A 57,671-nucleotide genomic window follows, 5' to 3' on the forward strand; every position below is an offset into this window, starting at 1 on the left:
TTAACAAGCACTTAGAACAACTGTTTAAAAAACTACAAGTCGACAATCGAACCTCGGCGGCGATGGCGATTCAGTGCCTGCAAAAGCGTCTAGGGAATTCCGCTTAATATCGACAGCGAAAAGCCGGATGCCGTTCAGGATTCCACCAACAAAAAAGGCGCCAGTTAAGGCGCCTTAGCTATATCGATTACTATTATTAGCTGGCTGTATTTAATTCGCTTTCGATACATCCCGGTCATAACTCAGACGCTTGGCCGCATCTAAGGTTAACAGCTGCATAAACGCACGAACTTCTGAATCACTACCTACAGGAGCTCCACCACCAGCACCGCCACCAAATACCGTGCTAGGCACTTGCCGTTTAGCAAAAGCGCTCGCCCAGAGTTTCTGAATTTCTATCTCTGCATCCAATTTTTGCGCTAGGGCGTTATCCGCCTGCATAACAACTTTCTTCTGATAGGCTTCGGCCTCTGCAAGCGTACGACGAGTTTCCGCTTCGAATTTCGCTTTGCCCAAATTAATTTCTGCAGTTTCGCGAGCGATACTCGCCTGAGCCTTTAATTTTTCTGCACCGGTAATCGCTAGCTGCTTGTCGGTTTCCGCTTCGGTGGTTTTTTGAATTTGCTCGACCTTAGCCTTAGCTTGGCGCTCGGCAACTTCACGCTCGCCTCGAGCTATTGCCAACAAACGCTGCTCTTCTTCTTGCACACGCTGTTCACGTGCAATGGCGCGATCTGCAGAGGCCTTTTGCTTTAACTGCATGCGCTCAATAAATTTTTGGTTCGGGCGCATATCGGTAACCAGGGCAGACACCACGGTGATTCCAAAATCTAAAAAGCGCTGCGATTTTCGCTTTGGTTGACCCGTATCGTCTAATACTTTTTGGACAATAAAAACGGTTTTCGAATCCTCGCCATACTCTTCCTGCTCCGTTCCCAAGGACGCATTGGCAGACGACGTTGCTGCGCGTCCGCTCCTCACCGTTACCTCATTGCGTTTTACCAAATAAATACCACGGCCCATTTGATTTTCGAATTCCGAGTTAAACTCGGTACGGCCACCGGCATAGTATTCTTCTGCGGCCATAAGCGAAGCATTTGCTTGAAGTGTTTCTTTAAAGGCTGGCATCAAAGCTGTACGCAGTAGATTCTCTGGGGTGCGATATTCATGTGCTAAGCGTAAAAATGATTCGGTATCCGAAGGTATCGAAAACCGAACCGTAGCCTCGGCATGAGCGTCTACTTGATCTAAAAACATAATACTCATAGGCGGTAAGCTTGCCGACGTATTTTCGGAATCGGCCTCAGCGCGAATTCCACTGACGTTACCGTCGCCCAAGGCTTGCACTGTCATTGCGCGTTTCCACGCGTTGTAGCGGCCCATAGGGTAGAACTTATAACCCACTTCGGTTACCACCTCTTCGCTGCCAAACACGGTACGCACATGGTAAATATACCCAGGCTCCGCGTAGAAAAACGCTTTAGAAAACAAAAACACGAGCGCTGCACCAACAGCAATGGAAAGAACCGCTAACAATACCGCTCGAGGCGGCAACTTATTTATACCTGTATCCGACATAAAAAATCCTTATTTAGTATTGGTTATTCGTAGCTTTTAATATTGTTTTTTTGTCCCGCAAGGGTCCGACCTAATTAACTCGTTTACTTGGTAACGCGCAGGCGATTATTAATGTCTCGGCTTTTACAGATGAGATCATCGCCAATCGAATGCTCGGCAATACCCGCCTCAGCAGTGTCTTGCTTTGCCAGACGATCGTAAAGTACAACATTTACGGTAGCCGCCAGATTTAAACAGTTGACCGTAGGTATATACACAACATCATCGGCCGCATCGACAAGTTGCTGAGAAATACTGCCATCTTCTGGACCAAAGATATAAATGGCCCTATCTGGATGCTGATACTCGGTTAGAGACGTTGCACCCTCGACTAATTCTACACACACAATCTTTACATTCTCGGGGAGATCGGCCAAAAGGTTATCCCGAGGTTCAAGTGGAATTGATAAACTTTGCTGATGCGTATCGGTATGGAAACGTGCTGCGCGACCATAGCGACTACCGGTATAGAACACCGCATCAGCCTGAAAGCAACCGGCCGCACGCATTACCGAGCCGACATTGCTTGGGCTTTTTGGATTACATAAACCGATATAGGTACAAGAGTTAATCATAATATCGCGCCGGATATTTACACGTTTTTTCGGAGGTTAAAGGTCTATCTGAACGTTATAGCCCTTTAGTTGTTCGATAACTTCTGGTACATCTACGCAGGTAATTTCGGCGTACGCATTACGCTCTTTCTTGTGTTTGATGCGACTGATACTTTTAACAAAACGATGCAGGTCTAGGGAGCTTTTCAAGGTTAGCCCTGGCACTCGTACCGACTTTCCGGCTTCGCTTTTCGCGACCATTGTGAAATAAGACGAATTGCAGTGTTTTGTCGTACCGTTTTGAATATTTTCAGCTTCCACCCGAATACCGACAACCATAGAGGTATTGCCAACGTAATTGATAGAGGCCTTCAAGGTTACCAACTCGCCTACTTCGACAGGGCTAAGAAAATCAACTGTATCCACCGATGCGGTAACGCAGTAGTGGCCAGAGTGCTTAGACGCGCAAGCGAATGCCACCTGATCAAGCAGTGACAAAATATAGCCCCCGTGAATTTTACCGCTGAAATTTGTATTGGATGGCAGCATTAACTGCGAGATAACAACCTGAGATTGCTCAACACTTTTATAGGATTTAACCATGATATGGACTACCCGCGCAGCGGCTAATCGGACGGGCATTCACCATGTCCAACGCCGAACTATCAATTTATCGATGGATAATGATAACGCTAGTCCGATAGTTTTTCACTTAAAAGGGCCTGCAGACTGGAAAATTGTGCGGCGAAGGCATTATCTTCTAACATTTCCACTAACTTTGTCGCCGGCACTGGAAGGCTAAAAATATAGCCTTGAATGATATCGCACTTATATTGCTTTAAGAGTCCGAGCTGCTCGGTGGACTCTACCCCCTCCGCAATCACGGTAATACCGATCTTTTTGGCCATACCAATCACGTACTCGACTATATAGTTACTAATATCATTACCTGGAATTCCATCAACAAAGGATTTGTCTATTTTTAGTTTCGCCACCGGCAACTTTAGAATCATAGACAAGGATGAATAGCCTGTTCCGTAATCATCTACGCTAAACACAATACCGGTTTTTTCCAAATCACTAATTACAACCCTGAAGTTATCCATATCTTCGACGTAGGCTGTTTCAGTGATTTCGAATTCAAGCTGCTCTCCTTTGCAGAGTGTTTCGGCCAATATTCGCTGTACATCTCGGGCAAAGTCCTTATCAATCAACTGCAACACTGACACGTTCACCGCGATTCGTCCGGGGTTAACTCCGTGACTTTGCCATTCAACTTTTTGTCGCGCAGCTTCACGTAATACCCAAATACCCAGCTCGCCAATCAAGCCATACTCCTCTGCTTGCGGCAGAAAAAAGTACGGGGTTAATAGGCCTTTTTCCGGGTGATTCCAGCGAATCAACGCCTCACAGCCGTCCATTTTTTGCGTACGTAAATTAACTTTTGGCTGGTAGTAAAGTTCAAATTCATTGTTTGAAAGTGCTCGGTTAATATCCGCGGTAAAGCGAGCCCGCTCCAGCGCCGAGGTGTTATAGACCTCTGAATAATAGTAAATATGATTTTTGCCATATTTTTTTGCTTCTAACATTGCCTCGTCGGCACACTGCAGGAGGGTTTCAGAGGATTCTGTGTCGTTCGGGTAGAGCGCAATACCAATCGTGACCGTATTGCTAAATTTGTGATTATTTAGCGTTAGGGGTGTTCGCGCCGCTAATCGAATACGCTCCGCAAGGGCACCGGTTTCTTCGACAATAGTAGTGCGGGAATTTAGAGGGAAGATATAGATTAAAGCAAAGGCATTGGCTCCAATACGGGCCAGCGGCCTTTCCAAACCTGCCGCACTGGCCAACAAATTGGCCATTCGCTGCAAGGTCTCATCACCAGTTTTTTGGCCGAACGAGTCGTTAATTTTTTTAAAGTTATCTATATCAATCAACAGTAATGCAACTTGCTGCTTAGCGCCCTGCGCCTGCTCTAGCGTGTCTTTTAACTTGTCTCTAAATCTATATCGATTCGGCAAACCTGTTAGCAGGTCGTAATGTGCCTGTTGAAATAGCTTTTCTTCCCAGTTGCAATTAGCTAAGGCAACGTTTACGTGGTCGGAAAATGACGATGCGATACCCGCTACATAATCTTCAGGCAGAGAATTAAACACCGCTATAAGAATCGCTTTCGGTTTTTCATTTTGCCAAAGTACATTGGTGTAAATGTAATCCGCTTCACTACTAAACGGGAATGTTTCTCGATTTATTGCCGTATCCGATATTTTTCGGATGCTTTGCGGGTGATGCAGCTGATAGAGATCATAATTATTGATAGTAATTACACCGCCAGATATTTCGCAGCCTTCGCTAAAACTATAGAAATCATTTGGGTTAGATAGGTCATCAGAACTGACGAAAAAGCATAGTCTTTTCGCGTGTAAAAGCTCCACACCTTCGACCAGAACAACACGTACAACATCTTCTATTTTGAGTTTTTCCAAAATCAGCCTATCAATAGCCGCTAATGAACGCATTGCAAAAATATAGTTGTGTAACCGCAACGACATACCATTAAACGTGTTGCCAAGTGCTTCGAATTCATCACCGCTGCTAATATCGACGAGATGACCAAACCGATTCTGATTTATTTGCTCTATACCCTTACGCAACGCGAAAATTGGCGCCGTCGTACGCCTAATCACATAGGTACTAATAAGTGCAGCCAAGAGTATTGCCAGTATTGTTGTGTACCGAATTGAGGTTTTAAATTGCTGCGCATCGGTTACGCTATCAGCACCGGTGGAAAACGCACTAATTTTCCAATCGCCTGCGGCATATCGCGCATCGAGGTAGAGGCTCCATACGGCCGCGCCCTCTCCCTCTACAAGTTTGTGAGTCGAGGTAAGATGTAGGTCAAGGTCATCACGGGTCTCAAACAGTAAGCCTCCGTCACTACCCCGCACAGAATATTTTATTCTTGGGTCGTAGTTATCTAAGTGGCGCCACATATATTCGCTGCTTAACTGAAAGCTTACTAACATTTTTCCGTCGACCTGCAGTGGTCGATACACAAAATAAAGCGTGGGCTCTTTTCCATTGCTAACAATAAGGGCCGGCGTTCGGACATTCGACAAATGCTGGTAAAAGTTCTCTGCCACTGTGGAATTAAGCTGAAAATGTCTTGCCGTATCGTCGCTATTAATTAGACGTACAGCCGCTATCTCATCCGAGGTGAATTTATCCAGCGCTGCGGCGGAGATCTCTTTACTATCACCCTGCAGTAGCATGCTCCGCAGATGCGCGGTATGTAGCTCTAAGAAGCTAAGTCGTTCGAATAAAATCAGACCAAAGTTTTTCGCCGTTTGACGCAGCTCTTGCTGTTGTTTTTTTGTGTAGAGTTGCTCAATTTGACGGCTGCCAAGAAAGGAAAATACGATTATTGGAATTAGGGAGCTGAGGATGAACAGTAGTAAAGTACGACGCGCTAATTTGGAACTCAGCAAGTTATACCGCGCAGCCTTATTCATGAGGTGATTTTATTCATCAGTAGTCTTGTGCCAAGCCTATATAGCCACCATTATTCGCACGAACAATGTCGTCATGGCTTTTTTTTGCGGTTAGTGGCGCTACGCTCGCGCCGTCTTTGCCACGGCTATAGAGGTCGTAATCGGTGTTGATTGGTACGAGGTTTCTATCTTTTCGCAACTGCCCGTTTCCGGTAACAGTACTTATATTGAGATAAACGTAAGTATTACCCCACGGGTCGAGCCTCGTCACTCCAACATCATTTAGAGACAGCGGGTAGGAGAGCGTTTTCGACAGGTAGCGTGCAATTTTGTGGTCGATAGCGGCAATGTCAGCCATCGCCATCTTTATCTCAGCACGCTCAACATAGCTGCGATAGGACGGCACCGCGATGGCGGTTAGAACAGCGACTATTAATAGGCTTAACATCAGCTCGATTAGATTAAAGCCTGCGGCGGCCCCTAGCCCTCGGCGAGACCGAGCTTTATAACTAATATCACACACCGATACCACTACCTCCCGACACCACGGCCTGACACAATGTAGGCATTAATAGATTAGTCGCCAAACCAGCGCTTCGCCAGCTTTCGAGCTGGTTTACTCAATACACAAAGCCCACCATCGCGAAAGCGGGCTACAATCCCTCCTTGCGCACGCACGAACACGAATAGTATTGAAACGACTAGATCTGATACGAATAGAACCAACTTAATAATAAGGGTAACTCTGCCATGAACACGTCACTTATATCTCTCCGCCTAAGGCAGTCCGCCATCTCGATCATTATCGGAGTTGGCTGCTGCACTACAGCCCTTGCCAACAGCCTAAAAGAGGCCTACCAAGGCGCGTTCTATATAGGCACTGCGATTAATTACGACATTATTATCGGAGCAGATAAACCAAGCCAACAAATCGTTCTGGATCAGTTCAACTCTATTACGATCGAAAATGCCATGAAAGCGGCACCGATCAATCCAGAACCGGGGGTATACAACTTCGGTCCGGCCGACGCCTTCGTTGAGTTCGGCAAGGCTCACGGGATGTTTACCGTTGGCCACACTCTCATTTGGCACAACCAAACACCAAGCTGGTTTTTTCACGATAAGCATGGCAAACCCAATACCCCCGCCGCGCAAATGGATCGCCTGCAACAACACATTAAAACCGTCGCAGGACGCTATGCGGGCAAGGTAGACGCATGGGATGTGGTGAACGAAGTCATTGCCGACGATGGCAGATATCGTCCGACCACATGGGTTGAAGGTATTGGCGACGGCGACGAGCTGGTGAAAGCCGCTTTTAAATACGCCGCGCAATACGCCCCGAATACCGAGTTGTATTACAACGACTTTAATGCTTGGCGGCCCGCAAAACGCGACGGTATCGTGCGTCTGGTTAAGATGCTGCAAGCTGAAGGAATTCGTATCGATGGCATAGGAATTCAGGGGCACTGGGGTCTAAATTACCCAAAAACCGAGTATATAGAAGCCGCTATTGACGCTTTTGCCGCGCTCGGGGTGAAAGTCATGATTACCGAGCTGGATATAGACGTACTGCCGCTCACTCGCGAGGGACAGATTATTGGTACAGGTATGCTCCACCCGCAGTATCAACTAGAAGAGTTTAAAACCTATCTCGACCCCTACGCCGACGGCCTTCCCGCCAATGTTCAGCAACAACTCAGCGATCGTTACGCCGAGCTGTTTAAGCTTTTTTACCAGCGCCGCGACAAAATTGATCGGGTAACATTTTGGGGGGTCGACGATAGTATGTCGTGGAAAAACGACTACCCCATCGCCAATCGCACCAATTACCCACTGCTTTATAATCGCAACAAAACGCCAAAACCTGCGGTAAAGGCCATCTTAGATGTGGTAACCAAACCTTAAGAGATAAAAACAGCGCATCACCAAAAGCTAGCGATACACCGCCAAGGGAAAGAATTCGCTAATTTGAATAAAGGGTTGATGCGCCATCACAATGCGGTAAGTGCGCCATAGCGAATCGCTAGCCGCTAAGCTTTCGCCGCCATTACCCTCGCCGATGGCGACAATTTCTCGGTAAGTTTCCAACCCACATTCACGCAGCAACTCGCCAATGCCCATCACTCCTGCGTCAAGATCGGTACGCAATTGCTGGGATAGCTGTTCGGTACAAATCAGTGACGTGGCCATCGCATAACAGGTACCCGTTTTTTTGCCCATTAGCTTTACACTGCGACGCAATACCCGGTCGCCGACGCGCCGCTCAATCACCGGTGCATCCGCGCTGAGGGTTTGATAAGACTGGCCGCAATTGATCACCGCTACTGGCTCCCAAAAGTAGGATTCCAAACTCTTGGTTACCGTGCCATCGGTACTTAACAGCACCCGCAGGAACGCGGGCACAGTTTCCAGCGGAAACGGGCTGCGGTCATCATCGGCATCAAGGTAGCCGCTCGAGGTAAAAAGTCGTGTCATATCGAGTAAAACCTTAGCTTTGTGGTCGCTGGTGATGTGGTAACGGTATAGCGAACGCCAGCACGGCCGGCAAAAGTAAAAATGGTGCCACATAGGCTCAAATGGAGCGAAATATCCGCTGATTTCCGTGGCGTCAATCGGTATAATCCGCCCGCTAGCCGAGGGCCCCGAGCTGTTTGTCCGACCACACTCACCGCCTCGCGCAAGCATCGCCATTAACGATTAAGGGGAATGCTTTGGAACTCAATACCGCCTCCACCGAACAATTGCAACAGTGGGAACAATCTCTGGCCGCAGACTACGACGCAATTAAGTCGCAGAAGCTGAATCTAGACCTAACCCGCGGCAAGCCATCTACAGAACAGTTGGCGCTCGCCGACGCTCTGGACGGAATTCTGGCTGGCAACTATATCACCACCGACGGCGTAGATACACGCAACTACGGCGGCTTGGACGGCATTACCGAAGCCCGCGCAATTGGCGCGCAAATGTTAAAAACGCCTATCGAAAACGTAATGGCCGGCGGTAACAGCAGCTTAACGCTAATGCACCAAGCTATGTCGATTGCCCACTTCTTTGGTCTAGAAGGGCCAGATTCCGCCTGGAGCAAAGAGGGCAAGGTAAAGTTTATTTGCCCCGTACCCGGCTACGACCGCCACTTTTCCGTATGCCAACACCTCGGCATCGATATGGTAACCGTGCCAATGACCTCAACCGGCCCAGATATGGACGAAGTTGAGCGACTCGTGAAAAATGACAGCTCAATCAAAGGCATGTGGTGTGTACCCAAGTACTCCAACCCCACTGGCGTAGTTTACAGTGACGAAACCGTTACTCGCATTGCTGGCCTTGGAAAAATCGCAGCCGATAATTTTAGAGTCTTCTGGGATAACGCGTACGGCATTCACGACCTTTCCGACAACCCAGTTGAGCTGGCTAGTATTTACGACGCCTGTGCCACTGCAGGAACGGAAAACTCCGTGCTGCAGTTTGCCTCTACGTCGAAAATCACCCACGCAGGTGCCGGAGTAGCATTCTTCGCGGCAAGCGCAGTGAACTTAACAGGAATGAAGAAATCTCTGAGCTTTATGACCATTGGCCCAGACAAGGTCAACCAATTACGTCACGCTCGCCTGTTTGCGGCCGAGGGTTCATTGCTCGAACATATGAGCAAACACGCAGCAATTATCAAGCCGCGTTTTGCATCGGTTTTAGCGCACTTGGAAGAGGCTTTTGGCGGCAACGATTTGGGCCGTTGGGAATCTGCAGATGGTGGTTACTTTATTTCGTTTGATGCCCGCGCCGGTCTCGCAGCGGAAATCGTAAAACTGGCCGGAGAAGCTGGCGTTAAGCTCACCCCAGCCGGAGCGACCTTTCCCTACGGTAGCGATCCACTCGATTCCAATATTCGTATTGCACCCACTGTTCCCAGCGTAGAGCAAGTTGATGCAGCTATGAAGGTGTTCATTTGCTGCGTAAAATTAGCGTCTGTTCGCCAAGCGTTAGCCGTACGCTAAATACCATAACATCGCGGTATTTTATTGGACTGTTTTTTACAGCCATAAAATACCGCGTTTTTTTATCGCCAGATATTATTCGTCCTCAGCAGCATCCTTATTCGCTCCAGAGTCTTCCTCGTCGCGCATATAGACTTTATAGTTCTCCGCGTAGTCCTCCATGTTTTCTTCCAGTAATCGTTGGAATTCCTCACTGAATTGACGAATAGCCTCTGGCGTGTCGGCAATAAAGTCCTTGCGCGTTTCCGAGTGGCTTGCCAATACAAAAGTTGTATAGCGTGCCGCCGCGTAAAGCATGGCAGAATTCACCAAGCCCGGCTCACTGGTTTCCATCGCGTTGTTGGACACGTCTATTACGTTATCCACCACATCCCAAAATTGTTCGTCTTCTGGAGTTAAGTCCGCCATAATTTTTACCTTTATTCTCGAATTAGCCATAACGCATGTTTTTTATCGCGGCGATTATAGCAGTATGTTTGGTTCAGAGCTTGAACAAACGCCGTAGCTCAACGGCTAGATTCTGTACGCCAGCTAATCGCCGGTAAAACAGCAGCAGTAAAATATGTGGCTAGCGTAAAAAGGGGAAACACCGAGAGATTAGATAGACGTTAAGAGTCAACCGAAGGGTCGCCAAACTTGGCGAGGTTGTCACCCACCCAACTAATAAATTCATATTCGGGCATAGGCCTAGCAAAATAGAAGCCCTGAAATATTTCACAGCCCATTTCGCAAAGTTGCCGATGTTGCTCGGCCGTTTCTACACCCTCCGCAATCACCGCCAAGTTCATATGCCCACCAATAGATAGCATCGAATGCACTAGCGCCGCCGTTTGTGAACTACCGAGATCATCGACAAAGGCACGATCAATTTTAAACGCATCAAGCGGCAAATCTTTTAGGTAAGCCAAGGAAGAGTAGCCCGTCCCAAAATCATCCAGTGCGACAGAAATACCGAAGTCACGCAACTGTTTTAACTTCTTTTTAGTTGCGGTTATATCCCGAAGAATGGCGGTTTCTGTTACTTCCACCGACAGCCTTGAAACATCGATATTATTAAGCCGTAACGCGGCTAAGGTTTTCGGTATGAAATCAGGCCGAGCAAATTGCCACGCCGACACATTAATTGACACATCGCCAATATTACCAAAGCCTGCCATTTGCCAAACGTTTAAACGCTCGGCAATGGTGGAAACCACCCAATCACCAATCAAGTGAATTAAACCCGTCTCTTCGGCCACAGGAATAAACGTTGCTGGCGAAATAAACCCATGCACTGGATGCCGCCAACGAATTAGCGCTTCTGCGCCACAAATCCTGCCAACTGCATTCACTTTTGGCTGGTAATAAAGTTCTAGTTGATTTTTCTCAAGAGCTATTCGTAAGCCCTTTTCAACTTCCAACCTTTCGTCTACACGAGTTTGCAGCTCGGCATCGTATATTTCAAAGCGGTTACGACCTTCTTGCTTCGCCTTAAATAAGGCCGAATCTCCATGCCGCATAATGTCGGTTTCAGTACTCGCCTGATCCGGTATTTTCAACACGCCAACACTCGTGCCCAGCGACACCACTCGGTCACCCAACTCAAGCGGCTTGCTGAGCAACTCAATAATTTTTCCTGCTGTAATTAACAAGCCTTGATCAACCGCCGCCTGAGTAACAAATCGTTGCACTACTACAAACTCATCGCCACCTAATCGCGCAACGAAAAAATCGGCCGGCAGTGCAGACTTCAAACGATTGCCAATATGACGAAGAACACTATCGCCGACATCGTGTCCAAGTGCCTCATTAATCGTTTTAAAATGGTCGATATCGAGAAAAAAAGCGGCGGCATATACATTAGTTGAAGCGCACTCGGTAACCAATTGCATCAAGTGCTCATGAAGCATTGCACGATTCGGCAGGCCGGTAATAAAATCTTCAAACGCCATTCGGCGCACGCGTTTCTCAGCCTCTAGCCTCTGAATTTCAGATCCAGCACGATCGGCAATAATATCGAGAATTGGGCTTAACTCATCTACCTGAGCAAACGAGGCGCTATCTAGAACAGCGATAAAACCGGTAATTTCACCCTGATCGTTTTGTAAACGCGCGCCAACACAAGAGTCAAGATTGTAGTATTGAACGGAGCGATCCCTTGGCACGAGCTGTTTAATTCCATTATTGGCTACCGCAGATTCGCTGCTGACAATAAATTCACCCACCGAACCTTCGAGTGGTGCCGAAAAATTTTCTCGAATCTCGCCGCCAATACAAAATGATGTTGTGGTGTAGCTCGCAATCGTTTTATCGGGATTAATTTGCGCGATCATGACAAAACTCGCATCGTACAAAATCGCCAACTGACGAGTGAGCTCATCGAAGAAAACAAAATTACTCGACGCCGACACCCCCGAAGCCACCGACTTGAGAGAGGCTTCAATCAAATACTGGCGGGTAACGTCCTCGGTGATAATGGCTACGCCGTTACTTTTTAAATCTGCGCCAATAATGGGAAACAGAGTCACACTCAACCACTTACTCCGCATACTGGCATTTAGGTGTATCGGCTCAACCTCTAGCAATCGCACCAACGGCGCTTTGTTTTCCAATACCCGCTGAAATTCGCTCTCTAGCCCTAAACGACGCCAGGGCTCGTAGTCGAACAACAACTGTCCCGGCACAATATCACTGCGCCAAAGATCGCGACTGGTTCGATTACGCTGAATTAAGCGACCGCTTTTATCTAACAAATGAATACAGTGAGGTGACTGCTCCACAACTTGCGACAGGCGTTCTTGATCGGATTTTAAATCCTGAAAAATGGATCGTTCAATATTTAATTGACTGCGCTGAACACCATAATTAGTCACGATCGCATTAACATCAAAGCCCATGTTGACGGCCATCAGTAACGCCATCAAAACAAAACTAAAGCCGACAATTTTAAACGAGGTTATATAGCCAAGCTCTTCGCCAATACCGTAAGAAATGGTAAACAGCTGCAACAGCGTGTAAATCATAAAGAAATAGAACTTTCTGGTTTCCACAGTGTTGCGCAGGGACCAACCGCGCCAGCTAGTCCATACAGCCAGAACTAACCCTAAACAATTCAGGTTCATCGAGGCTAAGCCGTGCTCGCCTCGCACGCGATACAGAATTTCACCCCAAGGCATTTCCATTGCGAGGAACGACACTTCTCCTGTGTAGCGCAACGAAACCGGTGAAATAAGATCTATAAAAATCAACGCCGCTGAATTGAGACTGGCGAAAAGTGTCCAGCGCTGCACATTTGGGTCGGCGGTATAGAGCCCAATAAAGGCGAACATCGCGGGGATAGCGCCACATAAAAAGAAGGTTTGCCAATGTAAAATTGCCGTGTGGGAATCAAAGCTACCGGTGCTATACGCCATAGCGGAGGTAATTTGATAACCGCCAGCAAAAAAACACGCCGCAGCAAATGCGGCAAGTAAGCGGCGGGAGAAGCCGGCAATTCCGAGAAATAGCCCTTGCACCCCAATAAAGAAGATAAAGCCACTTGAAATGTAAAATAACGGGATGGCAATAGACATGCAGAGCTTTGGCCGCAACTTATCGGAGTATATTTGATATCGACAGCACCGCTAAGGATGTGAAGTGGTCACTTAACGGTGGCTAAGGTGTACTGCCGAAGGCTTAAAACGCGTAATTCATTTTAAGTGTAGCAGCGCACCTATGTTTAGGAAGGTTTCTGCTGGAGAAATTTTATTAACAAGCGCTGTGTTAGCGAAGGCTTTTCTGCATGCAGCCAATGACCGGTGTCGGCAACGATTTTAACCCCTGCAGCGGGAAACCTTGAGCGCATATCGGCTTCGTGCTCGGCGCGAATGTAGCTAGAGTTTTCACCCTTAAGGAATAGCACTGGGCCGGGGAACATAGCGTCCACCCGATTAGCCTGCAACATCGCGCCATAATCTCGCTGTAACACAGCAAAATTCATGCGCCATGCAAACTGCTGATCTTGGCGAACGAGATTCTTCAACAGAAAGCTGCGTACCGCTGGCTCTGGAACATAGCGAAGCAGGAGTAAATCAGCATCACTGCGACTGCCCAAACTCGCCGAATCGAGGCTGCTCAAACCGGCAAACACATCACCGTGAGACGGCGGGTAGGCAACTGGGGCAATATCGATAACCACAAGGGAAACAACCGATTCAGGGTAAGTAAGTGCCAACTCCATAGCGACTTTACCACCCAAAGAATGACCAACAAGAATGGCTTTATTCAGCCCTTTTGCGTCCATCCAATCTTTAACTTGCTGTGCCATAAGTGGCAACGAGGTACGCTCGGTATGTGGCGAGCGCCCGTGATTGGGCAGATCTACGGCGTAGACCTGGTACTGTTCGGCGAGCGCGCGACTGAGCAACCCCAGATTTTCGAGTGAGCCGAACAACCCATGGAGCAGCACTAGCGGCTGGCCTTGGCCCGTAGACTTATAGTTAAGTTCAAGAAAAGCAGGAGTCGACATGAAATAAACAAACCATCAAAGCCGTGCGCATGCTCGGCAAGGTGTAATGTTTTAGCGCTGGGCCAAGGATTTAACTCGCTATAGAGATATGCTCTGACATCCCGATAACACTAACCGTCAGAGTTAGGCGCTGGTACTGGGTAAGGGAATTGAGCAATCTTGTCGCCTCCCTTAACATCGCTCACCTTAACGGCACCTTCTTTTTCAACCTCATCGATACGAACAATACTGTGCATCGGCAAGTAGGAGCGCTTAACACCCGCAAACTCGGTTTTTAGCTTCTCTTCTGCTGGGTCGACCACCAACTGAGCGCGCTCGCCAAATACAAACTCTTCAATCTCGATAAACCCGTACATTTCGCTCTGATAGATTGCGCGGGCATAGATCTCATAAACTTGATTGCGATTGTAGAAGACGACTCTGTATACGGGCTTAAGCGACATAGTACTCATACCAAAAAACTGTAGCTGGAAAGGGTAACACAATATGGGTTTAAACCCTCGAAAAACAAGGTTTCCAAATCGTTTTGTTTCGGCCGGTTACTGGCTTCGCTGCGGCGTCTCACCTATAATGCGCGCTCGAATTTTGAACACCCCTGAGATTAGTAGCAATGTCTGATGTAATCGCCTCCGATGCAACCAGTACCAACGCCGCCAACACGGTGAAGGGTCCTACCAAAAAACTGTTTATCCAAACTCATGGCTGCCAGATGAATGAGTACGATTCGGCGCGCATGCAAGACCTACTCGGGGCCTCACACCAGATGGAACCGACAGACAACCCAGAAGAAGCCGACGTGCTACTGGTAAACACCTGCTCGATTCGCGAAAAAGCACAGGACAAGCTGTTCCATCAGCTCGGCCGCTGGAAGAACCTAAAAGCAAAGAACCCAAACTTGGTGATTGGCGTGGGCGGCTGTGTTGCCAGCCAAGAAGGCGAGGCCATTGCCAAACGAGCACCCTTTGTAGATTTAATCTTTGGCCCGCAAACCCTACACCGCCTGCCGGAGATGATGGAAACCAAGCGCGACAATGGCGCAGTCGTCGTTGACATCAGCTTTCCGGAAATCGAAAAGTTCGACAACCTCCCCAAGCCCGAAGCCGATGGCGCTACTGCGTTTGTCTCGGTTATGGAAGGCTGCTCTAAGTACTGTACCTTCTGCGTAGTGCCCTACACCCGTGGCGAAGAAGTTAGCCGCCCCGCTGCTGACGTATTGGCGGAGGTGACACATCTCGCCAGTCAAGGTGTGCGCGAAGTTAACCTACTCGGCCAAAATGTTAACGCCTTCCGCGGCGCTAGCCCCGATGGCGAGGTTGATTTAGCCGAGCTCATTACCATGGTCGCAGCCATAGACGGCATTGACCGTATTCGCTTTACCACTTCGCACCCAGTCGAATTTACAGATAGCCTTATTCAGGTGTATGCCGAAGTTCCCGAGCTTGTCAGCCATTTACACCTTCCCGTACAGAGCGGCTCCGACCGCATCCTGATGGCCATGAAACGCGGTCACACAGCACTGGAATACAAGTCCAAGCTGCGCCGTCTTCGTGAAGTCCGCCCCGACATCTGCTTTTCATCCGATTTTATTATCGGCTTCCCCGGCGAAACGGAAGCAGACTTCGAAGCCACAATGAAGCTAATCCACGATATTGGCTTTGATATGTCGTTTAGTTTCATCTACAGCCCTCGCCCTGGCACGCCAGCCGCAGACTTAAAAGACGACACGCCCGCACAGCTGAAGAAAGAACGCCTGAGCCTTCTACAACAGCGCATTAATCAGCAGTCGCAGGCCATTAGCCGACAAATGGTTGGCAATACCGAACGTGTGCTCGTCTCCGGCTACAGCAAAAAAGACCCCGGCCAACTGTCTGGTCGCACCGAGAACAACCGTGTCGTCAATTTCCGTTGCGACCAACCAGAACTGATCGGTAAATTCGCTGACATCCTCATTGAAGAAGCGCTCCCCAACTCGTTGCGCGGTGTACTGCTTGGGTCCGAACTCGATTAAACCCAATGCATGCCCAAATCAACTCCACAGACGAAAGCCCGCAACATGCCAATATCCGCTTAGTTGCGGCGGTACCCGTGCCATAATCATGCCGAATCCACGTCCTTCGTCACGCCCATCAACCGGCTCATTTCTGGCCTTTTCCACTTCCCCGTGAAGTCGTATTGGGTTAGTCTTGCTGGAACACTCAAGCAGAGGTTACAAAGCCCATTTTGAACACTCAAATTTCGGAGTCTTCGGATACGTCCGAGGCGTGCAGTTTCGCGCTGGAACCCAACGATTCACGCCGTCTGGCCAACCTCAACGGCCAGTTTGACGGCCACCTCAAACAGATAGAAAAACGTCTCAATGTAGAAATTCGCTGCCGCGGCAATGAGTTCACTGTTAGCGGCAAGTTGCGCACAGAGGCTTCCGATCTTCTAAGGCAGCTCTATGAACAAACCAACACTGGTGACGAACTGACACCCGACCAAGTTCATCTCGCAATTCAGGAGTCCCATATGGATGTAGCCCCCGTATCAGATGTCCAAAAAGCGATCGATCACGTTTCAATCATTCGCACCAAAAAGTGCACCGTAAAACCACGCGGTGGCAACCAACAGCAATACGTTGCCAAGGTACGAGTTAACGATATTATTTTTGGTATTGGCCCCGCCGGTACCGGTAAAACCTACCTCGCCGTGGCCTGTGCTGTAGAGGCGCTGCTGCAAGATGAGGTAGAACGTATTTTATTGGTTCGACCCGCAGTAGAAGCCGGTGAAAAACTTGGTTTTCTACCGGGCGACCTCTCCCAAAAGGTAGACCCTTATCTACGCCCACTCTACGATGCCCTATACGAAATGCTGGGCTTTGAAACTGTTGCCAAATTTATTGAGCGCAATGTCATTGAAGTTGCGCCGCTTGCCTACATGCGCGGCCGCACCCTTAACAATGCTTTCGTAATCTTGGATGAAAGCCAAAACACTACACGCGAACAAATGAAAATGTTCCTGACCCGTATAGGCTTCGGCTCTACTGCCGTAATTACCGGTGACCCAACCCAAGTCGATTTGCCGCGCGGCCAAGCCTCGGGCTTGCGTCATGCAATGGCAATACTTGAGGGAGTCGAAGGTATCGGTTTCACGCATTTCGAAGCCAAAGACGTCGTGCGCCACCCGATCGTACAGCGCATCGTAGAAGCCTACGCCGCTTACGAATTGACGACTCCAACCGCTCACAACACATAACGATTGCACTATGGCAGGCTTAGAGCTCGACCTAGACGTGGCAACGGCATTTGCCGGGGTGCCAAGTGAAGCGGATTTTCGACGCTGGGCCGAGGCCTGCTTGAATCCAGCCGAGTACAACCCAAACTTAGATAACCCGCAGCTAGCCGAGCCATCGCTCAGCATCCGCGTTGTGGATGAAGCCGAAAGCCGCGAGCTAAATGGCCAATACCGGGGTAAAGATTACCCCACAAATGTGCTTTCGTTTCCCTGCGAATTGCCGGACGACGTCGATATCGAGCTGCTCGGCGACCTGGTGATCTGTGCTGAGGTGGTTGATCGAGAAGCGGATGAACAGAATAAGCCCGTCGAGGCTCACTGGGCCCACATGACCGTGCATGGTTGTTTGCACTTGCTAGGTTACGATCACCAGGACGATGACGAAGCAGAGCAAATGGAACAGCTCGAAACAAAAATACTCGCGGCGCTGGGTTATCCAGCGCCTTACCAACAATAACGTTTAAACACTTTTAGACAACCTCGTACAGGAGCCTACCGCAATCATGTCGGACGACCCCACGAGTAGTCAGCCGAGCAACGGCGACTCTCCTAAATCACGATCTTGGTTAGATCGTATGTTGAACGGTTTTTCAAACGAGCCCAAGTCTCGCGAAGAACTACTGGATATCATTAAAGGCGCCGCCGAAAATAAGGTGGTAGACCAAGAAGCCCTCAGCATTATTGAAGGCGCTCTCGATGTCGCCAACTTACAAGTGCGGGAAATTATGATTCCCCGCTCGCAAATGGTCTTGATTAAAGATTCCGAAACGCCCGCTGATTTTCTCCCCAAAGTTATCGAATCCGGTCACTCGCGCTTCCCCGTTATTGGCGAAAGCAGCGACGACGTTAAAGGCATTCTTCTCGCCAAAGATCTGCTCCACCTGATTCTGCAAGGCCAAGAGAATTTCGATTGGAATACCGTTCTACGCACTGCCAATATTATTCCCGAGAGCAAAAGACTTAACATTCTTCTGAAAGAGTTCCGTGAAAAACGTTATCACATGGCACTGGTAATCGACGAGTACGGCGGGATTTCCGGACTGGTAACGATCGAAGATATTCTCGAAGAAATTGTTGGCGAGATCGAAGACGAAACCGACGAAGAAGATGAAGATTTTATTCGTCGTGTATCAGAAACCGACTATATTCTAAAAGCGCTTACACCAATCGAAGATTTCAACGATTTCTTCCACACGCAGTTTAGCGACGTTGAGTTCGACACCATTGGCGGTTTAATTACACAGGCGTTTGGTCATATGCCAAGCCGCAATGAGACCGTCGACATGGAAAAGTTTACCTTCCGAGTACTCTATTCTGACAGCCGCCAAATTCACTTGGTGCGCGCAACACTTAAAAGCGACACCCCCCCCGCAAACGAGAGCTAATTGGTAATGCACATAAAGCGCTTAACCAGCGGTTGGCTCGGCAGCCTAATTTGTTTGCTTGCGGGTGCGGTAATTCCGCTCTCATTTGCGCCCTTTAATTTCTGGCCAGCAGGGATTTTAGCGCCGCCGATATTAGCGCTTCTACTCATAGACCAACCTCGCGGCCGCAGTTGGCTGCGCAGCTTACTGTTCGGCTTCGGCCTATTCGGTGCGGGCGCATCTTGGGTTTATATCAGTATTCACGATTTTGGTCGCACGCCTATCTGGTTAGCGCTGATTATGACCGGCCTGTTCGTTGGCTTTCTCGCACTGGTATTTTCCCTTCCCTTTTACCTATTCCGGCGCTGGTTTACACCTGATAAGACGACAATTTTAATTGGCTTTCCAGCCGTTTGGGTGCTGGGTGAATGGCTTCGCAGTTGGTTGTTAACGGGCTTTCCTTGGCTCTATAGCGGCTACGCACATATCGACACATGGCTCGCAGGATGGGCACCTATATTCGGTGTCTACGGCCTAAGTCTATTCGTCGTTACAACGGGCTGCGGTATCGTTTGGCTTGGCCTGCAGCTTCGTGGTAAAGCAAACCAAAGTAACCACACCAATATCGCGCCGCCCACTAGGCTACAGTTTGCAATACCCGCCGCACTGTTAGTTGTCATTTGGGGCGGGGGCGCACTGCTAGAAAAAATTGAGTGGACGCACTTTAACGACGATGACAAAGTCGAGATCGCCATCATACAGCCGAATATTCCGCTGGAAGTTAAGTGGAACCCCTTTTACCGCACCCATATTCTCGACACCCTGTTAGCCCTTAGTGAACCGCATTGGGATGCCGATTTAATTTTGTGGCCAGAAGCCGCGATTCCATTAATGTACTCAGAGGCCGACGAGTTTTTGGCCGAAGTTGAAACCCTAGCGGCGCACCACAACACCGCATTGATTAGCGGTATTATTTTTGATGACCGCGAACAACTGAAGTATTTCAACAGCATCCTTGGCCTGGGTGCTGCAAGTCAGATTTACTTCAAACAGAGACTCGTGCCCTTTGGCGAATATGTACCGCTGGAAAAATACCTGCGCGGCCTGATCGAGTTTTTCGATTTACCAAATTCGATTATCCACCCGGGGCCGCGCAATCAGCATAATTTACAAACCGCTGATTACGCCGTTGCCCCCTACATTTGCTACGAGGTGGTGTACCCAGATTTAGTGGCGGCCAATCTCGACAGCGCTGAGTTGATGCTCACTATTAGTAACGATGCATGGTTTGGCGATTCTATTGGCCCTTTGCAGCACTTCCAAATGGCACAAATGCGCGCACTAGAAAATGGCCGCTACATGATTCGCGGAACCAATACCGGGCTAAGCGGTATTATTTCCAACAAGGGCAAGATCGAAACTAGCGGCAGTCAGTTCGTACAAGAAGCGGTTATCGGTACGGCCTACCGTACTCACGGCAGCACCCCGTTCAGTAAAATTCGCTCTTATCCAACCGTTATTTTTTGCTTTGCTATACTGCTGGCCTTAATCTTACGGCGCAGCTGGCAATAACGGCTTAGACGTAGCTTCAAGGATTCTAACGCTGGTTAGCGCGGATATTATTTAAACCTACCCAAGCCTCCAACACCTTGTAGCGAAGAACAATAGCTGCAAATATGCCACTTTCACACACGATAGGGTGTCGCCTCAATGGATTATCTACTCGATTTATTTGTAAAGCATTGGTTACCCCTAACGGTCACCCTAATGTTCGTGTTTGTCGGGCTGAATTTGGCCAAGCGGCTGCTCTTTAATTCACAAAAATTCCCCTCAAACGAGCATCTTTTTCCACGCCAACTATTAATGCTGGCACTAATGCTGGCGGCCATAATCGCTATAGTCGTGTCGCTGCCACTGCCTAGCGAAACTCAATCCGAAATTCTAAAACTTATTGGCCTCTTACTTTCCGGTATATTGGCCTTTGCCTCTACCTCGGTTTTTACTAATTTAGCAGCGGGCGCAATGATGCGCTTTACCCACCCCTTTCGCACCGGCGATTTCGTGCGTATCGATCAATACTTTGGCCGTATAACCGAGCGCGGCCTATTTGATTGCGAAATTCAAACAGAGACTCGCGAACTTATATCTTTGCCCAACGCCTGGCTTATCGGTCGACCGATATCAACCGCGCGCAGTTCCGGCACTATTGTTTCAGTAAACCTTTCACTGGGTTACGACATACACCATTCCACCATTGAAGATTTACTAAAAAAAGCCGCGATTGATTCCGGTCTTGAAGACCCCTTCGTTCACATTCAAGAACTAGGCGACTACTCGGTTACTTATAAAGTAAATGGATTACTAAAAGACGTTAAGAATTTGCTCACTGCGCGATCCAAACTCTATACCAGCGTACTCGACTTTCTGCACAATAATGATGTGGAAATAGTCTCACCAGCGTTTATGAATCAGCGCAGGCTAGCCGATGGGCAGCGCATATTGCCGCAGGCTGCCCAACCTAAACAAGCGTCAAAACGCGAGCCAAAACAAGCCCTTGCGGAAGATATCGTATTTGATAAAGCGGAGAATGCTGCGCAAATAGAAAAACGTAAGGAAGAGCTCATCGCCCAACGCGAAGAACTGGAGAAACAACTCGACGAAGCCGATAAAGAATTAAAACCCGCCCTACAAGAACACATCAATATGTTAGCCGAACAAATTACCCTGCTCGAACAGACACCGCAGGAAAAAGAATAGGCCTGAGAGGCACTTGAAAGATATCTGAGAGAAACCTCGCAAGCCTACAACTCGGTTACAACTCCGTCGTGTTTCCACCATCTAGCTTAGTTATAATCGCCGCCAACCACACACAACAGTCGCTCTCGGATTATTTTATGCCTACAGGATGCAACACCCCACGGAAGCTCAGTAAACGCCTAAGCATCGCCGTTATTTGCCTTTTTGTTCTCAACGGTTGCGCCACAAAACTTGCTTACAACTTCTTGGACTGGGGAATGAGCTGGTACGTTGAGCGCTATGTGACACTCAGCAACGAACAACAGCGATACGTAAAGGCCGAGCTAGACAATTTCCACACGTGGCATCGTGAGACACAGCTGGCTCAATACGCACTCTATATTGAGGGCCTTCAAGTTCGCCTCGACGCACGCAATTTCACCCCGCAAATGGTGCACGACGAAACCGATAGAATTCAGGTATTCCTAGATATTGCACTCGCGCGCTTAGTCCCCTTTGCGGTGGAGCTGATTGCTAGCTTTAGCGATGAACAGGTTGCAGAGGTGATGGAAAATCTCGCCAAGAAACGTGAAGAATATAAACACGACTTTATTGACGTTAGCGCTAAAAAACTATTTAAAGCTCGCCGCGCCGAAATTAATAGCTATCTAAAAATGGGCATTCCACGCTTCAACGCGACCCAAACAGCCCGACTTAAGTCGTGGAGTGAAACACTCGTTCCATTTGAAAAGTTAACCCTCAAACAGCAACAACTGTGGGCCGACGAACTACATCAGGCCATGCTCGCGCGCAAAGACAAAGCCAAGCTTCGCGCAACTTTAGAGCGATTAATGTTTGTCCACACCGACCATTGGGACAAAGAGCTGGAAAGCATCACCGACGAAAATCAAGATATGACCTATACAATGCTCAGTGATTTACTCAACAGTCAGACCGATGCCCAGCGCAAGCAAACCCATAAAAAGCTAGAGCAATACATTAAAGATTTTCGCAGCCTAGCGCTCGCCAAAGTCGACAAGAAGTAATCCTAAGCGGCACGCTATCAATATTAGCTAGATCGCTGGATCTCGGCGATAGGCGCGGTTTTTAACCACAGCTCCATATCGTCTTCATGCCAGCGCCGCAACAGTGTTAAACCATCGTTTACCACTGCCCAGTAAACATCGACAATCTCAGTTGCCAGCTTAAAAAATTGCTGGCTGGAGGTGCTAATCTCCGTCCCCGACAAAACATCCTGATCAACCGTGTTCAACAAATATAAGAGCTTCAACTCAAGGTTTTTTAACTCGCTAAACGACACCAAGTCGCCACCTAAAAAGCCGCTAATTCGCTCCGCTTGGTGCCGCAATTTATAACTCTGCTCGCGAGCATAGGTCAGCAGGTAGCGCAGTTTACGATCGTTGTAGAAATCAACACTGCCAATCGACGCAGCGTACACCGACAAACCGCGCACTTTCGCGATTTGCTCGATCATGTCGGGCAGCTGACGAGCCACAAAATTTAACAGCTCCATCTGCTTAAACATTTTCGGGTGAGCAATACCTGCGTCACTTTGCTGCGAACTAATATCAACCAACTCTGGCGCTAGCGGCTGCTCTAACTGCCTCGCCAACGACGCCAGCATATGACGCAACTGATCAATGAAGTGCGAGTGCAGCTCAAAATTATCGCTGACATTGTCATCCTGCCAATTTTGGCGAATCGTCGCCCAAGCTAGATGCAGATTGCCTTTGTCTTTCTCTGACAGTAAACCGCCGGTACTCTCGGCAAAGTACTCCAAGGTTGCGAGGCGCTTGGCCAGCTGCATTTGCAGCTGATCAAAATCCGGCTGAAAACTAACATCGCCGCCAATTAAACCCATGCTAATACCGCGATGCTTTTGCACCACTTTTATTAGCTGATTAATTTGATTGATTAGCGTAAACAGCTGCTCGCGCTGACGGAACGCATCACAAAAAGCCTTGAACGACGCATCGCCAAGCACCCTCTGAGTCGCCTCTTCGCCAGCCGCCAAAGACTTACTATTATCGTTCGCTGAATCGATTGGAATTACCCCTGCTATCTGCATGACCAAGCCATACCCCAAACACTTTCGAAAAATATGTGTATTACAGAGCAACCGCCATACCAGATAAGCAGAAAATGCGCTTTTTTTGTACCAAATGCTCGCAACACACCAACATTCGGGGCATTTCTCTCCCGAAAACAAGATCACCGCGACCCCAAACGGCCGCTAGAGCCTCAGCATTTGCACCAATCTTGTGCTCTTAACAAAGTGGACGACCGATATAGTGCCAAATCAACCGCTTGCACCGAGTCGCGTTTATGCCTTTACTTACTTTCGAGCGACTCAGGGCCTATAATGTGCGACCCTGAAATCCAGATGGATTCCACTCCAAATTAATCAAACCACTGCAGGCTTTACCTCACCCCATGAACGAACATTATCAACCGTCCGAGATCGAACAGAGCGCCCAAACCTTCTGGGAAACTAACCAGTGTTTTGAGGTTACCGAAGACCCGAACAAAGATAAGTTCTACTGCTTGGCGATGTTCCCCTACCCAAGCGGTCGCCTACACATGGGGCATGTGCGCAACTACACCATTTCCGATGTGATCGCGCGCTTCCAACGCATGCAGGGGAAGAATGTTCTGCACCCGATGGGTTGGGATGCGTTTGGCCTGCCTGCAGAAAATGCCGCGATTAAAAACAACACCGCACCGGCAGCCTGGACCTATTCCAATACCGACTACATGCGCAAGCAATTGAAGGAGTTGGGCTTTGGCTTTGACTGGTCGCGCGAAGTCACCACCTGCAAATCCGACTACTACCGTTGGGAGCAGTGGTTTTTCACCCGCCTCTATGAAAAGGGCTTAGCCTATAAGAAGGTTTCTGCCGTTAACTGGTGTCCAAACGACCAAACCGTTCTGGCTAACGAGCAGGTTGTCGATGGCTGCTGCTGGCGCTGTGATACCCCCGTAGAACGCAAAGAAATCCCGCAGTGGTTTATTCGCATCACCGACTACGCCGAAGAGCTACTCAACGATTTAGATAAGTTGCCGAACTGGCCTGAACAGGTCAAAACCATGCAGCGCAACTGGATTGGTAAAAGCCGTGGTGTGGAAATGCGTTTTGACCTTGCTGCCACAGTTGATGAACACACCGGTTTCGACGTTTACACCACCCGTCCCGATACACTTATGGGGGTTACCTATGTGAGCCTCGCCGCCGAGCACCCGATTGCTCATGCGCTGGCCGCCAACAACCCCGCCGTTGCCGATTTTATTCAAGAGTGCAAAGTGCAATCGGTTGCCGAAGCCGATATGGCCAACATGGAAAAGAAAGGGATTGATACCGGTATTAAAGCCCTGCACCCCATTACCGGCGAAGAAGTCTCAGTGTGGGTCGCCAACTATGTACTTATGGATTATGGATCCGGCGCGGTTATGGCTGTGCCAGCTCACGACCAACGCGACTGGGAATTTGCAAAAAAATATAGCCTGTCGATCAATCAGGTTATTGCGCCCACAGCAGGCGAAGCGGTCGACCTTAAGAACGCAGCCTTTACCGAAAAGGGCGTATTGGTTAATTCAGGTGAATTCGACGGTCTCGACTTTAACGCCGCCTTCGAAGCCATATCGCAAACCTTAATCGCCGCCAGTAAAGGCCGCGTTACCACCAACTATCGCCTGCGCGACTGGGGTGTTTCTCGGCAGCGCTACTGGGGTGCGCCAATCCCCATTTACAACCTTGCCAACGGTGGTGAAATTCCCGTACCCGCTCACAAGCTTCCTATATTACTGCCCGAAGACGTGATCATGGACGGCGTACAGTCGCCGATTAAAGCCGACCCCGAATGGCGTAAAGATGAACTCGACGGTGAAGCGGTTGAACGCGAAACCGATACCTTCGATACCTTTATGGAATCGTCTTGGTACTACGCGCGCTATGCCGCGCCCAGTGCCGATGGCATGCTCGACCCAGACAAAGCCAACTACTGGCTACCGGTCGACCAATATGTTGGCGGTATAGAACACGCAATTTTGCACCTGTTATACGCGCGCTTTTTTCACAAGCTAATGCGCGACGAAGGGCTACTTAGCTGCGACGAACCTTTTGAACGCCTACTCTGTCAGGGCATGGTGCTAAAAGACGGCACTAAAATGTCCAAATCAAAAGGTAACACTGTCGACCCAGAAGAACTGATCAACAAATATGGTGCCGACACGGTACGTTTGTTCTCCATGTTCGCCGCACCGCCAGAACAATCCTTAGAGTGGACCGAATCCGGTGTAGACGGCGCCTTCCGCTTCTTGAAAAAACTCTGGAAAGCAGTGTCCACACACTTAGAAGCAGGCACTCCTGCGCCGCTGAATGCCGAAGCGCTCGACGACACTCTGCAAGCACTGCGTCGTAAAACCCATGAAACCATTCAGAAAGTGAGCGACGATTTTGGCCGCCGGCAAACCTTTAACACGGCAATTGCCGCGGTTATGGAGTTGCTAAACGACGTTAGTCGCAACGGCGATCGCACTAGCCCGCTAGGTTTGGCAGTTGAGCGCGAGGCACTGGAAGCCGCGGTTAAAGTTTTGGCGCCCATCGTTCCACATATTTGCCACACGCTTTGGCAAACCCTGGGGCACAACACACCGATTATTGATCAGCGTTGGCCGGAAGTAGACGAGTCGGCATTGGTTCGTTCCAGCATCACACTCGTTGGTCAGGTTAACGGCAAAGTGCGCTGTAAGCTGGAAGTTCCCGTCGATGCCGATAAAGAAACACTGGAACGCTTGACGCTTTCCGACCCGAATATTAAAAAATATATCGACGGTAAAATGATCCGCAAAATCATTGTCGTGCCCGGCAAGCTAGTAAACATTGTTGCCAATTAATTTTTTCGAGCGAGGGTGTAGGTAATGCCTCCCCTCATACATCTCTCGTCAGAATAAATTCGGCACATAACCACTCACAACATAGGCCAAACATGAGAACAGCACAGCCCCCAATCGCCCAAAAACTTTTAAGGCTTGCTGCGTTTAGTTTGGCCCTAGTCCTTCTCGCTAGTTGCGGCTGGCATCTGCGCGGTATTGATTCCAATGCTCCTGCCACCATCGAAACCGCACAAGCTAGCTCGAACCGATCGCTACCACAAGACATGCATCTGGTTATGTGGGAGCGCGGCAGTCGTATGGCACAAACCCTTAAAACGATTCTGCGCAATAAAAACGTGGCACTAACGTCAAGCGCCGCGAGCACCTTAGTATTGGAAAGCGAGACCGTAGATAAACGCCCGCTTGCGGTGACCGAAACCGGCGTAACCGCTCAGTATCAAATCACTCTCACCGTCAATTATCACTACAAAAAACGCAGTGGCGATACAACCACAACGGTAATCCCCAGCCGCAAACTTATGGCCTGGCGCAGTTACGACTTTGATGCAAAATTAATTGTGGCTAAAAATCAAGAAGAGCAAGCACTACTGGAAGAAATGCGACAGGAACTTGCCTACCGTATTTTGGCGGCGCTCTAGCCTCTAGACAATACAACGCCAGCGTTTAATCTAACCGAGAATACAATTCACTATGGCAAGACCGCGCCCCGAACAGCTCGCCAACGCAACGGCAAAGCAACTAGCGCCAGTGTATTTGATTACCGGCGATGAGCCATTAGTTGTGCAAGAGTGCTGCGATATTATTCGTAAATCGGCACGCGCCCAAGGTTATACCGAGCGCGAGCTACACCACACCGACGGCGGTTTTAGTTGGGACGACCTCTATCACGCGGCCAGCAGCCTATCGCTATTCGCCGACAAAAAAATTATAGAAATTCGGGTACACAATGGCAAACCCGGCGATGCCGGTAGCAAAGCGCTCTGCGATTACTGCGCCCACCCAGCAGAAGACACCTTACTTTTACTGGTAATGCCCAAGCTCGAAAAAAGTGCGCAGAATTCCAAATGGTATAAGGCCATCGACGGCAGCGGCGATATTGTCACAGTTTGGCCTGTAGGCGTGCAGCAATTACCGCGCTGGGTAGACCAACGTTTAAAAGCCGCTGGGTTAAATGCAGACTCAGAAGCCATCGATATTCTCTGCGCCAAGGTAGAGGGGAACCTACTCGCCGCGGTGCAAGAAATTGAAAAATTAAAATTATTAAGCGACAACAATTTTATCGACGCGCAGCTTATGTCCAGCGCAGTGATGGATTCCGCCCGCTACGATATTTTTGGTTTAGTCGACAAAGCCATCAGCGGAGACTGTCGCGCCGCCGTAGCCACGCTGCACGGGTTGCGCTCTGAAGGTACAGAAGCACTACCCATTTTGTGGGCGCTGTCGCGCGAAGTTCGCGCCCTTGCCAATATTGCCGAGGCGCAATATCACGGTGAGAGTTTTGATATGGCGTGTCGTCGCGCTGGCGTTTGGGACAAACGTAAGCCTCTGGTTAAGCAGGCCCTGCACCGATTGAAATTACGCGATCTTCAAATGCTGCAACGCAAATCGGCATTGATTGATCGCAGTGTTAAAGGTGCCGCCTCGTCCAACCCTTGGAGTCTATTGCTCGACATGGTACTCACCATCGCCGGCGTGCAAGTTTTTTCACCCCGCACCCAGCGTATGGAATTGCGAATTTAATTAATTCGGCTATTTTTTAATCCCCTAAAAACCCACCCGACTGACGCGCCCACAACTGCGCGTATAGCCCGCCTTGCTCAATAAGTTCGGCGTGTTTGCCCTGTTCAATAATGCGGCCTTGATCCAGTACAATTAAGCGGTCGAGTGCGGCAATAGTTGAAAGCCGGTGGGCAATCGCGATAACCGTTTTGCCCTGCATTAAGCTATACAGGTTTTCTTGTATAGCCGCTTCTACTTCCGAATCTAAAGCCGATGTTGCCTCATCCAGAATTAATATCGGTGCATCTTTTAACAGTACCCGCGCAATCGCAATACGCTGACGCTGACCACCAGAAAGCTTAACGCCGCGCTCACCGACATGCGCGTCATAACCGGTACGGCCACTAAGGTCACTTAACTCGGCAATAAAACCTTCGGCCTGTGCTAGCCTCGCGGCTTCTTTCATGGTGTCCTCATCAGCGTCGGGGCGGCCATAAATAAGATTGTCGCGCACCGAGCGATGCAACAGCGAGGTGTCTTGCGTAACCACACCAATTTGCGCACGCAAACTCTCCTGGCTAATGTCGCGGACATTCTGCTGATCAATAGTAATCGCACCCTCTTCCGTATCATAAAAGCGTAACAACAAATTAATTAAGGTCGACTTACCCGCACCAGAGCGCCCCACAAAGCCAATTTTTTCACCGGGGCGAATGCTCAGGTTTAAGTTGTCGATAACACCTTGCCCCTTGCCGTAATGGAAGGAAACGCCGGCAAAGTCGATTGCACCTTTAGTTACCTTCAGTGATTTAGCGCCGTCTTTATCGCGCACCTCACGATTCAGCGACAGTGTATTCATACCATCGCGCGCGGTGCCAATATTTTCAAACAGACCCGATACTTCCCACATTACCCACTGGGACATCCCGTGCATTCGCAATACCAAACTAATCGCAACCGCAATCGCACCCGCCGACACCTGCCCTTCGATCCACAAATAAATCGAAAGCGTGGCGGCTGCGAAAATTAACATAATATTCAACACCCACACAGACACACTTAATGACGTCGCCAAACGCATTTGCGGGTAGACCGTTTTTAAAAACACATCCATTGCACTCTGCGCATAATCCGATTCGCGTTGAGAGTGAGAAAACAGTTTTACCGTAGAAATATTCGTATAGGTATCAACGATGCGGCCAGTCATCTCCGAGCGCGCATCAGCCTGTGCCGACGAGATCTTTTCTAACTTGGGTAAAAAGTATTTCAACACGCCAACATAGGCCACAAACCACAACAAAAAGGGCAGCGCCAAACGCAGGTCCAAGGTCGCCATTAACACCACCACACTGGTGAAGTACACCATGATGTAAACCGAAACATCGAGCAACTTCATCACCGTTTCGCGCACCGCCAACGCGGTTTGCATCACCTTGGTTGCAACTCGGCCGGCAAATTCATTTTGATAAAAGCTGTAACTCTGACCCAGTAGGTAACGATGCGCCTGCCAGCGTATCGCCATAGGGTAGTTGCCCAGCAACGCCTGATGCACCAACACCGCATGCAGATAAACTGTGATCGGCAATGCCACTAGTAACACCGCGCCCATTATCCAAAGTTTACCTGCGGTTTCCTGTAGCAGAGTTTCCGGCGTGTACAGAGTAAACCAGTCGACCAGCTCGCCAAGGTAACCAGCTAGGACCACTTCTAGCACCGCGGTAAGCGCTGCCGTGGCAGACAACAGCAGTAAATACACTTCACAGCCACGGGTGTAGTGGCGTAAAAATGCCAGTAGCGTACTGGGTGGCTGTGTCGGGTGCTCCGGCGGGAAGGGGTTCACCAGTCGTTCAAAAAAAGCGTACATAGAGGAGCCTAGGAAAATTGCGAATTTTAACCGACGGTTTTAAAACCCTAGGTCAACAAAAGCCACTAGCGAAGCAGCGGCCTATTTAGGTTCAGCAGTATAGCGAATATTCACTGTTCTCGCGGGCTACTCGATTAGCCAAAATGAAATCAGCAATGATAGTCCGCGCTAAGCCCTTGGCATTATGGAAGAGACTGAGTACCCTTGCCGATACATTCTGTAATTGATCCAATCCGGTGCCAACACCATGATTAAAATGCTATCCATTTCGGTGCCCGGCCAGGGGTTACACGCCTTCACCCAAAAAGTGCACGCACTTGTCGCCCGCAGCGAAATTGAGGAAGGCCTGTGTACGCTATTTATTCAGCACACCTCGGCCAGTTTGTTGATTCAGGAAAACTATGATCCCTCGGCTCAGGCCGATTTAGAAAGTTGGTTAAACCGCTTAGTACCGGAGCGCGATCCGCTCTATACCCATACCCTCGAAGGCGATGACGACATGCCCGCCCACATCAAAGCGGCACTCACGGCCAGCAGCTTATCGATTCCTATTGTCGACGGTAAGCTTGCTCTGGGCACTTGGCAGGGCATCTACTTATGGGAACATCGCCACGGCGCCCAGCAACGTAAAATCATTGTTCATATAGGCCAATAGCGTTTACAACGTCTCAATCACTCGCTAGTCCGTCAAACGGAAACCCACGACCCCTTTATGCCCACTCGCCGCCAAGTTACCAGCCAATTACGCATCGCCGATCTCGATGTAACCCTCACCCGCAAGCGGATGAAATACCTGCGCCTGCGGGTATCACCGCCAGATGGCAAGGTAACCGTCTCTGCGCCGCACCAAGCCAGTCTCCGTGAAGTAAAGCAAATGGTAACCGAACGCCTGGATTGGATTGCCCAACAGCAAAATGAAATCGCACAGCGCCCTCTGGTTGCGGCACCGGTCTTTAGCGAGGGCGAACAACACACCGTCTGGGGGAAAGACTTACCCTTGGCGACCGGTATTACCAGCGGGCGCAGAATAGTCAGCAACGACGGCGACACGCGACTACTAATGCTTAGCCGCAAGCACGATAGCCTCGAACAAAAGCAACTCCTTATAGACCGTTTTTACCAATCGCAAATAGCCGCAGAAATTCCAGGGCTAATAAAAAAGTGGGAGCCTATAATTGAGCGGCAGGTAAATGAATGGGGCGTGCGTAAAATGAAAACCCGCTGGGGCAGCTGTAATATGCAGCGCTCGCGTATTTGGCTTAACTCCGAGCTGGCCCGCTACCCAAAACCCTGCCTAGAATACGTGTGGGTACACGAAATGACGCACCTCCATGAAGCCTCGCACAACCAACGCTTTTACCGATTAATGACCCAATTCTTACCCAACTGGCAACAATGGGAAAGCATACTTCGAGGGCGCTAACATCCTATTTCCACCCCTTAATTAATTGTTCTTATAACAAAATGGCTGAACGTGATGGATATCCGCGCGGGCATTCGGCGCAGGTGCTATACATAGCGCCCTTTCTCACAAAGTAATGACCGAACATGCCAGCACCCACAAATTCAACCGCAAAGCCTCGGCCCAGCCTGCATTATCGCTTGGTACTTACAGGGCAATTGTTCGACGGTTTCGAGCGCTCTGCGGTGGCCGAACGCTTGGGTAAGCTGTTAAAAATTGGCTCAGCCAAAGCCGCAACACTACTGATGGGTGAGGCCACCGTGATAAAGCGCAACCTGCCATCAGAACGCGCGCAAAGCTACGCTGAAAAATTTAAACAACTCGGCGTGGTTGCCCTCCTGGAGCAAGAGCCTATATCAGCCGCCTCTCCGACAGCCGCAACGATAAACACACAGGAGGCTCGACCCGCAAAAAATAACAGTGTGGTTAACCCTTCGCGCTCGCCAAAAGCCATTGCCACGCGCGCGCAGCGTTCACTTATTGCTAGCGCAAAGCTTGTTCCGGCGGCCACCGGTATATGCGCTATCGTTGCCGGCTATGCGCTTGTGTGGTTTCTACTTATCGGCTTTGCTATCGCGGCACTTGTTGCTATTTTTATTAGCGACATAAGTTCCACCGGCCAGGCACTCTATGCTGTTGCTAGCCTACTCGCCTTGGGTATCGCTTTATTGCTCATGCGACCACTATTTCCACGGCGTAGTAGTCGCCGCGAAAGTGTTACGCTGGAATTTGAAAAACACCCAAAACTCGCCAAGTTTATCCAGCGTGTGGCGACCGATTTAGGCGCAACCATTCCCGTTGCACTCCAAGTCGACTGCGGTAACAGCATTAGCATTAAGCAACAAAGGTCCGCGAAAATTCTTTCGGTAAAACTCGGCGCGGCATTGCTGTGCACGATTTCAACACGCGAATTGGCCGCACTATTGGCTTCCGCGCTCGGGCCTTGGTGCTCTACTCGACGCACACTGTTACTCTACGTTAACCACGCTAGCGAACGCCTGCTAGCTGTCGCCAGCAATAACGATGGCTGGCAACACTGGGCCGCGCGAAAATCTGATCGTTTTTATTCGCCAGTAATATCCAAACTAAAAACAACCCTGTTGCGTTACAGCAGCTTACTGTTCCAACCCATTCAAGGTTTAAATCACCTTTTGTTAAAAGCATTGCAAAATGATTCGCAAAAGAGCTGGGACGAAGGTGCAATCGAACTTGTCGGGACCACCGCATTTATTGCAGCGCTTAAACGCGAACATGTAACTCAGCTCGCAAGCGAACACGCCAACCAACTATTGCATGGTGTTATGGCAAAGCAGTATCAGGTAAATAACCTACCGCGCTTTATTTTATATCTCACCGACACCGCCAGCCAATCTCGTGCCCTCCAGGAAAAACTTGGCAAGGACCTTCAGGCGAGTGATTCCATCAGCAATGTTAGCGTGCAAGCCCGCCTAAACAATCGCATCCACCACGCCGAAGATTTGGATATACAAAAGCAAACCTACGAAACCCATGCCGCGGCGGAATTAGTCGCCAACTTTAACGCGCTGTGCGAACGGGTAACGCCGCTGTTCTATCGCGAACACGGCCTCAACATTAAACACCAAGACCTCAGTGATATAAATCAACTACTGGTTAAAGTCGAACAGGAACGTAAACGCGAACAACAGCTTAACCACTATTACAACCAGTGGTTTAAACCCGATATTTTTTGGCCAATTCCCAAAGCGGGCAGCATCGAAGCAAAAGAAGTAGAAGCTGGGCTTAGCGAAGACAAGCTTGCGGAGTCTCAACGGCAACAGTTAAACGACATTATTTTGCGTATTCGTCATCTCACGCCAGACTATCTAAGCCTACTGGAACACGAAAAATCCGCGCGGGAAAAACACGAAAAGTTTTTTGCTGCTAACGAAATTCGAAAAGCTGGCTATGCCATTAGCTCCTTAGAAGCCGGTATTGCCGAGTCGCAACTTGCGAGCTTTCAGATTCACGCCGATGAAGCGCGCCTGCAATATACCGGTGTTGCCATCCGCATCCACAAGATGCGCGAACACATGGGCTTACGTCTCTATCTCGCGGCGTCACTACACCCTGATGCGATTAAAAAGAAGCAGGCCTTTCAGCTGTTGGATACACTGGCACGCTTACGCAGCCACTTTGATAAAATTTACGAAATGCGTTTCCGGGTAGGCTTGCTACCGCAGCTAGACAAACGTTTACACGAGAAAAAAGAAACCGAGCACAGTAAAAAAATCGCCCGTGTTTGTCGCGACATTCCAGAGAATAGCGATGCTATATTGCGGGCGTTAAACCTTATTGCTTTCCCATACGTACCTGGTTTTAATACCCTCGCGAATTTTGTGCAATCACACCTAGAGCCAGTCCCTCCCAAAGGACAACTAAGTGTGGCGCAAGCCGTAAAGCACTTTAGTGAAATTCAGCACGGGCTCAACAGCGCCAATCATATTCTTAACAGTCAGCTAGTTTCTCTTACCTCGGAATCTGAACGGCTGAACAACATCGTGCAAATCAAAATTGCACTAACCTAGCAAAGCTTTCGGCCGTTTATTGGTAACGGTCTATAGGTTTACGGACTATCGGCTAGCAATCTAATTACCGCAACATGTTAATGCCATTAGCTAGCGCGAATGGCATACTTGCGGCCATCACTTTATTTATTAACTGAGACCTTCATGCGCGGACAAAAAACTGATGTCGCCTTCACTGATGTAAACTGGTCCGCACTGCGATCACTTATTCCCTACTTACTTGAATTTAGGCTGCGTATCGGCTTCGCCCTCGTCTGCTTAGTTGCCGCAAAAATGGCATCGGTTGGTCTGCCATTTATCTTAAAGCACATCATCGACCACCTTGATGGCAAAACCCTTGGTAGCACAGCAACTGCTAGCACACCACTCGAAAGCAACCTGTTATCGGCTGATCTGGTTGGGCTGATTTCGCTCCCACTGGGTTTATTGATAGCCTACGGCTTAGTGCGATTTTCCAACGTATTATTCGGCGAACTGCGAGATTCGCTGTTTGGCCGCGTCACCGAAAGGGCAATGCGTCGCGTCGGGCTAAGCGTTTTTCGCCATATGCACGCGCTAGATTTAGACTTTCACCTCAATCGCCGTACCGGCGGGCTGTCTCGCGATATTGAACGCGGCACCAACGGCATTAGCTTTTTAATGCGCTTTATGGTGTTTAACATCGTACCTACACTGCTTGAAATCGGCATGGTTGTTACCTTGCTACTCCTTAACTACGACCCTTACTTTGCCGTAATCGTGTTGTTCGCGGTAATACTTTACGTAGGTTATTCCGTCTTCGCTACTGAGTGGCGCACGCACTTTATTCGCGCGGCGAACGCTGCCGAGTCTGCCACTAGCACCCGCGCCGTCGACAGCCTGATGAACTACGAAACCGTAAAATACTTCACCAATGAAGACTACGAGGCAAACGAGTACGATCGCGAGTTAGCCCACTGGGAAACCGCGCGCCGCAAAAATCGCCTTACCTTATTTGCGCTTAATGCCGGCCAAGCTTTTGTCATCGCCGCCGCAATGACCGCCGCAATGGTACTGTCGGCGCTAGGTGTTATTCACAACACCATGACACTTGGTGACTTTGTATTGATCAACGCACTGATGATGCAAATCTTTATGCCGTTAAATTTGCTCGGCTTCGTCTATCGTGAAATGAAGAGTTCGATGGCTAACATCGAAAAAATGTTCGACCTACTCGGGCAAAAAAGTAAAGTCGTAGATACGCCAGAGGCACGGGAGTTGCAGGTACGCAACGGCGAGATTAGCTTTAACCAAGTCAGTTTTCGCTACCACGAAGACCGCAGTATTCTGGAAGACGTTAGCTTTACCATTCCGGCGCGACAAAAAGTCGCTGTGGTTGGTGCCAGCGGCGCGGGTAAGTCGACGCTACTAAAGCTCCTGTTTCGCTTTTACGATGTTAGTGCCGGCAGTATAACCATTGACGGTCAAGACATTCGCCAGCTATCACTACACTCGCTGCGCGCCAATATTGGCGTGGTCCCACAAGACACAGTGCTGTTTAACACCAGCATTATGGAAAACATTCGCTACGGTCGTATTGAAGCCAGCGACGAGGAAGTAATGACCGCGATTAAGCACGCGCACCTCGCAGATTTTGTAACACAGCTACCCGATGGAGTGAACACCCTCGTTGGTGAACGCGGTTTGAAACTGTCTGGTGGCGAGAAGCAGCGCGTTGCCATAGCTCGCACCATACTTAAGCAACCGTCGATATTAGTGTTCGACGAAGCAACATCGTCACTGGATAGCAAGTCGGAAAAAAGTATTTTGGAAGCACTAGAAGAGATTTCGCAAGAACAAACAAGTCTAGTTATTGCGCATCGACTCTCCACAATTGTGAAGGCGGACAAAATTATTGTATTGGATCAGGGTAGAATTGTTGAACAAGGCTGCCATGCAGATTTACTCGCCTACAATGGTAAATATGCTCAGCTTTGGCAAATGCAGCAGCAAAACCATTAAGTTTGCTGGCATATGCGGAAAAGCAGGCAGTGAATAAAAAATATTCGTGCAGCGCCGGGCAGTAATAGGCAAACACGGAATACCTGCACCCAGCCTTATCTCAATGGATATGAACACGCGGTTATGAAAGCAGAGAAAACACTTTATTTAGTTCGCCATGCTAAGTCATCGTGGGGCCAGACGGATCTTGATGATAGTGAGCGCCCACTTAATAAACGCGGCAAAGAAAACGCACCCGACATGGCGGAGCGTCTCGCCCACAATGTAAGCCAAAACGACGGCGAGTTTCCCCGGCCTGAATTAATTATTTCCAGCCCCGCAGTGCGCGCCAGCACCACCGCTTACATTATTGCCAAGGCGCTCGGCCTGCCAAATAAAAATGTTGTTCTCGACGAACGCCTCTATATGCGCGGCACCACCGCCATGCTGGAAGCGCTGGAAGAGTACGGCAACCAACAAACGGCCATTATGATCGTTGGCCACAACCCCGATTTAACCCAGCTGCACAACCAGCTCAACAGCCTCTATATCGACAACATCCCCACCTGCGCGATTGCCACCATTCGTTTTGATATTGGCGACTGGCACCAGCTACTGAGTCGCGGCGGCGTAATGGTCGATTTCGACTACCCCAAGCGCTGCATACATAGCGCCAACCATTCCTGAATACCCGCACTGCGATACTTGTGTTTGTGTATCACCAAATAGAAGTGCCTGCGCAAATCCAACCACGGAATATCCAAGGGCACTAACGAGCCCCGCGCGAACGCCTCTTTTAAAGTGATTTTCGACAAGCATGAAATTCCCAGCCCAGCCTCAACCGCGCGCTTAATCGCCTCGGTATGTTGCAACTGCAAGCGAATATCTAACTGCGGTAAAAGTTCTCGCACCGCGCGGTCGAAGGTTTGGCGCGTGCCCGAACCCGTCTCGCGCAATATCCATTTAGCGGCTTTAAGGTCGGCTTTTGTAATCGGCTGATCGGTATTTGCCAAGGGGTGATCGGGCGAACAAAAACACACCAGCTCATCGTCTCGCCAAGGCAACATTTCCAACTCCGAGTGTTGATATTCACCTTCGATCATACCCAGATCAATTTCGAAATTTAAAATCTCTTGGGCGATTTTTTGGGTGTTGGCTACCTCCAACTGCACCCGGCTCGACGGCGCGCGGGCCATATATTCGGTAACCAAACTCACACATAAATAATTACCGATGGTGAGCGTTGCACCAATTTTTAAGTCGCCAACTACCTGCTGCTGCGCCAGCTCGCGCTCTAGGTCTTCTGCTTGCGCTAAAAATGCATCAACCTTCGGCCTAAGGCGTAGCCCGAGCTCGTTGATTTGTAAGCGCTTACCAACCCGGTCGAACAGCTGAATATCAAACTGTGTTTCTAAGTCTTTTAACGCGCCACTAACCGCCGATTGCGACATCGCCAACTCGGCGGCGGCACGGCTTACATTCTGGTGATGCGAAACCGCCAAGAAGACCTGTAGCTGCTTCAGGCTGTATTTCATTGCTGCCCCCTTAAATTTCAGGCCATATAACGCCAAACCCATATATCGGTAATTCCGATATTAAATATCATAATTACCCGTTTTACCAATTAAAGCTGGCGCGCTAACCTAGCCTCAAATACTGAGGAGCCATTCATGAGCAGCTTGACCAAAGAAACCGTATTAGAAGTACACCACTGGACAGACAACCTATTCAGCTTTAAAACCACACGCGACCCCGGTTTTCGCTTTCGCAATGGTCACTTCACCATGATGGGCTTAGAGCAAGAAGGCGGTAAGCCGCTATTGCGCGCCTACAGTATTACCAGCGCCAACTACGAAGAGCACCTAGAGTTCTTTAGCATTAAAGTGCCCGACGGCCCTCTTACATCGCAGTTGCAGCACATCAAGCCCGGCGATGAGATTATTCTTAACCGCAAAACCACCGGCACACTGGTTACCGACAACCTTTTGCCCGGCAAAAACCTGTGGCTTATCAGCACCGGCACCGGCCTAGCGCCGTTTATGAGCATCATTAAAGACCCCGACGTGTATGCCCAATACGACAAGGTAATTCTCACCCACGGCGTGCGTACGGTGGCAGAGCTGGCCTACCAAGACTTTATTACCCAAACCCTGCCCAACAACGAATATTTTGGCGACGAGATTCGCGAGAAGCTGGTGTACTACCCCACAGTAACCCGCGAGAACTACCGCAACTCAGGCCGTATTACCGACGCCCTACGCAGCGGCCAGCTAACCCGCGGCCTAGAGATGCCCGACATCAACACCGCCGACGACCGCTTTATGATTTGCGGCAGCCCCAGCATGCTTAAAGACACCTGTGTACTGCTAGACGAACTGGGCTTTAGCGAAACCCGCAACGGCAACCTTGGTCACTATGTGATCGAGCGGGCTTTTGTCGAACAATAATCCTTGCTACTATCGCCCGCCTGAATCCGTGGCGGGCGCCTTCCTTGGCTGCCTACTCGGGTGCCGTCTTTAGTAATGCTGTTAGTACTGCTCAAAAAGCGTACGGCTTAAAAAGAGTACTACCCAAAGACGACCGTTTAATAAGAATGCCGCTGTGTAAGCCAGGTTTGATAAGGCTTGAACATAGCGCCACTCTTTTGTCATCCATAAAAAAAGAGCAAGATTATGCCCTCATTGATGTTTTATCAGAAGCCTGCCGGCCTAGACAAAAATAAACACGCCAAGCTTAAGTACAAGTCGGGTCAAGACTACGGCTTTGCCCGCAACACCAACTCTATCCCCCTTGGCGGTATGGAGTTCTTCCAAGCGTGTCGCGACTTCCCTATCTTGTTCATCAAGAATCAAGACAACAAATTCATCCCTATGGCCATTTTATCGCTGCATACCGGCGGTCACGATATTGATGACAAGTGGACAGGCACCTACATTCCCGCCTTTATTCGTCGCTACCCCTTCGCCCTAACCGAAGACGGCATTGTAATTTTTGACGAAGAAGCGCCACACCTAACCTTAGACGAAGGCGAAGGCGAGCTACTGTTTAACGACAAACAAGAAGCCACCACAACCTTAAATAACGTTGTGAACTTTTTACGTGCCGCCGACCAGTCCTTCCGTAAAACCGAAGAGTTCTGTACCGCCGTAGCCGAAAAAGATTTGTTCCAGCCGTTTAACGCCAACGTAAAATACGATGGCATGAACGTTTCTCTAAGCGAGCTGTACTGCATAGACGAAAAGAAATGGCACGAAGCCCTTAGCGCCGAAGAAGTTAACGACTGGTTCCGTCGCGGTTGGATAGCTTGGGTACACGCTCACCTACATTCATTTGGTTCTATTTCTGAACTGGTTAAACGCAAGCGCAACAAACCAGCCGAAGCCGCCACCGGCGCAGAAACCCCAGCTAAATAAAAAGCCGATATTGAAGGCCCTAAAACGGGCTGACTTAACAACACCAATCCGCAGCGACAGCACCAACCACGTCGCTGCGGTTTTTATTCCCTCTCTTTTATTTCTGCCGTTTATACCTACTATCTATATCTACCGCCCAAAACAACATCCAAAAAGCCCCAGCCAAAATCTCTAAGTTGAAAAGCACGCCATCAAACTGTCACATAACCGTCAACTAAAGTTCACGTTGCTTTGGCAGCATCCCGCTCTGATTAAAACAACAGACTTGGGGATACCAATATGCAACGATCTAAACTCTATTTGGCCATGGCGGCTAGCTTAACGCTTGGCTTAGGCGCCTGTAGCGGCGACGATGGCGACAACGGCACTAACGGAACCAACGGCAGCAACGGTTCGAACGGAGCCGCCAGCATTGTTAACCAAACCGATTTACCAAAAGGCGACAGCAACTGTTTTGCCGGCGGCATTAAAATTGAAAGCGGCACAACCGAAGCCATAACCGCCACCAGCTACATTTGTAACCCAACCCAACTAGATAGCCAACACAACTTTAACCGTGTGGCCACCTTCCCGGTTTGCTTACAGCTAGACGACAGCTGCGATACCGACACTGAAACCGTTGCCGAAATTGTTGCCGCCAGCAAAGACGGCATGACCCTTATCTACACCGACAGCCCACAAAACGCCCTAGGCTTTGTCGACATTACCAACCCCACCATGCCGCAAGCCGCTGGCACCCTAGCACTAAGTGGCGAACCAACATCCGTAGCCGTAAAAGACGGTTACGCACTAGTTGCCGTTAACACCTCTACCGATTACATAAACGTAAGCGGCGAACTGGTAGTGGTGGAAATAGCCACACAAAGCATCGTGCGCACCATAGCCCTTAGCGGCCAGCCAGATTCCATTGCGGTAAGCCCAGACGGAAACTTTGCCGCCATTGTTATTGAAAACGAACGCGACGAAGACCTCGGCGACGGCGCACCACCGCAAGCCCCCGCTGGCGGATACTACATAGTAAACACCAATGGCGCCGTTGCCGATTGGCTAGCCACAGAAGGTAACTTTACCGACGTGCCCGACCTCTACACCGGCGACCCCGAACCCGAATTCGTCGACATAAACAGCAACAACATCGCCGTATTCACCATGCAGGAAAACAACCACATCGCCTTGGTAGACCTAGCCACCAACACACTTGTTAACGACTTCTCCGCTGGCGATGTAGACCTAGAGCGCATCGACCTAGAAGATGAACGCCCCAACCAAGTGATGCAAAACCAATCACTCGACAACGTACTGCGCGAACCAGATGGCGTTAGCTGGGTAAGCAACGATTACTTCGCCACCGCCAACGAAGGCGACCTAGATGGCGGCAGCCGCGGCTTTAGTATTTTTAACACCGCCGGTGACGTAGTGTGGGATTCTGCCGAAATGCTAGATCACCTAACCGCACGCTTTGGCCAATACCCGGACAAACGTTCCGACGCAAAAGGCAGCGAACCCGAAAACGCCGAGCTAGGTATTTTTGGCAACAACCGCTACCTATTTGTAAACTCTGAACGCGCCAGCATGGTATTTGTATTCGACCTAGCCGACCCGCGTAACCCCGTCTACAAACAAGCACTACCTGCCGCCGCCGCCCCAGAAGGTGTAGTTGCCATACCCCAGCGCAACCTCGTAATTGCCGCCAGCGAAGAAGACAACCGTGGCGACAAACTACGCGGTGCACTGAATATTTATCAATACCAATACGCCCCCGCACAATACCCAACACTGGCATCCGCCGATCGCGAAAATGGCTCACCCATACCTTGGGCGGCTATGTCGGGCTTAGCCGCAGACCCAATGAACAGCAACCGTCTCTACGCCGTAGAAGACAGCTTTTTTAACGGGACTCGCATCTTCACCATTAACGTCGGGCAAACACCTGCCCTGCTAACCAACGAAATGCGTATTAAAGACAGCAACGACATCTTCGCCAGCGTAGCCACCACAATATTGGCCGACGCCAGCGTAGATGACGACGATGCAACCCGCTTAGAAGTGTTCGACAACGCCGACCTAGCCGCGATGATTAACGACGACAAAACCGTAAACATCGACGGCGAAGGCGTAGCCGTCGCAAGTGATGGCGGATTTTGGGTAGCCTCCGAAGGCGCTGGCACCATCGGCGACGACGGACGCCCCGTCAACAGCCTTAACTTTATTTTTAAAACCGACAACTACGGCGTAATTGAAGATGTAATTCAACTACCCGACGACGTAAACGCCAAGCAAATACGATTTGGTTTTGAAGGCGTAGCGGAATACAACGGCTCACTTTACGTTGCCTTCCAACGCGCATGGAAAGACGAAACCAACCCGCGTATTGGCATATACAACATAGCCGCCAAAACCTGGATATTTGTTTACTACCCACTCGAAGCCGTAGCCTCACAAGCCGGCGGTTGGGTTGGCTTAAGCGACATATCCACAATTGCTAACGGCGAGTTCTTAATAGTAGAGCGCGACAATCAATTCGGCCCAGACGCCGCGATAAAACGCCTCTATAAAATAGACCTTTCCGCAGCAGTAGATGGCAACACCATTGTTAAAACATTAGTACGCGACGTAACCGCCGACCTAGCAAACTTCGGCGGACTAACCCCCGAAAAAATCGAAGGCAGCGCCGTAACTGCAAATGGTGATGTGTACATTATTAATGACAACGACGGTGTAGATGATAATAGTGGTGAGACACTGTTAATTAACCTAGGCAATATTCTTTAATGAAATAAGCCAAACAAAAGTTTAATAGTTACAAAGTGAACCCGACCAAATGGTCGGGTTTTTTTACATCTGGAATAAGTGGAGGTAGAGTGCAGGGAGAAATTGTTAGAAAATCGTAACTTTTTCAATGAACTTTGAGACTTTATGGGAGGGCGTGATATTAATTTAGACGGTGGGGCCACCAAGCAGTCGCCCAACAAGTGTGCGATCACGTTTAGTCAGTCTCGCATAACAGGCGCCCCACCTCACACTCTACGCAGCAATCATTTTTATATTTTGCTATGCACGTAAGGGAGACTATGGTTGAGGAAAGCTACTATGGCTATGGATGGGTTACTGAAACTTTACCTAAGGAAAAAAAGTAATTTGGCATAACGGTGGGAATGGTATTTTCAGCGCCGATGTGAGGTACTATCCATCATCAAACATATTAGCGCTGCCGCCCTGATGTTACCCCACCCATCTTAAAGCTAAAAACTAGGACAGCAATCACACATGAACGAAAGAAATCAAGCGTTTGATGCTACAAAAGGGTTTTTAATAATCCTAGTCATAATGGGACATGTTCTACTAGGTTCAATCTCAGAAAATTTAGGCCGAGAAGTAATTTACTTTTTTCATATGCCTATTTTCCTTGCAATTACTGGATACTTCACAAAGAGAACATTAATTAATAAGAGTATTGCTGAAATCCTGTTAAAGTATAAATACAGGATGATTCTACCCTTTATTTATGCTTTCGCATTTTACACAACATTAGCGCTAATCAGAATCCATATTAGCGAAGGATTAGAAATAAAACATTTCACATATAGAATATTGTATCCTTTTTATCACTTATGGTATGTCCCTGCCGTCATAATATTCGCTTTCTATACGAAATCCCTAGAGAGAATAGGATGCAAGACCTCAGCACTTATTGTTTCTTGTTTCTTTTTTTTAACCATTATTTTTGAGGGTTTAGAACCAAACATCAGTGACAGCATATGGTACGAAAGTCTTGGCGATAAGCGTTTCTATTATTTTTTCACATACTACTTTTGTGGTTATTACCTTTCATCAAGAAAGTTATCTTTAAACAAAGACATCGTTGCCTTTCTATTTCTTGTAGGAATCACCCTGTATGGCTATTCTACAAACGACTTGTTGGTTGGTCTAGGCAAGACAGTAGCCAACATTAGTATTATCATAATACTTTTTTCACTACTCGAACATTCAAATTATAAAAGCAGCTTTTTAGAAAAGATTGGTAGAGTATCATTACCTATTTATCTATGGCATGTCGCACCCCTACTTATTTTAAAGAATCTCCCAATATCAGAATCCATGTATTATTCAGTTTCAACAATTTTTTTCATCTTATTTATATATTTATTTGTCGCTTACGAGGGAAAGTCAACCCTTACAAACAAATATATCTACGGGGTTTCGCCAGATCTAGCAGCATCCACCAAGCGCGACAATAGAAGCTGAGTGAGTCAAATACTATAAAAGTTTCTGTAGATTTTAACTCAGATGATGTTTTAGAGGTTTCTGGTGGCCAGACAATTTCGAAAATAGTTTTTGCCTAACAACACGCTCAGCCGCGCAAGCATAAAAAAATGGGACAATATATGGCGACAGCCAACAATACCTAGGAATATAATTATCAAACTGCTTCTGTTAAGAATAGACCTTCGCAGAGATACTACGGAAGCCCCAACTTTAAGCAAAGCGACCTAGGGATTTCCAAACATTACAGCATAAGAATGCAATCAAAAATATAGACGGTCATACGTTAAGAACATGACAATAAAATAACTACACGCAACGATAAAGTGCAACTATGAATAAAAAATCTACCTTCGATCAAGTTCGCGCCGAGCAGCTTAAATACAACGCCAAGCGAGCCTCAGGCTATCGAGAGCAAGCGCTGAAACTCTTCCCCCATATTTGTGGTCGTTGCGCACGGGAGTTTTCCGGTAAGAATCTACCAGAGTTAACCGTGCACCATGTCGATCACAACCATGACAACAACCCAACGGACGGCAGTAATTGGGAGCTGTTGTGCCTATACTGCCACGATGAGGAACACTCCAAATTCGAAAATCTCGTTCGTTATGGCAGCAGTAAAAAAAGTGAGCAGGCTCCAGCAACCCACAACCCCTTTGCAGACTTAAAGGAACAAATGAATAAGAAGAAATAGTTCTACAGTAGCTTTTTTTCAACAATTCGAACGACCTAAAAATAGGCCCCTTTAGATTAGCTTAATCACATAGCGTCCAAGCTAGTGTTACCAATGGCACCCTTCTCGATAGCCTAGCTTAGTGGCGGCACGCAAACATTACGCTGGCGTCTTTTTCATCCGCAACCTATCAGCAAATATTTTTAGGGTCCAGCTGTATGCTCGACCTGAACACATACAATTCTTCCGTTGACATAGTTAGACACCTAACTATAATACCCGCTATCGGCTTAAGCTGACCAGTATCAAATTAATGGGGGGGGTAAGGTGTCGCAACAAGATCCTGTTTTTGAGTTTTTCCGGAGCATCAACATCATCCAAAGCCTTTCCCAGGCTCGGGTAGAGCAAGCGCTTCCCGGCGAGATGCTGCTATCTCATTTTGGGGTGTTGAATCATTTGTCTGTGCCAGATAGAGAGCCGACCCCAGCTGAACTCGCCGATTCATTTCAAGTCAAGCGACCAAGTATGACCAATACAATCAACAAGCTGGAGCGAATGGGGTTTGTGCGTGTCAGGCCGGACCCAACCGATGGCCGCTCAAAGCGAGTTTCGATAACAACCGCCGGCGTAAAAGCGCACCTAGCGGCGAGAAACGCAATGCCACCAGTGTTTAGAGACCTTGTAGATGAGTTTGGAGTAGAGGCGTTTGTGGCCTTGTTGCCTCAGCTGCAAGCCATAAAACAATTTTTAGATACCCACCGAAAATAGGTGATTTTATGTATCAAACTTTAGGAGGAAGTATTCGGTGATTTATCTTGGCCTATGTATTGCGAGCCTGCTCGTAGCATTACTCAGTCTGGTTGGAATGTTTTTTAGGCGAACGCGCTCAAACGCATTCAAATTGTTTGTTGGGTCTGTGTTGGTTGCTGTAGTGAGTGCATTGTGGATCTATTACCCACGAGAATACATCCGCAGTTATTTAGCGTCGGTGCCAGAAACGGTATCGCTTGGAAATAAGGCTAGCTTGGCAGGGGTTAATGTCGGCGCCGCCGTGCGCGACATGAATCAGCTCAACGATAGCCGCTATCTGCAGTTGTACAACTCCGTCACACCGGAAAACGCTCTGAAGCTCGGCCGAGTTATGACCGACCTAGATACACAAACCTACGATTTTGAAGAAGCCGATGCTCTGGTCAACCACGCCTTAGCAATGGGCTTGAACGTTCGCGGCCATGCCTTGGTATTTGGTAAAGCCTCAGACATGTTTAAATCGCCCGACTTAGATGCCTGGCTAGAACAGTACCCAGAAACACAGCGGTCAGCGATGTTAACGCAATTAATGCGCCAACACATTAGCGTAATGCTCCAACATTATCGTGGCCGAATCCACACCTGGGACGTTGTAAACGAAGTGCTCGATTTGTTTGGTAACGGCAATATTGAAAAAAATGTTTTCCAACGATACGTGGGCGAAGACTACATTGAAATCGCCCTTCGCACGGCCAAAGAGGCGGACGAGACAATAAAAATAGTATTGAACGAACAGTTGAATAACTACACTGATAATCGTGCCGAAGCTTTTTTTGAGTTAATAAAATCACTAGTTGAACGTGGCGTTCCGCTTGATGGAGTTGGCCTACAAGCGCACAACTTGTACAGCCTAACACCCCCGCATACCCTTAAAGCCTACATGAAACGCTTTGCAGCACTTGGCTTGTCGGTAGAAATTACAGAGTTAGAAGCCCGCTTAAAACTGTTCAGTAATTTTGACGACCCCTATCTCGCGCAGGGCAAATTTTATCGTGACATTACCCAGCAATGCTTAGACGTGAAGGCCTGTTTAGGCGTTACATTTTGGGGGTACAGCGATGAAACGAGCTGGATGAACGAACTGCCCTATTTATTTCCTGTGCCGAACGAGCCTTACCTATTGGATATAAATAGGAAAGTTAAGCCTGCGGTTAGCCTAATCGAAAGCTTGTTCGACTCAAATAGATAGCGCTACCGCTAGCAATGTGTTTTTGAGTACGACTGCTTCGTCGCTAGCGTACTTTCAGTGTTTACAGTAAAAAAGATTAAAATAGTAAAGGAATATGATAATGAGAATTTCAGCAACGATGGTGCTATCGGTTAGCTTTTTGGGGCTATTGGTTACCGGTATCTTAATGTACATCACACCCTACGATTTCTTCACCTCATCATTACACGTATGGTCGGCGCTACTGGTTATATTGAGCATTTGCTTACACTTCAAAAATAATTGGAAACCGTATAAATCTTATTTTAAAAAGCAGTCGGGAAAGCGCGCATTTTCCGCAATAATTGTTGTAATTGTGGTTGTTATGGTCGGCTTACTGTTCGATAGAGCGCCGTTCACAAGCTTGCCAATATTTGGTGACCAGCTGCGGAAATCTGCAAGTGTAGCAACCGATAGTTTTGTTAGTATCGATGTAAGCCATGACCACAAAGGCAACAAATTATCTTTATTTGCAAAGGCGGGAGCGGATTATGAATCTGAAAAAAAATCCATCTTAGGCGGTTTAATCACCTACACCTCCACTCCACAAATGGCAGTATGGGTAGAAACACTCGAAGGTGAATACGTCAAAACGCTTTACCTAACGGGTAAGCTAGCGAACTCCAGTTTTAGAAATTCCGATTTCAGTGATGAAGTAGTACGGCGTCCAGAAGCGTTACCTCACTGGATGCACAAACGAAACGTTAAGGCGAGCGACGGCCTACTCCCCCCCGACCCAGACAATAACGAATTCGATGGCATAACCGCTGCAACTCCCCTTGGCTCCCATGAATTGACAATGGCGCTGGGCGTTTTAGATAAATACCGTTTAAAAATAGAAGTGAATCGCACCTACGATTTTAATGAATACTACAGCAAAGACCGCTTTCCCGACGATGCCATCTATAGCGGCAACGGCTCTTCCGGTCAACCGTCGTTAATTTACGAAGCGGTAATCAACACCAAAGAAAACGGGCGCTATCTGTTGGATCTTATCGGGCACGGGCATCATTCTGGTAAAAATGGTGAGTTGTATTCAGACTTGAAAAATATAACCACCGCGAAAAACCTATTTGATTTCTTTATGGTGAATGTTCTTGTGAGTAAATAGTTAGAATTGTATAGCCGCATCTGTATAGCTATGTGCGTAAGCGTCCGTTACAGTGCGGCTAAATATTCTTCGGGTTGGCTAGTGCTAGCTGTAAGCACAGGCGTTTTTAGATCTAGGGACCAAGCAAGGGGCTATTCCCCCAATTCAAACCACTCCACCCTCGCAAAGGCTTCTGCCACGAAGGTTTTGTAAGCATCCGTATACAATGCAGCTAAATATTCATCGGGTTCGACTGTACTAGGCCATTCGACTAAGGCGATTAAGTCTGGTTTGGTGTCGGTAGGGTTATCGCTTTCGAAAGCCATTGGCGTATTGCGCCATAGTATTTTTGCGCCTAAACGCTCCCGTAACCCTTGTGTTGCCGCAAAGTACTCGTCAAACCCTTCGGGTGTTTTTTTCCAGGCTACGCTAATGGTGTAGTTTTTTGTTTTATCGATAGTAAACGCTGGCAGCTGGGCATAATCAAAGTCGTACGACATATAGCTTTCCCACGCCTGCAAGCGTAGTGGCTTTAAATTTTTCAAGTAGTGATCAGACTGCCGAACACTCTGCGCAGCCTCGTTACCTGGCCACCAATACATTCCTGTAAACGTCGGCTTTAGTTCGCCGGCAAGTGTTCGCGATACGCCAAAACGGTGTAGCTCTTTCATGCCCGCTTTTTCCGCCATTGGAATAACCCCGTCGAGGTAACGCGTTATCCACTCACTAGCCTCTGGTGCCGGCCGCAATGCCACCACGGTGAATACAGGTTTAGCGGCTGGCGTATTGGCGGCCGGCTTACTGGACGACATCCCGCAGGCGCCAAGCCCTATGCCCGCAATAATCGCGAGGCTTATGCGGCAAAGCCTTGGGGTAAAGGTTTTAATAAGGGTGGTTTTGGCTAAGTACATGTAATGGCTCCGATTACTGGCTAGTGACTAAAAAGTGGGCGGAAGTCGATCAATTACTTGATCACGGCCCACAGGCTAGGCAGTTTCGGAGAGAAAGGTGTCTCTTTCGATAAAAGATGACACCGAATTTATGTAAATGTACCTCTAAACCGCCGTGGCCGATTGCGCTTGAGGCTTAAGCGTGGACGCCGACTGAGTTTGCTCGCGGTATTCAACCGGCGTTACATTTAACAGCTCTTTAAATGCACGGTAAAAGGAATTTTTATTACTGAACCCAGCAGCAAAAGCGATATCGATAATTCGCAGCTGTCTAGATGAGTCACTTAAAAGTTCACACGCATATCTAACACGATACCCATTGATATAGTCATAAAACCCTACCCCCAAATACACGTTGAGCAACTCCGACGCTTGGTGTGAGGTAATCCCCAGCTTTGCTCCTAAGCGCTTTAGAGATAGGTCGTTCTGGAGGTACACCTGATCAGCTTCCATAGCGGTCGCCAAGTGTCGTAACAATTCGCTTGCAACCTCTTCCGACAATTCCCGTGCAGGCCGCGATGACTTCGTTGCCTGCGGATTGTCCGAATCCGTGTCGGCTGCAGTGACTCCGTCGTCGGTCATTCGTTGGGAATGAAAAAATACGGTTGGCCGAAAGATACTAAATAGCGCAACCCCCAACATATAAACCGACATAGTCAGCGTTAAGACTTGTGCTAGCGCAAGATTAAAATACTGTTGATAGAGACGCAGCCCAATTAAAGCAATATCGACAAGTAAAATCACCCCTAACCCCGCGACCACAAACAACAACCAATACCACGAAGAGTTTTTAAAATTGCCGTAGAGAATCTCTAGCTTGGATTTATTTTCTATTAGTAGCGCTATTGCGCAGATTGCATAGACAAACCCGTGCAGTAAGCCAAACAACGATGCCCACCATGCAAATTTGGGCACAAACAAGAACAAGGGGATAACAACAATAAACGGTATGAAGTGCCAAAAGGCTCGACCAGAAGCTTTATTAAAAACAAGGCCGACGAATGTGATCAACAGCGGCCCCTTAAGCCAAATAGCCGATTGAGACAACGCGGCGAGCGTTAGCCAACCTTGTGGAACAAGAGTAAGCGAATAGAAATACAGCTGCGGCACACACAACGAGAATATCAATGCGGAAAACCAACGGTTAATCTGGCTATTGCCGCGCCGATCCAAAAGTAAGTGCAACGCGCTCCACACACTAAGCGTGAGTACCACCAAACTAATGGCTTTGTTGATCTCAAGCATAATGTAAGCTCCGACGAGTATTAGATGTTATTCGCAAGCATACCCTACTTAGGTGAACAAATATTGGCCAAAACCTTATATTTATTCAACCCATAACAAAGCTAGCGGACTCTTATAGATCATCAATTGCGCTTACATTTTGGGTATCCACAAGCCCGACACGAAAAAATAAAACGGCTATACTAACCGCGCGATTCGCTAACGCCTCAGGGCCTATATCCTGCCGCATGAAGGTGCAAGCAATATTGCCTTAGCTCTATTTAGCTTTCCTAGCCTCGCAGAATATGAGTCATACCGCATCAAGGCAGCACAGGACTCGGAGTGCCAAGCTGCAATGGACTACTATAATCAAACTAAGTGCTTCCTTAGTTTTGAGCGTTCATTTATGAGACCGATTTTTAAATAGGCACTTAAAATTATGTTTGCGCAGATTTTTCAATTTAGCTTACTGAAATATCTAACAGATACCCGGTATTATTAGCCGTTCTATTTTTGTATTCAGGCATTACAAAGGCCGAACCAGATCGCTTTTGGTTACAATCTAATGCAAAGCTCGGAGGGGATAACAACCATGAAATCATTAGGCCAATGGCTTTGGAATGTAATGGTCGCCATCGACCAACTGGGTAACGCCATTGCCGGTGGCAACCCAGACATTACCATTTCCGCTCGGGTTGGGTACTTTGCTAACGACTGTAATAATCGCACCTTCTATTATTACTGGAGGTTCTTAGAGCTTGTAATCGACTTCACTTTCTACCCTCTGGATGGCCCAAAACACTGCCTACAAGCCCTAAGCCAGGATGATGAGCTAGGTCACGTTCAGGGTAATGATTTGATGCGTTCCATACTCGGTATAATCGCTGTAACAGCCTGTTTATTTATCTCCATCCTCACATGGTCTGGCTATGCGCTTGGTTATAGGCCAAAAATAAAACACTTACTTTTACGCCCCAGCTGCGACCAAAACAATCAAACCCCATAATACAGCGCTTTGGCGGCTGTAATTGCAGGCGACAGTAATACGATGCTGTATGATGATTGTTGTGGCAAACGAGCCCCAGCGCTACTTGCTAAGAAGACGTTAGGTTACAACTGTAGATTAAAGCTGTAGAGCAAAACGAATAGGTAAATATTTTTTATAATGACAAAGAGGTTTCAGGATGAACACTTCAAGTTCAGATATTATCGAGGACAAACCATCGAGTGAGACGCCTACTCGGCCACTAATTATCGAATCGGCGAGTAACACGATTCTAGAAGCCGCAACCCAAGCCTTCAAAAATTTAGATATAAAAAGATCTAACCCTTCCGAAATAAAAAAATTAGTTAGCGATATTTGGACGCTGCTCCCCCCCATAGCATCAGACAACAGTTTAGATGAATTAGCCCAAAGCCTGCTAAAGGGCGATTCAAGCGCGAACATTGAATTTCGTTCTCGGCTGCAAGAACTTAGCCTTTGGAACGACAAATACTCACCCTGCCCGCACGTCAATTCGCTACCGGCGGATTACCATAAACAACTGCTAGAGATCCAATTTCTAAATTCGGTGGTTAAAGCCTATCCGCACACAAAGCCTGCCAACCCGACAATAAACTCGCTGCGGGTTGCGCGCTTAATCGGTGCGGCAATTTTAACCGCGCAAGGAAATGCAGAAAGCATCAACAAAAATATAAATGTAATTGTTACCCAACTGAACGCACTGCTTCCTATCACCAGCCTAAACGAGCGCGCTATACGGTTTTTAGAATCCAACCAATTTGGTGAAAGTTTTATTTCGAGTTTGAATTTCTATAGCGGTCAGCTTACGTCCCGCTCTGGTTTTGATGGCGGTTTTGATGGCGGTTTTGCTGGCGACTTTGGCGGTGGCCCGGATGACAGGCCTCAAATGCCCGGCTTTGGACGACCATTCAACCCCAGCGGTCCAGGTGGCGGATTTATCTGGCCGCCAAACCCCGGCGCCGGAGGGGCACCAGGCTTACCGCTGCCCTTCCCTCCACCCATGCCCGAAGACCCGACAATACCAGGCGGGCTCGAATGCTTGCCCGAATTTATTAGAGCCTTCATAGACATCATTGGCCCCGCGTTGGGCCGTTTAAATTACAGCATCGATTCAGTCTCGCCAATCAATGCGTGTGTCGGCGAAACAATCACCATTACGGGTTCTGGGTTTTTCTTTGACGGAAACCTGGTTCGAATCCGATTTAAAGGTGCTGAACCAGGCTCCACAGTTCTTTCCGAAGAAGTTACGCCGATTTCGGATACCCAGATCGACGTAGTTGTTCCACCCGGCGCACATTGCGGAACAATAGAACTGGGGCTAGATGAACCATTAACGGTTTTAGCCTGCGATGTAAGCCTTACCTTAGATTTAACAACACGCTCCAGCTTCGAATTCTTAGGCGGTGAAACCACCACAACCTTGGGCTTTCGTCACCCAAGACGACGCGGATGCTTGCGCCCAGATGAAGTAATAGACATTAACCATGTGAGCTGCAACGCCCAATCACTTTTACTGCGCATCACCAGCGACGACCCAGCAGTAGATGAATTTTCACGAAGTTACTCCGGCAGCATTCCTCGCTTCACACGCTATACCATTCCCAGCCCCTCAGCCGAAGCAGAAATTCTGGTTGAAGTTACCGCGACCGGACGGTGCGGCACCGACTCACACAGCCTCAGCCTTATGGTTGATCAAATACGCCCCATTGCACCTAGCGGCCCAGCCCTATTCACGCCAGGAAGGTTTCGCAATTGGAACCATAATATAGACCGAACCATTATGCAGTTTGCGCCAACCACGCGCGAAGATCTTATCAACGCCGTATACGCCGCAGAAGCATCAAACCGACGCTTAGCCATTGCGGGAAGCGGCTTCTCCTTTACAGAATGCGCTGTATCGCAAAACGAAACAGATTATGTACTACTTGATACCATCTATTTGAATGAAATTCTTACCCTGCCAATCGACGACATATTGAATGATCGCGCGCGAACAATACTATCCACAGATAACATCAACCAATATTCAGAGGTACTCGATAGCGGTGAATTAACATCGCTCAGCCAACGACTCGTGTATGTAGAAGCCGGAATAAAACTCGCAAACCTAAACTTTGAATTGAGTCGTCTAGGTTTGGCCTTGCCGACCATGGGTGGTGGCGATCGGCAATCGCTGACGGGCGCATTTAGTACTGGCACACACGGCAGCACCCTACACCTACCGCCCATAGCGGATTTTGTTCGTGCTATTCATTTAATAGGCACAGACGGCCAAGAATGGTGGATTGAGTCATCGTCTAGGCGTATAACCGATCCCGAAAAAATGGAAGCCCAGCGTGGCGAACTTTTTTCGCTATGCACCAATATTGTTTACGACGATAACCTATTTAATGCAACCTTAGTTTCGTTTGGCTCTGCTGGGGTAATCTATGCGGTTGTATATGAAACCGTTGATGCTCATCGTATGAGCCTCGAAACAATCTATACAAACTGGCCCTTTGCCCAAAATTGGCTGCGCGAAAAAGTACTGGAAACACCGCGCGATGAAGACCACTGGTTTATTGAAGTTTTAGTGCTCGCCGACGGCAAAAGCTACATTACCACCAACAATTTAACAGCACTCCCAGTTAATTTACCTGCGGAAGAAGAAGGGCTTAGTGACAGAACACTAGCCGTAATTCTGGTTAACGCACTTCCAGCGGCTTTGGGTTTAACGGGTGGCTTAATTGGCCTTTTACTCGCCTATATTCCGGCCGAATTTGCACGCATGACGGGCTACTACCTAAGTTTTCAGATCGCGCGCGGCAACCAAGCTAGAGAAAATTTAGCAGCAGTGTTCGGCTTAATGAGTTCCATACGCTACGTTCTAAGCATGCTAGATTCCGACCCAGAAACAGACGCAATAAACCAAGCCGTACCAGGGCTAATAAATGATATTTGGAAACTAGGCGATATTATTCCCGCAGGCCGAGAAATAGTAGACGCAATTGTAACCCAGGTCACAGAAGGTAAACGCCCAGAACGTTCCAGAGCATCAAACCCAATAGTGTTACCAAGTGACGATGCGCTAATGCATAAAGATCGAACAGCTCGCACTAGCGCCGAACCTTTACCAAGTCGCGGCTCTCGCTGGGGCGACGAAGTTCAATGGGGCAAATCGCCCAGCTTTGATCGACTGGTTGAAAGTCACGAATATATCGTTCGACCAGATCAATTGATTAGCTTTATTGACGGATTACTGGCAATCGCAAATGAAATTCGCAACCGAAGAACATCCACCGCCTTATTACTTGCCCTACCCATTCGCTTTACAAAAAGATCCATCGCCACCATGGCAATGCAACGCCATGACTTAAATTGTCACGTTGAGCTATTTGTAATGGAGCGACTCGACGGCACAGAAGAATTCTTAACACGAGCGCGCGAGTTCGCAAACAGCGTAGGAGCTATTCCCCACTGGGGGCAACTACATGATGAAGCTAGAAACTTTGACGACGTTTATGGGGCAAGTCGCGTCCGACAATTTAGTAATCAAATGCAAATATTAGCCAATGGCGAACCTAGAACATTTCGAAATCAGTTTTCTGTAATTCGAAATCTATTATCGCGATAAGTATAGGTGCGCGCGCCCCACAGCCAACTCGGCAAATTTCATTGATCAATATTCACTAATGAAATAAGAAAAAAACAAAACCAAATAACAAGAACAAAACAACACAAAAACCCGGCCAATTGGTCGGGTTTTTTTACATCTGTAAAAATGAGACTGTAGGTTTAAGCAGAATTCACCAAAAAAATAGTGACATTTTCCTAATGTTTTGAGAATTTATAACGACTATAAAAAGAAGAGCAATAACAATAACGCGTAGGGAAGCCCTTAATATGAACAAACTCGGTTTAGCCACATTGGCCTGCATATTTTCCATCGTCTTGATGTTCGGCATAGTAAACAAAGCTCAACATAAACAACAAGTAGTAATGAAAATTGAAGATGCAAAGAAGTTACACGCCGAACAAGTAACCAAGGCACTCGACAGCGTAAAAGAATTTGAAAAGCAAAAACAGTCGATAACCATGACAAACAAAGATGGGGTAATTAGCAACTTCGAAGGGCCTATCGTTGCTTTTGAATATTTAAGCCATCACGGCAAAATCTATGATATCGAAATTCCAGAACAGCGCGAACATTTTAGAAAAGATACCAACGGCGCTTGGTTTGACCCAGACCACCCTAACTTTGGCTTGCCAGACCTAAAAATCATTGTCGACAAACCACGATTCAAATCACCCGAATTCATTCCTACAACATCCGCATTTTACGACCAAATAAGTGCCCTTCTACCCAAAAACGATAAACTTGGGCCCTACAAACATTACGAGAAAAGCTACATCAGCGAAGATGGCCATCACAAAGTAGACAAGTTCGACCTATACCTAACAGAGTTTAACCTTACCCTAGACATTCGCACGCTGCGCGGCGAAAGCGTAAAAAGCAAATTAGATAAAATAGATAAAACAGCGAAAAAATACCCAAGGCACTGGTACACCAACACCAAAACCGACGACAAGCTTTATTCCCTTGACGATATAGACTTTCAAGAAGAGTGGGACGATAGTCGCTACGCGGATTTAGATATCGTATTTAAAGTATCACCCAACTACGCACCTTGGTATATATCCGACAAAACCGGCACGCAAAAAAATGCAGAGGTCGCCGTAGGCGCAATAATTGTAAGCAAACTGGATGTTGTTAATGAAGATGCACGTAGGCTAGATATCGCCCCCAGTAGCCCAGGACAATATGTATCCCTGTATAGCGACAGGAGCCTAGGCAATCGGTACAACGAATCTAACCTAGTATCTTCGTTTAACACCAGCGCCCTACCAGAATCAATATTTAACAAAGACTACTTCTTCCGTATCACCTCCAAAAATATCGGCTCATGGAAAAAGAACTTCGGCATCGACAAATGGGACGACCGCGTAACATTCACATTTTTATTACCCATTCTAGTTAAAGGCTCCTTCGACGTAGTACTACCAAGCGACCTTATACCCGAATATATTCCCCCCAAAGCCTATGCAAAATCGTTCGAGCTAGCCGACCTAGTGCCAGACTGGGGCCTAAATAACCTTGGCAAATATATTACCTACGGCTTCGCCACCTTTATAATTATCGTCGTAATATTATTTGTGCCTAACATCCTAATTCTTTTAAACACTATTGTAGGGCTATTAATCGCAGCGCTTAAACGCATAGCGAAGCCATCCGGCACCTAGACCAAACAGCTTAAATAACAAAATAGCGATACCCCAACTAACCCGCAACTAAACGCAATATTTCGTTATGGAATAAGCCGAACCCAAATCACCTACTACCAGAGAAGCTCCGACCAAATCGGCCGGAGTTTTTTACACCTATAAAAGGTTACGTTTAAGCAGAGTGAGATATTGTTAAAAAATTAGTGACATTGGCGCAATGTTTTGAGACTTTATGGGGATATTAATTGGCGCCCACAAATAAGGTATACCTTATCTGGTGCAACTGGAAATTGGGCGTGGAGATATACAAGGCATTCACGCGTCTAATCGCGGCCTATTGACTGGTTTGTTTTGTGTGATTTAGACGTTGAATATAATATTAGGCAATCGTAACTTCACACAAACGTAGAGTAAAAAAGAATGTTTGAATGGTTCGCAAGTCCAGAGGCATGGGTAGCATTAGCAACCCTAATGGCTTTGGAGATTGTTCTTGGAATAGACAATATAATATTTATATCAATACTCGTTGGTAGATTGCCAGAAAAACAGAGGGCTAAGGCTCGAAAGATCGGTCTATCTTTAGCGATGGGCACTCGTTTACTGCTGCTTTTCAGCTTGGCTTGGATTATGGGCCTGGTGGAGCCTTTGTTTATTGCTTTTGGGAATGAAATATCTGGAAGAGACATCATACTAGTTGTAGGCGGGTTTTTTCTTCTCACAAAATCCACACACGAAATACATGGTAGTTTTGAAATACAAGAAGCATCTAAGGCGCAGTTTGTAGTCTCCGGTTTTATCTCGATCCTCATTCAAATTGCTCTACTTGATGTTGTGTTTTCACTTGATTCGGTAATAACTGCTGTAGGGTTAGTTGATCATCTAAGCATAATGGTTATAGCAATTGTTGCATCGGTTGGCGTTATGCTTGTAGCCGCAAAACCAATAGGTGATTTTGTAGATGCGAATCCTACAATAAAAATGTTGGCACTGTCTTTCTTGATGCTGATAGGGTTCACTCTTATTGCAGAGGGGTTCGATGTTCATATACCAAAAGGTTACGTTTACTTTGCTATGGCCTTTTCCTTAGTTGTAGAGATGCTCAACATAAAAATAAGAAATCGCAGGGCAAAAGCTGTTGAGACAATACATCTGGCAAAAAAAACACTGAAGATGAAAATGCCTAACAAATAGCTGCACACGGACCCATATTGCTACGCTCGTTTTGTATAGTCGCTGCGCTCCATTTTACACAAAACGCTCTCCGCAATATGCGGCCGGTGAGCTAGGCGTTATGCGTCAAACAAACTATTAGATTATGGAGTGGTCTCATGAATAAAAGAAAAAAAAACAGTAAAGTGGCTATCAAATTAATAGGAGCTATTTGTTCATTTTTTATCGCTCACTTCGCGTACGCATCAAATGATACAAAGCCTGACGCTTCTATTTACGTAGATTCACTAGAAAACTACGTTAAAGAAATCTCGGCACCGTCTCTTCCAGGGTTTTCATACTTAATTTCGAAGCACGGAAAAATCATTTCAAAAGGCAGCTTTGGTTTAGCTGACGTGGAAAAAGGTATTAAAAACAGTGAGGATACTGTTTACAGAGTCGCCTCAATCACCAAACAATTCACCGCTGTATCTGTGTTAATTCTTGCTAATGAAGGAAAGTTGTCAATAGGCGACAAGCTTAGTAAGTTTTTTCCAAATCTACCAAATTCGTCGAAGATAACTATTCTAAACTTGCTAACTCATACTTCGGGGATGTGGGATCAG

46 protein-coding genes (1 of these 46 running past the window's edge) are annotated in these 57,671 nt (G+C 48.0%); 31 read left to right on the forward strand and 15 right to left on the reverse strand.

Features of this window, described 5'->3' with window-relative positions; translation table 11 throughout:
- Positions 1-210: 210 nt before the first annotated feature.
- The 5 genes from IDZ20_RS05505 to IDZ20_RS05525 form a co-directional block, all read right to left on the reverse strand.
- The gene (locus tag IDZ20_RS05505) at positions 211-1,578 is read right to left on the reverse strand and encodes an SPFH domain-containing protein (RefSeq protein ID WP_188150430.1); all 1,368 of its coding nucleotides are present in this window, start codon (positions 1,576-1,578) and stop codon (positions 211-213) included.
- A gap of 83 nt (positions 1,579-1,661) precedes the next feature.
- Positions 1,662-2,192, reverse strand: a complete 531-nt coding sequence (locus tag IDZ20_RS05510) for an RNA methyltransferase (RefSeq protein WP_188150431.1) — start codon at positions 2,190-2,192, stop codon at positions 1,662-1,664.
- A 36-nt stretch (positions 2,193-2,228) separates the two neighbouring features.
- Entirely contained in the window at positions 2,229-2,813 is a 585-nt protein-coding gene (locus tag IDZ20_RS05515; protein ID WP_245792135.1) for an acyl-CoA thioesterase, read from the reverse strand.
- Between the two features lie 50 nt (positions 2,814-2,863).
- Positions 2,864-5,659, reverse strand: a complete 2,796-nt coding sequence (locus tag IDZ20_RS05520; RefSeq protein WP_188150432.1) for a sensor domain-containing phosphodiesterase — start codon at positions 5,657-5,659, stop codon at positions 2,864-2,866.
- 40 nt (positions 5,660-5,699) lie between these two features.
- On the reverse strand, positions 5,700-6,185 hold the full coding sequence (locus IDZ20_RS05525; RefSeq protein WP_245792137.1) for a prepilin-type N-terminal cleavage/methylation domain-containing protein: 486 nt from the start codon (positions 6,183-6,185) through the stop codon (positions 5,700-5,702).
- A 227-nt stretch (positions 6,186-6,412) separates the two neighbouring features.
- Between IDZ20_RS05525 and IDZ20_RS05530 the strand changes: the two genes are divergently transcribed.
- A complete protein-coding gene (locus IDZ20_RS05530; RefSeq protein WP_188150433.1) occupies positions 6,413-7,570 on the forward strand; it encodes an endo-1,4-beta-xylanase in 1,158 nt (385 codons plus the stop codon).
- Positions 7,571-7,597: 27 nt separating this feature from the next.
- Here IDZ20_RS05530 and IDZ20_RS05535 read toward each other — a convergent pair whose 3' ends face one another.
- Positions 7,598-8,140: a chorismate--pyruvate lyase family protein gene (locus IDZ20_RS05535; RefSeq protein ID WP_188150434.1), complete on the reverse strand. Its 543-nt coding sequence runs from the start codon at positions 8,138-8,140 to the stop codon at positions 7,598-7,600.
- Between the two features lie 236 nt (positions 8,141-8,376).
- Here IDZ20_RS05535 and IDZ20_RS05540 point away from each other — a divergent pair, with 236 nt between their 5' ends.
- Positions 8,377-9,657 carry an aspartate aminotransferase type Ic gene (locus IDZ20_RS05540; protein ID WP_188150470.1) on the forward strand — a complete coding sequence of 427 codons (1,281 nt, stop codon included), beginning with the start codon at positions 8,377-8,379 and terminating at the stop codon, positions 9,655-9,657.
- Positions 9,658-9,732: 75 nt separating this feature from the next.
- Here the strand turns inward: IDZ20_RS05540 and IDZ20_RS05545 are convergent, their stop codons facing one another.
- From IDZ20_RS05545 to IDZ20_RS05560, 4 genes are all read right to left on the reverse strand, one after another.
- Positions 9,733-10,065, reverse strand: a complete 333-nt coding sequence (locus IDZ20_RS05545) for a DUF3144 domain-containing protein (RefSeq protein WP_188150435.1) — start codon at positions 10,063-10,065, stop codon at positions 9,733-9,735.
- Positions 10,066-10,265: 200 nt separating this feature from the next.
- Complete coding sequence (locus IDZ20_RS05550; protein WP_188150436.1) at positions 10,266-13,208, reverse strand: EAL domain-containing protein; 2,943 nt, start codon at positions 13,206-13,208, stop codon at positions 10,266-10,268.
- A gap of 146 nt (positions 13,209-13,354) precedes the next feature.
- A complete protein-coding gene (locus tag IDZ20_RS05555; RefSeq protein ID WP_188150437.1) occupies positions 13,355-14,143 on the reverse strand; it encodes an alpha/beta fold hydrolase in 789 nt (262 codons plus the stop codon).
- 110 nt (positions 14,144-14,253) lie between these two features.
- Entirely contained in the window at positions 14,254-14,586 is a 333-nt protein-coding gene (locus IDZ20_RS05560; protein WP_188150471.1) for a DUF1820 family protein, read from the reverse strand.
- 167 nt (positions 14,587-14,753) lie between these two features.
- On the opposite strand from IDZ20_RS05560, the gene miaB reads away from it, so the two are divergent.
- From miaB to IDZ20_RS05595, 7 genes are all read left to right on the forward strand, one after another.
- Positions 14,754-16,151 (forward strand): tRNA (N6-isopentenyl adenosine(37)-C2)-methylthiotransferase MiaB, encoded by a 1,398-nt coding sequence (miaB, locus tag IDZ20_RS05565; protein WP_188150438.1) that lies wholly within the window; start codon positions 14,754-14,756, stop codon positions 16,149-16,151.
- A 212-nt stretch (positions 16,152-16,363) separates the two neighbouring features.
- Positions 16,364-17,377: a PhoH family protein gene (locus IDZ20_RS05570; protein WP_245792139.1), complete on the forward strand. Its 1,014-nt coding sequence runs from the start codon at positions 16,364-16,366 to the stop codon at positions 17,375-17,377.
- 10 nt (positions 17,378-17,387) lie between these two features.
- Positions 17,388-17,873 carry an rRNA maturation RNase YbeY gene (gene ybeY / locus IDZ20_RS05575; RefSeq protein ID WP_188150439.1) on the forward strand — a complete coding sequence of 162 codons (486 nt, stop codon included), beginning with the start codon at positions 17,388-17,390 and terminating at the stop codon, positions 17,871-17,873.
- Positions 17,874-17,919: 46 nt separating this feature from the next.
- Positions 17,920-18,801, forward strand: coding sequence for a CorC family transporter (locus tag IDZ20_RS05580; RefSeq protein WP_188150440.1), 882 nt, complete (start codon positions 17,920-17,922; stop codon positions 18,799-18,801).
- 6 nt (positions 18,802-18,807) lie between these two features.
- Positions 18,808-20,352 carry an apolipoprotein N-acyltransferase gene (gene lnt / locus IDZ20_RS05585; protein WP_188150441.1) on the forward strand — a complete coding sequence of 515 codons (1,545 nt, stop codon included), beginning with the start codon at positions 18,808-18,810 and terminating at the stop codon, positions 20,350-20,352.
- Between the two features lie 138 nt (positions 20,353-20,490).
- Complete coding sequence (locus IDZ20_RS05590) at positions 20,491-21,537, forward strand: mechanosensitive ion channel domain-containing protein (protein ID WP_188150442.1); 1,047 nt, start codon at positions 20,491-20,493, stop codon at positions 21,535-21,537.
- 137 nt (positions 21,538-21,674) lie between these two features.
- Entirely contained in the window at positions 21,675-22,562 is an 888-nt protein-coding gene (locus IDZ20_RS05595; RefSeq protein ID WP_188150443.1) for a DUF6279 family lipoprotein, read from the forward strand.
- 23 nt (positions 22,563-22,585) lie between these two features.
- On the opposite strand, the gene IDZ20_RS05600 is transcribed toward IDZ20_RS05595, so the two are convergent.
- A complete protein-coding gene (locus IDZ20_RS05600) occupies positions 22,586-23,605 on the reverse strand; it encodes a lytic murein transglycosylase (RefSeq protein WP_188150444.1) in 1,020 nt (339 codons plus the stop codon).
- Between the two features lie 365 nt (positions 23,606-23,970).
- Here IDZ20_RS05600 and leuS point away from each other — a divergent pair, with 365 nt between their 5' ends.
- The 3 genes from leuS (at position 23,971) to holA (ending at position 28,170) form a co-directional block, all read left to right on the forward strand.
- Positions 23,971-26,430, forward strand: coding sequence for a leucine--tRNA ligase (leuS, locus tag IDZ20_RS05605; RefSeq protein WP_188150445.1), 2,460 nt, complete (start codon positions 23,971-23,973; stop codon positions 26,428-26,430).
- A gap of 92 nt (positions 26,431-26,522) precedes the next feature.
- Positions 26,523-27,068 (forward strand): LPS-assembly lipoprotein LptE, encoded by a 546-nt coding sequence (locus tag IDZ20_RS05610; protein ID WP_188150446.1) that lies wholly within the window; start codon positions 26,523-26,525, stop codon positions 27,066-27,068.
- 52 nt (positions 27,069-27,120) lie between these two features.
- Positions 27,121-28,170, forward strand: coding sequence for a DNA polymerase III subunit delta (holA, locus tag IDZ20_RS05615; RefSeq protein ID WP_188150447.1), 1,050 nt, complete (start codon positions 27,121-27,123; stop codon positions 28,168-28,170).
- Between the two features lie 16 nt (positions 28,171-28,186).
- Here holA and IDZ20_RS05620 read toward each other — a convergent pair whose 3' ends face one another.
- Positions 28,187-30,013: an ABC transporter ATP-binding protein gene (locus IDZ20_RS05620; protein WP_188150448.1), complete on the reverse strand. Its 1,827-nt coding sequence runs from the start codon at positions 30,011-30,013 to the stop codon at positions 28,187-28,189.
- Between the two features lie 247 nt (positions 30,014-30,260).
- On the opposite strand from IDZ20_RS05620, the gene IDZ20_RS05625 reads away from it, so the two are divergent.
- The 5 genes from IDZ20_RS05625 to IDZ20_RS05645 all read left to right on the forward strand — a co-directional run bounded on the left by IDZ20_RS05625 (position 30,261) and on the right by IDZ20_RS05645 (position 36,667).
- On the forward strand, positions 30,261-30,668 hold the full coding sequence (locus tag IDZ20_RS05625) for a secondary thiamine-phosphate synthase enzyme YjbQ (RefSeq protein ID WP_188150449.1): 408 nt from the start codon (positions 30,261-30,263) through the stop codon (positions 30,666-30,668).
- Between the two features lie 57 nt (positions 30,669-30,725).
- Positions 30,726-31,436 carry a M48 family metallopeptidase gene (locus tag IDZ20_RS05630; protein WP_188150450.1) on the forward strand — a complete coding sequence of 237 codons (711 nt, stop codon included), beginning with the start codon at positions 30,726-30,728 and terminating at the stop codon, positions 31,434-31,436.
- Positions 31,437-31,561: 125 nt separating this feature from the next.
- Positions 31,562-34,021 (forward strand): hypothetical protein, encoded by a 2,460-nt coding sequence (locus IDZ20_RS05635; RefSeq protein WP_188150451.1) that lies wholly within the window; start codon positions 31,562-31,564, stop codon positions 34,019-34,021.
- A gap of 144 nt (positions 34,022-34,165) precedes the next feature.
- Positions 34,166-36,001, forward strand: a complete 1,836-nt coding sequence (locus IDZ20_RS05640; RefSeq protein WP_188150452.1) for an ABCB family ABC transporter ATP-binding protein/permease — start codon at positions 34,166-34,168, stop codon at positions 35,999-36,001.
- Between the two features lie 123 nt (positions 36,002-36,124).
- Complete coding sequence (locus IDZ20_RS05645; protein ID WP_188150453.1) at positions 36,125-36,667, forward strand: SixA phosphatase family protein; 543 nt, start codon at positions 36,125-36,127, stop codon at positions 36,665-36,667.
- Here the strand turns inward: IDZ20_RS05645 and IDZ20_RS05650 are convergent.
- Positions 36,628-37,515 carry a LysR family transcriptional regulator gene (locus tag IDZ20_RS05650; protein WP_188150454.1) on the reverse strand — a complete coding sequence of 296 codons (888 nt, stop codon included), beginning with the start codon at positions 37,513-37,515 and terminating at the stop codon, positions 36,628-36,630. The genes IDZ20_RS05645 and IDZ20_RS05650 overlap by 40 nt on opposite strands.
- 135 nt (positions 37,516-37,650) lie before the next feature.
- Between IDZ20_RS05650 and IDZ20_RS05655 the strand changes: the two genes are divergently transcribed.
- From IDZ20_RS05655 to IDZ20_RS05690, 8 genes are all read left to right on the forward strand, one after another.
- The gene (locus tag IDZ20_RS05655; protein WP_188150455.1) at positions 37,651-38,427 is read left to right on the forward strand and encodes a ferredoxin--NADP reductase; all 777 of its coding nucleotides are present in this window, start codon (positions 37,651-37,653) and stop codon (positions 38,425-38,427) included.
- A gap of 225 nt (positions 38,428-38,652) precedes the next feature.
- Positions 38,653-39,393: a SapC family protein gene (locus IDZ20_RS05660; RefSeq protein WP_245792141.1), complete on the forward strand. Its 741-nt coding sequence runs from the start codon at positions 38,653-38,655 to the stop codon at positions 39,391-39,393.
- A gap of 279 nt (positions 39,394-39,672) precedes the next feature.
- Entirely contained in the window at positions 39,673-42,165 is a 2,493-nt protein-coding gene (locus IDZ20_RS05665) for an esterase-like activity of phytase family protein (RefSeq protein WP_188150456.1), read from the forward strand.
- Between the two features lie 495 nt (positions 42,166-42,660).
- Positions 42,661-43,638: an acyltransferase family protein gene (locus IDZ20_RS05670; RefSeq protein ID WP_188150457.1), complete on the forward strand. Its 978-nt coding sequence runs from the start codon at positions 42,661-42,663 to the stop codon at positions 43,636-43,638.
- A 352-nt stretch (positions 43,639-43,990) separates the two neighbouring features.
- Complete coding sequence (locus IDZ20_RS05675; RefSeq protein ID WP_188150458.1) at positions 43,991-44,350, forward strand: YajD family HNH nuclease; 360 nt, start codon at positions 43,991-43,993, stop codon at positions 44,348-44,350.
- A 306-nt stretch (positions 44,351-44,656) separates the two neighbouring features.
- Positions 44,657-45,097 (forward strand): MarR family winged helix-turn-helix transcriptional regulator, encoded by a 441-nt coding sequence (locus IDZ20_RS05680; RefSeq protein ID WP_223144904.1) that lies wholly within the window; start codon positions 44,657-44,659, stop codon positions 45,095-45,097.
- Positions 45,098-45,260: 163 nt separating this feature from the next.
- Positions 45,261-46,328 carry an endo-1,4-beta-xylanase gene (locus IDZ20_RS05685; protein ID WP_188150459.1) on the forward strand — a complete coding sequence of 356 codons (1,068 nt, stop codon included), beginning with the start codon at positions 45,261-45,263 and terminating at the stop codon, positions 46,326-46,328.
- A 100-nt stretch (positions 46,329-46,428) separates the two neighbouring features.
- Entirely contained in the window at positions 46,429-47,457 is a 1,029-nt protein-coding gene (locus tag IDZ20_RS05690) for a DUF4405 domain-containing protein (protein WP_245792143.1), read from the forward strand.
- A 131-nt stretch (positions 47,458-47,588) separates the two neighbouring features.
- On the opposite strand, the gene IDZ20_RS05695 is transcribed toward IDZ20_RS05690, so the two are convergent.
- Together IDZ20_RS05695 and IDZ20_RS05700 are read right to left on the reverse strand one after the other, a co-directional pair.
- Positions 47,589-48,347, reverse strand: coding sequence for a hypothetical protein (locus IDZ20_RS05695; protein ID WP_188150461.1), 759 nt, complete (start codon positions 48,345-48,347; stop codon positions 47,589-47,591).
- Between the two features lie 144 nt (positions 48,348-48,491).
- Positions 48,492-49,631, reverse strand: a complete 1,140-nt coding sequence (locus tag IDZ20_RS05700; protein ID WP_188150462.1) for a helix-turn-helix domain-containing protein — start codon at positions 49,629-49,631, stop codon at positions 48,492-48,494.
- Between the two features lie 220 nt (positions 49,632-49,851).
- On the opposite strand from IDZ20_RS05700, the gene IDZ20_RS05705 reads away from it, so the two are divergent.
- The 6 genes from IDZ20_RS05705 to IDZ20_RS05730 all read left to right on the forward strand — a co-directional run.
- Complete coding sequence (locus IDZ20_RS05705) at positions 49,852-50,037, forward strand: NIPSNAP family protein (protein ID WP_281250545.1); 186 nt, start codon at positions 49,852-49,854, stop codon at positions 50,035-50,037.
- 165 nt (positions 50,038-50,202) lie between these two features.
- The gene (locus tag IDZ20_RS05710) at positions 50,203-50,616 is read left to right on the forward strand and encodes a hypothetical protein (protein WP_188150463.1); all 414 of its coding nucleotides are present in this window, start codon (positions 50,203-50,205) and stop codon (positions 50,614-50,616) included.
- Positions 50,617-50,794: 178 nt separating this feature from the next.
- On the forward strand, positions 50,795-54,247 hold the full coding sequence (locus IDZ20_RS05715; RefSeq protein WP_188150464.1) for an FAD-binding protein: 3,453 nt from the start codon (positions 50,795-50,797) through the stop codon (positions 54,245-54,247).
- A gap of 269 nt (positions 54,248-54,516) precedes the next feature.
- On the forward strand, positions 54,517-55,914 hold the full coding sequence (locus IDZ20_RS05720; protein ID WP_188150465.1) for a hypothetical protein: 1,398 nt from the start codon (positions 54,517-54,519) through the stop codon (positions 55,912-55,914).
- A 402-nt stretch (positions 55,915-56,316) separates the two neighbouring features.
- On the forward strand, positions 56,317-57,087 hold the full coding sequence (locus tag IDZ20_RS05725) for a TerC family protein (RefSeq protein WP_188150466.1): 771 nt from the start codon (positions 56,317-56,319) through the stop codon (positions 57,085-57,087).
- Positions 57,088-57,224: 137 nt separating this feature from the next.
- A protein-coding gene (locus IDZ20_RS05730; RefSeq protein WP_188150467.1) for a serine hydrolase domain-containing protein crosses the window boundary here: on the forward strand, positions 57,225-57,671 show its beginning. Its footprint extends 690 nt past the window's final position; the window shows 447 of its 1,137 coding nt (coding positions 1-447); it begins with the start codon at positions 57,225-57,227; its stop codon lies beyond the right edge, outside the window.

The organism is Teredinibacter waterburyi (assembly GCF_001922985.1).
Taxonomy (GTDB): Bacteria; Pseudomonadota; Gammaproteobacteria; order Pseudomonadales; family Cellvibrionaceae; genus Teredinibacter; species Teredinibacter waterburyi.

Bases quoted from the DNA above. Each gene is read 5' to 3' on its own strand.
- IDZ20_RS05505 (WP_188150430.1), bottom strand. From the start codon at position 1,578: ATGTCGGATACAGGTATAAATAAGTTGCCGCCTCGAGCGGTATTGTTA.
- IDZ20_RS05510 (WP_188150431.1), bottom strand. From the start codon at position 2,192: ATGATTAACTCTTGTACCTATATCGGTTTATGTAATCCAAAAAGCCCA.
- IDZ20_RS05515 (WP_245792135.1), bottom strand. From the start codon at position 2,813: ATGCCCGTCCGATTAGCCGCTGCGCGGGTAGTCCATATCATGGTTAAA.
- IDZ20_RS05530 (WP_188150433.1), top strand. From the start codon at position 6,413: ATGAACACGTCACTTATATCTCTCCGCCTAAGGCAGTCCGCCATCTCG.
- IDZ20_RS05535 (WP_188150434.1), bottom strand. From the start codon at position 8,140: ATGACACGACTTTTTACCTCGAGCGGCTACCTTGATGCCGATGATGAC.
- IDZ20_RS05545 (WP_188150435.1), bottom strand. From the start codon at position 10,065: ATGGCGGACTTAACTCCAGAAGACGAACAATTTTGGGATGTGGTGGAT.
- IDZ20_RS05550 (WP_188150436.1), bottom strand. From the start codon at position 13,208: ATGTCTATTGCCATCCCGTTATTTTACATTTCAAGTGGCTTTATCTTC.
- IDZ20_RS05555 (WP_188150437.1), bottom strand. From the start codon at position 14,143: ATGTCGACTCCTGCTTTTCTTGAACTTAACTATAAGTCTACGGGCCAA.
- IDZ20_RS05560 (WP_188150471.1), bottom strand. From the start codon at position 14,586: ATGTCGCTTAAGCCCGTATACAGAGTCGTCTTCTACAATCGCAATCAA.
- miaB (WP_188150438.1), top strand. From the start codon at position 14,754: ATGTCTGATGTAATCGCCTCCGATGCAACCAGTACCAACGCCGCCAAC.
- ybeY (WP_188150439.1), top strand. From the start codon at position 17,388: ATGGCAGGCTTAGAGCTCGACCTAGACGTGGCAACGGCATTTGCCGGG.
- IDZ20_RS05580 (WP_188150440.1), top strand. From the start codon at position 17,920: ATGTCGGACGACCCCACGAGTAGTCAGCCGAGCAACGGCGACTCTCCT.
- lnt (WP_188150441.1), top strand. From the start codon at position 18,808: ATGCACATAAAGCGCTTAACCAGCGGTTGGCTCGGCAGCCTAATTTGT.
- IDZ20_RS05590 (WP_188150442.1), top strand. From the start codon at position 20,491: ATGGATTATCTACTCGATTTATTTGTAAAGCATTGGTTACCCCTAACG.
- IDZ20_RS05595 (WP_188150443.1), top strand. From the start codon at position 21,675: ATGCCTACAGGATGCAACACCCCACGGAAGCTCAGTAAACGCCTAAGC.
- IDZ20_RS05600 (WP_188150444.1), bottom strand. From the start codon at position 23,605: ATGCAGATAGCAGGGGTAATTCCAATCGATTCAGCGAACGATAATAGT.
- leuS (WP_188150445.1), top strand. From the start codon at position 23,971: ATGAACGAACATTATCAACCGTCCGAGATCGAACAGAGCGCCCAAACC.
- IDZ20_RS05610 (WP_188150446.1), top strand. From the start codon at position 26,523: ATGAGAACAGCACAGCCCCCAATCGCCCAAAAACTTTTAAGGCTTGCT.
- holA (WP_188150447.1), top strand. From the start codon at position 27,121: ATGGCAAGACCGCGCCCCGAACAGCTCGCCAACGCAACGGCAAAGCAA.
- IDZ20_RS05620 (WP_188150448.1), bottom strand. From the start codon at position 30,013: ATGTACGCTTTTTTTGAACGACTGGTGAACCCCTTCCCGCCGGAGCAC.
- IDZ20_RS05625 (WP_188150449.1), top strand. From the start codon at position 30,261: ATGATTAAAATGCTATCCATTTCGGTGCCCGGCCAGGGGTTACACGCC.
- IDZ20_RS05630 (WP_188150450.1), top strand. From the start codon at position 30,726: ATGCCCACTCGCCGCCAAGTTACCAGCCAATTACGCATCGCCGATCTC.
- IDZ20_RS05635 (WP_188150451.1), top strand. From the start codon at position 31,562: ATGCCAGCACCCACAAATTCAACCGCAAAGCCTCGGCCCAGCCTGCAT.
- IDZ20_RS05640 (WP_188150452.1), top strand. From the start codon at position 34,166: ATGCGCGGACAAAAAACTGATGTCGCCTTCACTGATGTAAACTGGTCC.
- IDZ20_RS05645 (WP_188150453.1), top strand. From the start codon at position 36,125: ATGAAAGCAGAGAAAACACTTTATTTAGTTCGCCATGCTAAGTCATCG.
- IDZ20_RS05650 (WP_188150454.1), bottom strand. From the start codon at position 37,515: ATGAAATACAGCCTGAAGCAGCTACAGGTCTTCTTGGCGGTTTCGCAT.
- IDZ20_RS05655 (WP_188150455.1), top strand. From the start codon at position 37,651: ATGAGCAGCTTGACCAAAGAAACCGTATTAGAAGTACACCACTGGACA.
- IDZ20_RS05660 (WP_245792141.1), top strand. From the start codon at position 38,653: ATGCCCTCATTGATGTTTTATCAGAAGCCTGCCGGCCTAGACAAAAAT.
- IDZ20_RS05665 (WP_188150456.1), top strand. From the start codon at position 39,673: ATGCAACGATCTAAACTCTATTTGGCCATGGCGGCTAGCTTAACGCTT.
- IDZ20_RS05670 (WP_188150457.1), top strand. From the start codon at position 42,661: ATGAACGAAAGAAATCAAGCGTTTGATGCTACAAAAGGGTTTTTAATA.
- IDZ20_RS05675 (WP_188150458.1), top strand. From the start codon at position 43,991: ATGAATAAAAAATCTACCTTCGATCAAGTTCGCGCCGAGCAGCTTAAA.
- IDZ20_RS05690 (WP_245792143.1), top strand. From the start codon at position 46,429: ATGAGAATTTCAGCAACGATGGTGCTATCGGTTAGCTTTTTGGGGCTA.
- IDZ20_RS05695 (WP_188150461.1), bottom strand. From the start codon at position 48,347: ATGTACTTAGCCAAAACCACCCTTATTAAAACCTTTACCCCAAGGCTT.
- IDZ20_RS05700 (WP_188150462.1), bottom strand. From the start codon at position 49,631: ATGCTTGAGATCAACAAAGCCATTAGTTTGGTGGTACTCACGCTTAGT.
- IDZ20_RS05710 (WP_188150463.1), top strand. From the start codon at position 50,203: ATGAAATCATTAGGCCAATGGCTTTGGAATGTAATGGTCGCCATCGAC.
- IDZ20_RS05715 (WP_188150464.1), top strand. From the start codon at position 50,795: ATGAACACTTCAAGTTCAGATATTATCGAGGACAAACCATCGAGTGAG.
- IDZ20_RS05720 (WP_188150465.1), top strand. From the start codon at position 54,517: ATGAACAAACTCGGTTTAGCCACATTGGCCTGCATATTTTCCATCGTC.
- IDZ20_RS05725 (WP_188150466.1), top strand. From the start codon at position 56,317: ATGTTTGAATGGTTCGCAAGTCCAGAGGCATGGGTAGCATTAGCAACC.